Genomic DNA, 44,281 nt, shown 5'->3' on the forward strand with positions numbered 1-44,281 from the left:
GCAGATCTGGCTGGTGGTGATGCTGACTAAATGAAACAGATGCAAAAACACCTAATTATTTGGGTGTTGGGGATGATATTGCTTGACAGGAAGGGGAAGTCCCTAGAGATGGGTTAGCCAGCATTTGTTGTGAAAACCAATAGCTGGGCTATACATGGGTTTGCTTGTAACACTCCACGAACAAGCTCATACGAAAATATGGCCCATGATAAAGATAAAAAATTGCCAATTGCATAACTATAAAAACGTACAAGAGTTGACATATTTTTTCCATTAGTATGCACTCCGCCTTGAATGCTAAGCCAACCAGTAAACGCTTTGAAAGCAAGGACTCCCCCAAGTATTTCAGTGTGGTTTGCAACCAAAGCATAAATGTATACTGCAGACTCTATTGTTCCCATCACTTTGCCGATAGTTTCTCTAATCGTTAGATCTTTTAATTCAACCTTAAATGCTTCATCCAGATCTGTTCCATTTGTGGCCTCTTTTTCAAGTAACTTTAAGCACGAGCGGATCGACAAGCTAACAAGACCCACCCAAGTAAATAAAGAGCATAGGATAAAAGATACTAAAAAAATCCAAAACTGGAATGGCTCGCTCATATTGAATCTCTGTAAGGCTAACGTTTGAGTTCAGCGGCCGCCGGAGGCGGTCCGCTGGAACGATGGGTTGGGCTGCATTCTGCGACTCATTTCTTGGTGAGATTCTTGTATGCCCCCAAAGCTGCGCCAATTGCAGCTCCGGCCGCGGGACCAATTAGTGGCACAGGAACCGCTATCGCTGCGCCGACAACAGCGGCGGCAGCGGAATCTTTTGCTAGATCGGATTTGGCCGCTTCAGATGCCACGCGGGCAACTTCTGTGGCCGCTCTTTTCGCCAAGTTCAGGCCTTTCTGGGTTAACTGCTTTAGATCCTCTTGATCCAGCTTCCCGTCGCCATCTTGGTCGAGAATAGTGGTGGCTACAGTAACTGCAGAGTTTTTGGCCGTTTGGAGCGCTGAAGAGATTGAACTTCCGGCGTTAGAGGCTGACTGCTTGGCGCCATTTGCGATGTTTATCAGCTGATTTTTCATTTGTGATTCTTTAGAAATTATCTAGTGCTCCGTGGATTGGCCTGCCGCCCAACGTAATATAGACACCGAAATCGGTGTATAACTTAAATTTAACATTTGTTTACTTTTGTTGATTATTCAAATAAATTATTGTTTATCTTGGTTTTTTTCTTGGTCAACTTACATGGCTACTTCACAACTGCAACAGGAAACACACCCGCCCAAGTTACTAGTGTTAATGCGTGAAAAAATACGTGTTAATCATTACAGCATTCGTACAGAAACGCAATATTTGCAATGGGCAAAGCGGTACATTTTGTTTCATCATAAGCGGCATCCAAAAGAGATGGGTGGCAAAGAAGTTGAAGCTTTTCTATCGCACTTGGCGGTTGACGGGAATGTTTCTGCCAGTACACAAAATCAGGCATTGTCTGCTTTGTTGTTTCTGTATCGGGTAGTGCTGGAGCAGGAATTACCATGGATGGAGGATGTGATTCGGGCTAAGAAGCCCAAGAAATTGCCTGTTGTGCTTTCCAAGCAAGAGGTGATTTTGTTAATGGAGGCGATGCCTGAGGGTGTTTACCGCTTGGTTGTGCGTTTGTTGTATGGCACGGGCCTGAGGATTATGGAGTGCTGTCGATTACGGGTACAGGATATCGATTTTGACCGCGGTGAGATTTTGGTCAGAAACGGCAAGGGTGCAAAAGACAGGGTGACGATGTTACCCACCAAGATTATCCCGGCCTTGAAAACACACATGGCTTTTCGTAAAGCGATCTTTGAAGCAGATTTAAAGCAAGGAAAAGCAAGTGTGTATATGTCAGATGCGCTTGCGAGAAAATATATGAATGCGGACCGCAGTTGGCCTTGGCAGTATGTGTTTTGCTCGGGGAGTTTCTCAGTGGATCCGCGCACGGGGATTGAGCGCAGGCATCATCTGGATGAAAAGCTGATTCAGCGGGCGTTTAAAAAGGCAGTGTTAGCGGCTGGTTTGCACAAGGCTGCGACGCCACATACTTTGCGTCATAGTTTTGCCACGCATTTGTTAGAGCAGGGCTATGATATTCGCACCGTGCAAGAGTTGCTGGGACATTCGGATATTTCTACCACGATGATTTATACGCATGTGTTGAACAAGGGCGGTCGGGGGGTCAGTAGTCCACTGGATGTGATTTAACCCAGATTTTTCATTAGGCGATTTTCAATCTACTTGAACGTCAACTTGTCTGGGTTGCGTCTTTTTTGCGCTCATGGAGAATCTGGGTTTTCTGGTGTTCTGTCAGGTGACTTTTCAATCAAGGGCTTGTCAACTTAACCACTTTCGTCAATCGTCACGCAAACTTTAGCGTGTATTGGCGGTGCATGAAATAAAGGCTGTTATGAGCAGCGCACAAGCAATTTACTGTTTTATGCATTGTGTATGTTTAATTTCCGCCAAAAATCGTATTCAGCGATTCACTTTTACTATTCTCGACCATCACAGCGGCTTTGCCGGGGTCATTGGCGATGGTATTCGCCCAATCCTGACTCATGGTTTCAATCTCGCTATTGCTGCTACTGGCTGTCAGACCAGTCAATCCCGTTGAGTCACTTTCACTGTCATCTGTGCCAAAGATGAGCGAGGCGTTGCTTAACTGGTATTGCCGCATTTGTTGCAGTAAGCCTTGCGCGGTATAGGTGGGGGTTGTGCTGCTGCTGGCGCCAAGTGTCACGCTGGCACTCTCTGAGGCGGAGGTGCTACTGGTACTGGTGGTTTCAGTATTGGCCTTTTTCACGCTTTGACTCTTGGTGTCAGTGGTGGCCGTGCTGTTGTCTGTGCCGTAGGTTTTGCTTAATAGTGAAGCTACGTTGTTAATGTTAGAAACTGACATGACGTTTCCTTAAATAAAGATGAAGTTACATTACTCCGTATCCTGTTAACGGCATGATTAGAATAAACTTTAGAAAGTAGCTTAATTTAGTTATTTGCGTGAAGCAGACTTGCATGATGGATTGCCGTGGGCTAGAGCACTCACAATGACAGCATGTCATTGTGAGTTTTCAGTGCATGCAGCTGGTTAAGGGGGAGGGTAAGTCTTTGCGAGCAAAGCGCGGCAATCAAGGCAACTTTTCCCAATCAGGCCAATAGATTGACCTGTACATTGACGATGAGCGAGGGGATCACGGCAGGCCCTATGAAGCTGCCAGCCACGGGCGGCACGGCTTCCGGGTTGCGTGCCACGGCCACCGCAATATGCTGTGTGCCGGTGACCAGGCCAGAGGTAGGGTCAAAGCCTTTCCAGCCGGTGCCTGGTAGATAGACTTCTGCCCAGGCATGGGTGGTGGCATTGCCTGCTTCGGTGGCCGGGGCATGCAGATAGCCGCTGACAAATCGGCTGGCCAGGCCCAAACAGCGGCAGGCTTCTATAAATAAAGTGGCGTAATCACGGCAGGAGCCACTGCCGTAATTGAGCGTGGTGGCCGGTGTTTGAACCCCGGCTTCTTCACGGACCTGATAGCGAAACTGGGTATAGATGGCCTGGTTTAAGCGGGTGAGTAAGGAGAAGGTGGTCCAGTGGCCGTTGCGTACCCCAAGGTGTATGAGCCAGTTGTTCACCGCGGTCTGGTCATTGGCAAACACGGGTAATTGAAAAGCGGTAAGATCCGCCCATTCCGCTTGCGGGTAATTGAACGGGTAATTGACGGCATATTCTTCTATCAAAAAGTCCAGCGGGGCTTCTTCATAGTGTTGTATCACCACTTCACTGGCAATGGTGAGCTTGTCACTGGCTTGCTGAAAGGTGACCGCCGCCAGCGAGTTATCAAACACATCACGTGTCCATTTGATGGTGTAGGCAGGCGAGATATTGAGCAGCGAGGACTCGATACGCAGGTCATGGCCTTCACGCGGACGCAATAACAAATAATGCTGTTGCAAGGTGACCTGGGTCGGAAAAGTATATTCGGTCAGGTGTTTGATTCTCAAGCGTTTCATAATGTCAGGTTGCCTTTGATCAAGCGGGCGCGTCAGCCAGTTGCGTGACGCGTACCTGCATCAGTTCAGGGTGCAGGGCCGGGCCAAACTGATTAAAGATGGCCACATCTGCGGCATCGTGCCCATAAGCGACGGTGACTCGCCCCCCGCGTGGCTGGCTCTGGGTGGGGTCAAAGGTATACCATTTTCCATTAACATAGGCCTCAAACCAGGCATGGAAGTCCATGGGATTTAACTCGTGCAGATAACCCACCACCATGCGTGCCGGAATGCACAAGCCACGACACAGCGCGATGCCTAAATGCGCCAGCTCGCGACACACGCCTTCACGTTGCTGGTTAACCTCGACCGCAGACAGTTGAAAGTGCGGTGAATCCGGGTTGAAGCGAATATTGTTGCGTATCCATTGCGCAATGGCGGCCACCTGATCATAACCAGGCAATACACCGGCGACGATGTGCTGGCCGAGGTCAATAAACTTATCTGATTCACAATAACGCGAGGGCAACAGATAGGTTAAGACATCATCGGGCAGGTTCTGCACATCTTCAAAAGGGGCGCCCGGCGCAGTGTCGATCCCATCAGCCGTCAGAATATCTGCGGAAGTACTGATGGAAAACTCACCGACAGGGGCAATCAGGCGCTGGCAAAGGTTGCCGTAACTGTCCGTGTATTCCACTACGGGTACGCTGGGTTTTAATGTGTAAGACTGGCGCGCCACCCATTGGTGCATGCCGCTGCGCGGGCGTAACATTAAAATAAACGGGGTAGGGATGCTGACATGAAAAGTGATATCGCATTCAGTACGTAACCACATGCATTTTCCTTATGGTGATCACATAAGGCCTATTCTAGCCTGCTTTGAGGCTGTGGCTCCATTGTTTTTTCTGAATCATCAGAGGGGTCTGGAATGCAAACACGCCATGAATGGCGGGAAAAGCGTTGGCCTGGGTACAAAAAAACCGGGTGTTCCCGGTTTTAGCGTGCGTAAATTCCCGCGCGTCCCATCATTCTGTTGCGTATTTAGCCCCGAATATTGCTCTGTGCGCTGAACTGTGTCAGTTCCACATAGGGCTGTGGTTGCCAGCCCGCAGCACGGTGTTCGGCAATCACATTGGTGAAAATGCCGCCACGGACAAAAAACTTGGCAGTGACGCGCATAAATTTCGGGTCAATGGCGATGACCAGATCATCGAGAATACGGTTGGTGACCGCTTCGTGAAAACAGCCTTCATCACGAAATGACCAGGTATAGAGCTTGAGGCTTTTCAGTTCTACGCATAACTGGTTGGGAATGTAATCCAGATAGATCACTGCAAAGTCAGGTTGGCCGGTTTTAGGGCAGAGACAAGTGAATTCGGGGATTTCCATATGAATATGAAAATCACGGTTTGGATTAGGATTTTCGAAAGTTTCGAGGATCTTGGTGGGTTGGGCGGTGGGCTTGCCACCAAGTAAATGATCGGACATATCTGTATCTGTTTCTGTATAAAAGTGGTTATTATAACGCCTGAGTTTAATTAAAAAATCTGATAAGTGGTTTTCTTACTTTGCGTCTGACACATTTAAAACTTGCGGGGTTCAAGTCTTTTGTTGATCCGACCACCATACACCTGCATGGACAGCGTGTGGGCGTGGTGGGTCCGAATGGCTGCGGTAAATCCAACGTGATGGAGTCTGTACGCTGGGTGCTGGGCGAGTCTTCGGCCAAAGAGATGCGCGCTGATGCCATGGACGCGGTCATTTTTAACGGGTCGGGTAACCGAAAAGCCATTTCGCGTGCCAGCGTAGAACTGGTATTTGATAACAGCATGGGCGGTGCCAGTGGCGAGTGGAACCAGTATGCTGAAATTTCAGTCAAGCGCGTGATCGAGCGCGACAAAGGCTCCACTTATTACATCAACAATACCGCCGTGCGTCGCCGCGATGTGGCCGATCTGTTTTTGGGAACAGGCTTGGGCGGGCGGGCGTACGCCATCATTGGTCAAAACACCATTTCACGGATTGTCGAGGCCAGGCCGGAAGAATTGCGTGTATTCCTGGAGGAGGCGGCCGGTATCAGCAAATACAAAGAGCGTCGCCGTGAAACCGAATTGCGCTTGCGCGACACGCGCGAAAATCTGGCGCGCGTCGATGATATTTCGCGCGAAATGAACAAGCAGATACTCAAGCTGGAAGCACAAGCCGTGGTGACCCAGCAATATCAGAGCCTGCAAGCCGCGTTTAAGCTGGCCGAGGCGCAATGGTGGTGGCTGCGCAAGCGCGATGCTTTACTCGCCCATGAAGCTGCCAGCAAAGCCGTTGAACAGGCGGTGAATGCGCTGGAGGCACAAATGGCGGCCTTGCGCAGCAACGAGCTGCAACTGGAGCAGTTGCGCCAGCAACACCAGGAAGCTGCAAATACCTTGCATACCACGCAGGCGGCCTTTTATGAAGCCAATGCCCAGGTGTCCAATCTGGATTTGCAAGTCAAGCAATCTGAAGAGGCACGGGACCGGCTGTTACAGCAGCAGCAGCAATTGCAGGCGCAACTGGAACGTGGCAGCCAGCAACAGCAGCAATTGCAGGCCCAGTTAGCAGAAAAAACGGCCGCACTGGCGCTGGCCGAGCACACTGTGGCCGGCCATGCCAGTCAGTTAAGCAGCCTGCAACAGGACTTGCCTGCGCAGGCGACACAGTTGCAGGGGGTGCAGCAGGCCGCGCAAAACGCACAAATGGCGGTGCAGCACAGTCGGCAGCAGATACAGATTGAACAGAACAATGTGCAGTTTATGCAGCGTAACCTTGCTGATGCGCAACAGCGCTTGCAGCAACTGAATCAGGAACTCGGACTTTGGGCATTGCCGGATATGCAAGCCATGGATGCGCTGCAACAGCAGCTTGCAGAGCATCAGGCCAGCCTGCAGGGTGCAGAACAACAACTGGCGCAGTCACGCACGCAGGAAGCGGAATGGCAACAGCAATTGCAACAGGCGAGAAACACACTGCAACAGGCGCAGCGTGCACACCATCAGGCCGAAGCCGAGTGCCAGTCTTTGCTCAAATTACAGCACAGCATGAAACAGGATCAGCAACTGGCGCCGTGGTTGCAAAAAACCGGATTACAGTCTGCCCCGCGCTTGTGGCAGGCCATACAGATCGAAACTGCGTGGCAACCTGCACTGGAAGCCTTTTTGGGCCTTAAACTGAATGCCTTGTTGCCTGAGCAGCAGACTGACTGGCTACATTTGCCGCATCCGCAGGCTGCACTCGCCATTGCCCAGTCTGCGACAGAAGCGGCAACGTTGCCGGGACACTGGCAAGGCTTGCCCAGCTTATATAGCCTGATGTCAGTGAAGCAGCCTGCAATGACGGGGGCGGTGCAACACTGGCTGGCGGGTGTGTATGTACTGGAAGATCTCTCACAGTTAGGCCACCTTCAGCCCAAGCTGCAGGCTGGCATGTGTTTGCTCACAAAAAACGGGGATATTTACCAGCGTTACAGTGTGGTGTTTCACGGCAGACAAACCCAGATGCAAGGCGTGCTGGAGCGGCAACAGCAACTCGAATCGCTGCAAGCAGGATTGGCGACATTGTTAGCGCAAGTCAGCGATGCGCAACAGCAGGTGCAGGGGCTGGAGGCCAGCCTGCATACACTTCGCCAGCAACAGCAACTCGCGCATCAACACATCAAGCAATATACGGCAGGCATGCACGATTTGCAGTTGCAGGTTTCACGCATGCAACAGGCACACGACAATGCCTTGCGGCGTCAAACGGCGTTACAACAGGAGATCACACTCGCCGATGCAAAACAAGGCAAACTCACTGAGGAAATAGCGCAGGCACAGCAAAGTATAGCGCGCCAGCAGCAATTGTTCGCGGGCCTGGAAACCGCAGCCCGCGAAGCACAGTCAGCCAAACAACAGACTGAACAGGCTTATTTCAACCTGCGTGACGCTGTGCAGCAAGCGGAAAAAGCGCACCAGTCACAAGTGTTTGAGCATACTTTGCTCAAAAATGCGGTCAGTGAGCTGCAACAGCGGCTGACGCAAAATAACCAGGAGCGTCAGCATCTGGAGTTGCGGCTCGGCGAGACTGCACAAGCGTTGGCCATCAGCACGATGGAAACGCTGAAAGCCAATCTGGCCGAGGCCTTGACGCGTCAGCACACTTGCGAGCAGGCACTGGCACAGGCCAGAAACCAGTTGGCGCAGCAGGAAGCCGCGTTGCAGGAGCAGGAGCGTGCGCGCATGCAGGTTGACCAGCAACTTTATCCACTACGCGATGCTGTCGAACAACGCCGTCTCAAGCAGCAGGAATGCCGCATGCAGGTCGAACAATGCGAAACTGCACTACATGCAGCCGGGTTGGACGAGGCATCTATCCAGCAGGGTCTGGAGCCGGATGCAAAAGTGCACAGTCTCGCGCAAACCACACAACGACTGCAACAGCAGATTCAGCAACTGGGGCCGGTGAATATGGCGGCCATTGAAGAGTTAGCCTCTGAAAAAGAACGAAAAAGCTATCTCGACAGCCAGTTACAGGATCTGATCAGCGCCACCGAAACGCTGGAAGACGCCATCCAGAAAATTGACCGTGAAACACGTGGCAAACTGCGTGCGACCTTTGACGAAGCCAATCGCAACTTTGGCGAATTGTTTCAAACCCTGTTTAACGGCGGCCAGGCCAAACTGGAATTGTTGGGCGATGAAATTCTAGACACGGGCGTACAGGTGTTTGCCCAGCCACCTGGCAAAAAAAATACCACCATTCAGCTCCTTTCTGGCGGAGAGAAAGCGCTGACTGCGATGGCGCTGGTCTTTGCGTTGTTCCGCCTGAATCCAGCCCCGTTCTGTTTGATGGATGAGGTGGACGCGCCACTGGATGACAGCAACACCGAGCGCTTCTGCCAACTGGTGCGTGTCATGTCTGAAAAAACACAATTTCTGTTTGTTTCACACAACAAAATTACTATGGAAATGTCTCAACAATTGATAGGCGTCACCATGCAGGAATCCGGTGTGTCACGCATTGTGGATGTAGATATTGATGAAGCGATACGCATGCATGCGGCGTAAAGCATGTTTTGTTGTATCATATTTCGTAGTTTTAAAGGATTGTAAGCATACATGTCTGATTTATGGATGATTTTGGTGTTGCTAGGCGTCAGCATTGTGCTGGCAGTGGTAGCTTTTAACTGGTGGCAAGAGAAAAAATACCGCCGAGATGTGGAGTATCGTTTTAGTCAGAACCGTGTCGATGTGCTTGACACCGAGACGCCTGCCGCTCCGTCAAAACGTGAATCTGGGATCCACTCTGCAACGAGTGAAAAACATACGCGCTCTGAAGACGTTGAAGGTTGGATGTCTGAGCCCCGCGTACGTCAAGCGCCAAAAGTTGAACCAGGCTTTAGCGTAGAGCCATCTAAGCCCAAAAAAGTCGCATCCGAACAGTTAGATCACTCGAGTGTCAGCAAACTGGCGGCTGAATTACAGTTTACACAAGGCCAGCAATCAGCCGTGCAGCCAATCCCACCGCAATCATTCAACCCTCAGCAGTCCAAGCCGGGGCTGCCTGAATCAGCTGTCAGCCAGGAGGCACTGGCTTTTGCGACAGCGCCTGATGCAAGTGAGACGTCTGATGCGAGTGCAGGGATTTCAGAACAACCACAACTGGTTGAAACGCCTCAGGTAAAAGTTATTTTACCTCCGGCAGTCAACCCTGTAATGGATCTGGTTGGCGTGATTGCTGCCCCGCTGGGTGTGGCAACTGTCGAACTCGAAGACTTACTGGCAGAAGTGAAAACTTTTCCACAGCACGCTACACTTTGGGCGCTGAATGGGGCTGCGAACGCACCGTCTCATTGGCTTGATTTGCTTGGCATTGACAGTGCTGGCTTGCAAAACTTGTCCAGTGTTACGCAACTCGTGTGTGGGTTGCAACTTGCAGATCGTGGCGGACCGGTGGATGCAGACACACTGAAACGCTTCCAGAAGTCCATCGAGACCCTAGCGCGGCAGTTGGGATTGCAAGTGGAATGGCAAGGTGAAAATGCGCCAGCACAGCAGGCACAAATGATCGACGCTTTTTGTATTGAAGTGGATAAAGCCGTCGAGTTTCATGTGCTGGCAGGGCAGGGCATGTTCCATGCGACAAAACTGCGTGGCTTGGCTGAGGCTAGCGGTTTGCGGTTGTCTGAGCAAGGCCGCTTTGAATTAATCAGCAGTGATGGTCATTTAGCATTTTCAGTACGCAACTATGAGGGCAAGCCATTTTCCACAGACATGTTAAAGACTGCTGTGATGACAGGTATTACTTTCCAGTTGGATATTCCGACCACCCCTAATAATGTACAAGTATTTGACCATATGATTGAAGTGGCCAGAGGCATTGCACAAAGTCTGGGCGGCAGCATGATAGATGTAAACCGCAAACCTATTGGTGACACCCAGTTAAGTAAAATTCGTCAGCAATTGAAAACCATTTCCAGTGCCATGGCTGAAAAAGGGATCCTGCCCGGTAGCAGCCACGCCAAGCGTTTGTTTTCCTAAAGTGTCTGCATGTCTGTGAATGAAGCGGCCAACGCGCTGCAACAGCTTAAACAACGCATTGCAGAGTACGACTATCACTATTATGTCCTCGATGACCCATTGGTCTCAGATGCCGAATACGATGGACTTTACCGTGCCCTGGTTCAGCTTGAAACTGCATATCCTGCACTGATTACCCCTGACTCACCGAGTCAGCGTGTCGGCGGACAAGCCCTGGGGGCCTTTGATAGCGTACAGCATCGTCAGGCCATGCTCTCGCTCAATAATGCCTTTGCTGATGAAGAACTGGAAGCCTTTGATCGCCGCGTGCGTGAGGGATTGGGAGAAGCTGAAGTTATCTATGCGGTCGAACCCAAGTTTGACGGCCTCGCTATTACGCTGACCTACGAACATGGCCTGTTTGTACAGGGGGCGACGCGTGGTGACGGCTATACGGGTGAAAATGTCACACACAATCTCAACACCATCCGGGCGATTCCTGCACGCTTGCCGCTTGAGCATCCACCTGCCTTGCTTGAAGTGCGTGGCGAGGTCTTGATGCTGAAGAAAGACTTTGAAAAACTGAATCAGCAACAAGCTGCAGCGGGCGCCAAATTGTTTGCCAATCCGCGCAACGCAGCAGCTGGTAGTCTGAGGCAGTTGGATCCCAATATCACCGCCAGACGCCCCCTGCATTTTTTTGCCTATGGCCTGGGGGCGAGTGAGGGTGCTCCAGAAATACATTCACATGCAGCAGCCATGCACTATCTCGCCGATTTACGTTTTCCAGTCAGCGCTTTGCGCGCAGTAAAACAGGGTGTGGCTGGTTTGCGCGATTATTATGCCGAAATCGGTGCCAAGCGCAGTCAGCTTCCGTTCGATATAGATGGCGTGGTATACAAGGTGAACCAGTTTGAACAACAGCAAATCCTGGGCTTTGTTTCACGCGCCCCGCGCTGGGCGGTGGCACACAAATTTCCTGCCGAAGAAGCCATCACTGTGGTCGAAGATATCACCGTGCAAGTGGGGCGTACCGGTGCTATTACACCGGTCGCCAGGCTAAAGCCTGTGTTTGTGGGGGGCGTGACCGTCACCAATGCGACCTTGCATAACGAGGATGAACTGCGTCGGAAAGACATCCATATCGGAGATACGGTCGTTGTCAGGCGGGCAGGGGATGTCATTCCGGAAGTTGTCTCTGCCAAGCCTGAGTTACGGCCGGCCAATGCGCGGGCGTTTGTCATGCCTACGCTGTGCCCGGAATGCGGTTCACACGTGGTGCGTGGGCAAGATGAAGCGGTCGCGCGCTGTACCGGCGGACTGATTTGCCCGGCACAGCGCAAACAGGCGATTACCCATTTTGCCTCGCGGCGAGCCATGGATATTGAGGGCTTGGGTGAAAAGCTGGTCGATCAACTGGTGGCCTGCAATCTGGTACAGCATCTCGATGATGTGTATCGCTTAAGCACCGACCAGCTTTCTGGCCTGGAACGCATGGCTGAAAAATCTGCGCAAAATGTGGTGGATGCCATTGAAGCCAGTAAACAGGCGACTTTGCCACGCTTTATCTACGCGCTTGGCATCCGCAATGTTGGCGAAGCCACTGCCAAGGATCTGGCACAGCATTTTGGGTCGCTTGAGGCGTTGATCGGCGCAGACATCCAGGCATTACTGCTGGTCAACGATGTGGGTCCAGTTGTGGCAGAAGCGGTGTATCAGTTCTTCCAGGAAAACCATAACCGCGAGGTGATTGCCGCCATGCGTGCGCTGGGGGTGCAGTGGCCGGATATCGTCAAAAAGGTTCAAGGCATCTTGCAGGGCAAGACACTGGTGCTGACTGGCACTTTACCCACGCTCAAGCGTGACGAGGCACAAGCCATGATCGAAGCCGCGGGTGGCAAGGTCAGCGGTAGTGTCTCTGCCAAAACCAGCTATGTGGTTGCTGGTGCCGAGGCTGGTAGCAAGCTGGAAAAAGCGCAACTGTTGAATATTCCAATATTGGATGAGGCCGGTTTGCTGGCTTTATTGCAACCTGAGGAGGCGCTTGCGGTCACACACGGCATAGAGGCTGCAGTCGTGACTATCACTCCTGAATCCCCCTCTCAACAACCGGATTTGTTTTGATATGCGCTCAAGCCTTACTTTAATACTTTTACTTAATCTATTGAATATTAATCATTTATATGCAGAGGATATGCAGCTGGAAGCCTGCCAGACCGCCCTCACAAAAAAACAATGGACCCAGGCGGTGCAAGCTGCCGAACAATCACCCAATAACGCCAATGCATGGTTATGCAAAGGTCGCGCGCAAACGGCCATGCAACAACGTGAAGCCGCGCAACAAAGCTTCGAGCATGCCATTACGCTCAACCCTGCTGGACTGGATTTAATCTCAGCTTATTTATTGTTGGGGAATACTCAGCACGCGCTTAAACAAAACGAAGCTGCACTTGCCAGCTACGAGCAAGCATTAGCGTTGAGCAAACACGAAAAAATCAAACGCTATGCCATGGTCACGCACAACTTAAAAGGCGAAGCGCTGCTCGAACTGGGCCAATACCTACCGGCATTAGAAGCGTTTCAGGCAGGTGAAAAGCTTGCCATGAACGACAATGAACGCGCAGACAGCTACGAACATGAAGCACAGGCCTATCAAAAACTGCAACAACTCGATAAAGCCGTGGAATACCAGCTCAAAGCCGTGCTTATGCAGAAAAAGTCAGGCGAGCCAGACCAATATGCCGAGGCCAGCTTAACGCTTGGCGAACTGTTTGTTGCCCAAAAAGACTATATCAGCGCAGACCGCACCTACCAGCGCTTGATGGACTATGCACATGATAATGGAGGTGCTTTTTACGAAGCCAAAGCTGCGATTTACCTGGCTGAAGTACGTAAATTGAATGGTGACCCTGCAAGTGCAGCACAATTGATTCAGCAGGCAGAAACCATTGCAGCAACATTGCATGACACCGAGCTGGATGCCTTACTGGTGAAGGCCAAATAAGGCTTAAGAAAAGCCATTTTGTGCATTATGTTTAAGCGACCTGAATGAACGTTCCTTGATGACTTAAGCATCTGATACCTTGTTGTTTCAGTATCAACGAGAGGCATGGTAATTTTGACGCTCAGACCAGACTGGCTTGCCATGCGCCTTGGTTAAGCAGCCTGATTTTCAAAAGATTTACCTTTTTCCCGGAATCCCTTGTAAGGTTGTCCTGTCTTACACGACAAATGGATAACACTCATCAAGCAAACAGGAACTAGACATGCTTCTGGACAACAATCGCCGCAATCCTGCCGGCATTCTTCCCTCTGAAATTACACCGCAATCAGTATTTGCGGACCGCCGATTGTTCTTGCAGACCGCAGGCTTGGCTGCGGCAGGATTGTTATTGCCGGGGCAGTCACGTGCTACGCAAACCACGCTGGCTTATCAAAAAACGGCCTATGGCAAAGAAGAAACGCTGACCAGTCTGGAGGATGTCACCAGCTATAACAACTATTATGAGTTTGGGACGGGGAAATCAGATCCGGCACGTGAGGCCAGCCTGTTTAAGCCGACGCCATGGGCGATCAAGATTGAAGGGGCGGTGAAACAAGCGAAAACATTGAGTCTTGAGCAATTGATGAAGCTGGCGCCGTTGGAAGAGCGTATTTACCGTATGCGTTGCGTCGAGGGCTGGTCTATGGTGATTCCATGGGTGGGCTTGCCGCTTAAAGCTTTAATCGATTGGGCGCAACCGACCGGCAATGCTAAATACGTGGTGTTTATTTCAGCCAATGATCCCCAAACCATGCCTGGCGCCCGTATGCCAATTCTGGATTGGCCTTATGTTGAAGGCTTGCGCATGGATGAAGCCATGCAGCCCCTGACACTGTTGGCTGTGGGGTTGTATGGCAAGGTTTTGCCTAACCAGAATGGTGCGCCGGTACGCCTGGTGGTGCCATGGAAATATGGTTTTAAAGGCGGTAAGGCGATTACCAGCATTCGTTTTGTTGAGCACATGCCACAAACCACATGGATGAAAGCCGGGCCACGTGAGTACGGATTTTATGCCAATGTGAATCCGCAGGTAGACCATCCACGCTGGACGCAGTCATCCGAAAAACCTATTGGCGGTGGTTTGTTTGGCGGAAGGGTGAAAACCAGAATGTTTAATGGGTATGATGAAGTCGGCCAGCTGTATAGTGGCATGGACTTGAAAAAGTACTTTTAATCATGCAGTTACCAGGTTCAATTTCACCTGCACAATCAATCAGTTACGCTAAAATCGTCGCCTGGCTGGCTGCTTTTATCCCGCTGCTTCGTTTGTTCTATCTGGGCTTTACTGACCAACTGGGCGCCAATCCGGTGGAGTTTGTGGAGCGTTCAACCGGCACTTGGGCGTTGGTGTTTCTGTTGATTTCACTGGCTATTACCCCTATTCGTAACCTGAGCGGCCAGGCCTGGTGGATTGCACTGCGCCGCCTGCTAGGGCTATGGATGTTCGCTTATGCCTGTTTGCATGTGCTGGCTTATGTCTGGCTAGACTATATGTTTGACTGGCCCGATATCGTCAAGGACATTGTCAAACATCCATATGTGCTGGTGGGTGCCTCGGCATTGCTTCTGACAATTCCGCTGGCAGCGACTTCTAACCAGCGGGCCATTCGTCAACTCAAGCGGCGCTGGAAAACTCTGCATCAACTGGTCTATTTGGTGGCAGTACTGGCTTTGCTGCACTTTTGGTGGCTGGTAAAAAAAGATGTGACGGAACCTGCGATTTATATCCTCTGCTTTGTGCTGTTAATGGCTTTGCGCTGGCCACATTGGTTTTCCAAAAAATAAGCACACGGCTATCAATCCAACTTTCAACTGGCCTGCCTTGCACTTGTTGCATGGATATCAGCAACCATAAAACTTTGAGGTAAGGCGTGTGCACTGGCCAGCACATTAGAGCCGATGACAAGCACTTTTCACCGGCTATCATTTTGACGATGCGGACGGTGATGCCTTGGAAAATTACAAGCTGCGATTACTCTACCTTGTCATCTTTTTGCTGCTTTTAACTGACATGGCTAGCCGGTTCAGTCTGGATTCTGCCTGGTTTTCCAATCGATGCAAAACATACTGATACATTTTGCCGCCAACTCTCGCTTGACTTTCAGGATGCTTGCACACATTATTTAGGGATTAGGTAATTCGATGATGACTATTTCGGTTACCACTAAAATTGCGGGGAGTGTGTCATCTTGACAACCGACTGGCAAAGCATTTTGCCCTTGGGTCGGCAGTTGGATTTTGCACTGCGGTTGTTGAAAGTACGGAATGACAAAATGTATTACGGCGCCAAGTCATCAGATCTTGGCTGAACAAGTGTTGATAGCCGCTGCGCTAGAGAAATGGCGGCCGCTGGCACGCGTTTCCTGTTTTTTTCTGGCAGCGATTGTTGACGCAGAAGGATGCTGTGAGTCAGTTTATGACTTTAAGGCAGAGGATGTCCGTCAACCGCTTCTGTCGAAACAGCCTATCTGGCCTTGTTTGCCACCCTCAATTCATGCTGCCTTGGCGACGGCTTTGGCGCACCCTTTTCCAGAAGTAGCCGAGCGCATGTTGCAGCTCCCGCTTAAAGATACCGAGGGTGTCTGGCTGGAGCTGTTATTTAAACAGCTGCCCGCTGCTGAGCACGCTAATCAACCACCACAATGCAGAGTGCTATTGCTCATTCGCGACATTACTGCGCAACGCCAGTCAGAACAAAGTCTGATGCATCAGGATGCCAGTTTTGAGAAATACCCGCGTGGTGTGGTGGTGTGTGATGCGCAACAAAACATTATCGAGATCAACCAAACCTTTACTGAAATTACCGGTTATTCACGTGCGGATATCATAGGCCATAACAGTCGAATCAAACAGGGTCCGCTGACCGATCCTGAAACGGTCAATCAGATCAGGCAGGCATTAGCTGAAAAACGTTCATTTCGCGGGCGACTGATTAATTATCGCAAGGACGGCACGCCGTTTTGGAATGAGCTGCTGATACAACCAGTCCTGACTGCGCAAGGGGAGGTTGCATATTACCTTGGCCTGCTTGAGGATGTGACTTATCAACTCAGAAATGATGAGCATCAAATGATCGCACAGGCGGTATTTGATCAGGTTTCGCATGGCTTGCTAATTATCAATCCGCAGCGTTTGTTGCTGAACTGCAACCAGGCGTTTACTGCACTTTGTGGCTATGCACTGCGCGATATTATCGGTATCAAACTGGACAACATCGCAGATACCGGCATGGACAGCTGGCAGAGCGTGTTGTCGGCTTTTGCGCATACGCAGGAGTACCGCGGGGAAATCGCCATCCAGCACGCGCAGGGACCGGGCCAGGCGCTATGGTGTGATGTTACGCTTACCCCGGTGCTGGATCATCATCAGCAAGTCGCATTCTTTATTGCCCTGATTCAGGATGTCACCCACCACAAACAAAGCGAGCTGAGCTTGCTCAAACACGAAAGTTACCAGCGCGCGCTGTTAGACAGCTTTCCTTCCATGATCTGGCTGAAAGACACTCATGGCAAGCTGTTAACCGCTAACCAGCAGTATTTGCGCATGTGTGGCATTTCTAATCAAATGGATATCACCGGTAAAACAGATGCCGACTGCTGGCCTGCCGAAATTGCACAACAGTTTACTGAACGCGATGACCAGGTGATGCAGGATCACCAGCCGAGTAGGGTGGATGAGGCCCTGATTATTCAGGGCGTGACACGCTGGTTTGAAACCTACAGAGCCCCTGTATTATCAAAAGGCGCGGTGGTTGGCAGTGTCGGTATTGCCCAAGAGGTGACTGAGCAACGGCGTCTGGTGGCCTATGAGCGCTTTAAGTTTGCCATGCTGGAAATGGTGGTGCAGGAGCAAGATGCAGCCTTGATCCTGGAGAAAATTGCACGCGGCATTGAATCCTTGCATCCTGGCTCTTATTGCGCGATTGCCCTGGCCAAGAATATGGGGCAACTGGTACAAACAGTGATTGCGCCGACTTTACCCAAGGTTTTTCTCGAAACACTCAGTCAGTTGCGTGTGGAGATGGGAAATGGCTCGTTGGGAACGGCCATTGCTATCAAGCAGCGCGTGATTGTTGAAGATGTGATGAACCATCCTTACTGGCTCTATCACCGCGAAGCGGCCAGCAAGGCCGGAATCAGAGCCGGATGGGCAGAGCCGATTATTACGACTGGTGGCGAGGTGTTGGGTGCATTTGGTATTTACTACCAGGCCTCACAAACCCCTTCACTGGAAGAGCAGGGCTTGATCGCGCAGGCGGCCAAGCTGGTCAGTATTGTGCTGGAGCGACATGTCTCGCAGGATCGCATCCAGACATTGGCTTATCGTGACCTGGTGACCGGCTTGCCAAACCGGCGGCAGGTTAACGAAATTTTGCAGCAGATGCGAGAGCAGCCACTGGAAGCGCATCACTCGGCAGTGATCTATATAGACCTGGACCACTTCAAGTGGATTAACGACGCGCATGGACACGCTTTGGGTAATGCTTTACTCGCTCAAGTGGCTGAACGCTTGCAGACGGTGGTCGAGCATCATTTCCTGGCATGCATGGGTGGAGACGAGTTTGTGGTCGTGCTATCCGGGCTGGATAGCAACCAAGCCATGGCACAACAGCAAATGCAAGGCATGCAGCACAGGTTGCAAAAATCGTTTGGCCGCATGTACAAGGTGGATGGGCAGAAACTCCATATTACTGCCAGCATGGGCATGGCACTGTTCAGCGCATCCTCCATGCGTGAGGTGGACTGCGTCAAGGCTGTAGATATTGCGATGCATAAAGCCAAGCAGGCAGGGCGTAACACCGTGTGTATTTATGACCCTGGCATGCAGGCTGAAATTGCAACGCAAGTCATGCTGGAATCACAGTTGCGAGAAGCTATTGTGATGCAGCAGTTACGTCTGTATTACCAGGTGCAGGTTGATCATACCGGCCGTCCATTTGGTGCCGAAGCGCTGATACGCTGGCAACACCCGCAGCATGGGCTGATTTCACCGTCACAGTTTATTCCGATTGCCGAGGCCAGCGGATTGATTGTTGAGATGGGTAAATGGGTAATTGATCAGGCTTGCGCCCAGATTGCTGCGTGGCAGACTGACCCAAAAACCAGCGAGCTCAGTTTGTCAGTGAATATCAGTGCCCGCCAGTTCAGGCAATCCAACTTTATTAGCATGGTGAAGTCCTGTATTCAACGGCATCATATAAACCCGAATGCCTTGCGACTGGAGCTAACTGAAAGTGTGCTGCTTGAGAATGTGGATGATGCGGTACATATCATGACTCAACTGAGCCAGCTAGGTATTCAGTTTTCTCTGGATGATTTTGGTACGGGTTACTCGTCTCTGCAATATCTAAAGAAGCTGCCTTTGTATCAACTCAAAATTGACCGCTCGTTTGTGAATGATATTGTGACTGACAGTCACGACCGCACCATTGTGCGTACGATTATTGCCATGGCACAAAGTATGTATCTGGGGGTCATTGCAGAAGGGGTCGAAACAGAGGCACAAATGGAGTTGTTACTAAACAACGGTTGTCGCCGCTATCAGGGATATTTATTTGGTAAACCCATGCCGATTGATACCTTTAATCAACTTCTGAAGAACAGTTTTGGCTAGTTACACAAGGCCGTCGCAATGGCCCTTTATTGCGATGTCACTGGCTTAGCCTCTGGGATGGTTGTTTCTAGTTTCTGTGGCAGTATCTCTTTATGGGCACTGCTGTTTTGTGTCAGTTGCGCGGTGCTTTCTGCGGTGAGCATCAAGATGCGCACGTGTCGATTGACTGATTGCGCCAGCGTGTTCTCGCTAATTGAAACAGGTTGCGTATCCGACAGTCCAATTGCACTCATTTGTTTGGCCGGTAATCCATATAACATCAACTGACTGGTCACCCTTGCTGCCTGGATAGCGGTTATTTCCCAACGCTTGGATTTGGCATCCATTTGTCCCTTGAACATGTCATGGTCAGTATGTGCTTCAATTTGCAAGGTACGGTATTCAGTATTAAGCTTGCTTACGATAATGCTGAGTACGGTTTCGGCTTGCGAGGTTAATTCATAGTTGCTGCCTTTAAATAAAAAATCACTTTGCAAATCAATATAGACCCCACGGCTGGATTGAAAAATAGAAATTGTTTTTTGCTCTAGCCAGGGTGCCAGTTCATTTGCCAGTTGCTGACCAATGGTGCGTACTTTCTCCTGATCGCGCAGTTTTTTTTCCTGATATAAATAGCTCAGTGGCAGAGGTTTAAGTACGGTGGTTGGACTCTGTGCGCTTGGTTGTGTCGCCGTGCTGTCAACAGCGGTTTGCCCAGGTTGCCCTTGAAATGCAGTAACTACCGCACTGGAGAGTGCACGGTATTTATTGAGGTTAATGGTTGAGGTGGCATACATCACCACAAAAAATGCAAAGAGTAGGGTGATAAAGTCTGCGTATGAGATCAACCAACGGTCTTGATTGTCATCATCATCATCCAGCTTGCGGCGGCGTAACATCAATCATCCTTAAGGCGTAAATAGGCTTCCAGACGTTCACTGACCAGTTTGGGGTGATCGCCTCTGGCAATAGAAACCCAAGCATTGAGCAACATTTCACGCCGGGACATTTCATGCTGGATATGGTGTTTTAATTTGTTGGCAATCGGCAAAAAAATCAGATTCGCAAGTGCAACGCCATAGATGGTAGCAACGAAAGCGACTGCGATCCCACTACCGATTTTGCTTGGGTCTGACAAATTTTCCATGACATGAATCAGGCCCAGCACCGCGCCCAGAATGCCCACTGTGGGTGCATAGCCACCTGCAGCAGACCAGATTTTCACTGCTTCACGCTGTTGTAATTCATAGTAATACATATCAATAGCGCAGATTTCACGCACACGGTCAGGCGGGGTGCCATCTACCACCAGTTGTAACCCCTTGAGAACAAATGGATCCTGTTCGCGCTTGAGGTGGTTTTCCAACGAAAAAACACCATCTCTACGGGCTTGCTGGCTCCATATGTTTATACGCTGCGCCAGTTTTTTCCGGTCGTCTTGCGGTTTGATAAAGACCCCGCGTAACATACGCAAGCCCTTGAAAAACAATTTGAGTTCAGTTTGCAGCAAGACTGCGCCCATGGTGCCGAGCATGACGACAATAAACGCCGCAGGCTGCATTAAAGAATGCAGGTTGCCGCCTTCCATGGTTTGGCCGATCACCAGTCCGGCAATGGCAATGGCAAGACCAGCGAGGCTGCCCCAATCCATCAGGAGACCTCTGTCCAGGCTTTCTCACGCATTGAAGCGCGCAGGCGGGCAACTGCCTGGCTGTGCAATTGACAGACGCGTGACTCGGAAACGTTCATGATAGCGCCTATTTCCTTCAGGTTGAGCTCTTGCTCATAGTACAAGCCCATCAATACTTTTTCGCGTTCAGGCAGATGTTCAATCGAATCTATCAGTGCTGCACGAAAGTCACCTTCCAGCAAGGACTTGACTGGGTCATTACTGTCATCATCGACAAAGCGATCAAGAAAATGCTCGCCGCCGTCATCATCCTGAAAGTCTTCATAATAAATAAGCTGATGCCCTTGACAGTCACCCAATACATCATAGTAATCTTCCAGCGTGAAGTTCATGTGTTTGGCGATCTCGGACTCGGTAGGCGGGCGCCCCAGCTTTTGTTCCAGTTGCTGTACGGCCAGTTCGATATCGCGCATATTTTTGCGAATGCCACGTGGCAACCAGTCAGCACCTCTCAATTCATCCAGCATGGCGCCGCGTACCCGTTGTGAGGCATAGGTTTCGAATTGCGCACCATGTGTATCTTCATAGCGCTGAATCGCATCCATCAACCCTATCATACCGGCTTGGACCAAATCATCGAGCTCCACACAGGAGGGGAGTTTGGATTTGAGCTGATACGCCATTTTTTTGACCAGCCCAGCATGCTGCTTGAGCATGTGTTCGGTATTGTTTGTTTTGCCTTTAGCGGTATACATGGCTTCCTCTTTCTACTCTAGGCCAGTGCCAGATTTGAAGGGGTTAAACGACGTTTGGCCAAGCTGCTGGCAACCGCCTTGAATGCAATGGCGGCTTGCGCCTTGGGAAAAGCATCAATCACGCTGCGCCCCATTGCGCTAGACTTGCGTAAGGCATCATCTTCCGGGATTGCACCCAGAAAATTTAGACTGACTCCCAGAAACTGCTTGCACACCTGGCTCAGGCGCAAAAAGTATTGCTGTCCCTGAGCTTGGTTAGAGCGGGTGACAACTACGCCAAAAGGGCGGTTTCCGTACTGCTGGCATACACGCTTGATCGTGATATATGCGGATTTAATCGCCTCTTCATCACGGCCCATTTGAATCACCAGTTCGTGTTGTGACATCATCGGCAGGGGCAGTCCCAGTGCCGAGTCCAGTTGTGCTTCTATCATTACGGTATCGTAGTCATAAGCCAGTTGCTTCACTATACCGTCAAGCTTTGCATTTAAATTGACTGATAAGGGCGGCGTTATGGGGTTATTTTCACTTAAACATGCCATATCAAACCCCAAAGGGTGAGCAGTGATTGAGTGATTGAGTGTTGTTTTTTGCAATACTACTGTTTGCAAAGTCGGTGTCTGTTTCAGTTGTGTTGTTGCCTGAATCAATAGCATGCGTTGTTCTGGTCCAGCCATGCTAGCTGCCAGGTTGGTCAACCAGGATTGTGCTGACTGACCATCTGCAGCCAATACGCTGATCATGCGCGCATTGGGTGTGCCCATAATGCGTCTCAGGCCATCGGCCTGGTCTCGCTGGTTAAACATGCTGATGCTCCTCACCTTGCGTTGCTTGCATGATATTGGCCACCACCAGTGGCAACTCTTCATCCAGATACTGGTAAGGCCAACTAGACTGGTTCGGGGTCAATACACGCTCCACCAGCGCATCCTTGTTTGCCACCTCGATGTCTTCCGGGACGCGCTGACCACTGGTGGTATAAAACAGGCGCATACGCTCGCGGATCAGTACATCCAGCACATTACCAATGGCTGCCGCTTCATCCAGTTTGGTCACAATACATCCTGCAATATCATGCTTTTTATAGCTGCGCATAACATCTGTCAGGGTTTCACCCGTAGAGGTTGCATTAAGGCATAGCAGTTTTTGAATCGGTGTTTCTGACTGATTCAGCATGGCCAGTTGCTCTGCCACGGCCTGATCGCGTTGGCTGACACCTACGGTATCCACCAGAATCATGTGTTTGTTTTTCAGCTCTTTGAGCGCAATTTTCAAATCTTCTTCATCTTTGACGGCATGCACCATCACGCCAAGAATCTTGCCGTAAATGCGCAGTTGTTCGTAGCCACCAATCCGGTAGCTGTCAGTGGTGATCAGACCGAGGTTTTGCGTGCCATGTTTCATCACGTAGCGGGCCGCAAGTTTGGCAGTGGTGGTGGTTTTGCCAACGCCGGTTGGGCCAACCAGCGCATACACGCCACCGCGATCGAGCAGGGCGTCTTCATCGTCCAGTGTCTGCAGGTTGCGGCTGATGATTTCCTTGGCCCATAAAGGTGCTTTGGTCACATCAATATGTGCGGGTAATTTCTCGGCAATCTGACGTGACAGTGAAGCACTGAAACTGGCTGACAGCAGGGTGCTCAAGACTTTGGATTTGGCCGGGCTGTGTTGCAAATGATGCTGCCAGGTAATGGCACTCATCTGCGATTCAAAGTTGCTGCGCATATGGCGCATTTCCTGCATCATGCCACGCATTTTTTCTTCCAGCGTTTGCGTGGCGAGCTGATAGGCCTGCTCTTGCTGTTCACTCTGTTGCTTGAGCATGCTCATAATGGCTTGTTCGTTGGCAGCCGGCTCTGTAGTTGGCACAGGTGTAGCCATGACCGGGGCTGGTGTAGCCGCTGGTTTACGCGGCTGATCCTTTTCTGCCACATAATCCAGCAGGCTACGTGCATGTTCGCTTTCGCCACTGGCGGCATTCTGATCGACCGTGCTATCGACATCAGATTCGAGCATTGCAAGAATTTCCGTGCCACCGTTAACACTTCGGTTCGCCACAATAATTGCATCATCGCCCAGGGCCTGTTTAACCTGTGCCAGGGCTTCACGTGCATTTTTGCCAAAAAATCTCTTGATATTCATTTATTGCGCTCCGATTAAACTGGTGACACGGATGGATTTGTTATCTGGCAACTCGTCGTGTGATAACACTCTGAGATGCGGGACGGTTCTTCTTAAAAATCTGGACAAGGCGTTACGTAGCGGGGCAGCCACCAGCAATACGGGGGTCATGCCCATTTGCTCCTGTTGTCTGGCAGCCACTTCAGTTTGCTGAGACAGTTTTTCTGCGATGCCTGGTTCGATCACACTTTGTGCCGACTGGTTGTTTTGCATGGCTTGCAACAGCAAGCGTTCCAGTTGGCCATCCAGCGTCATCGCTGTAATTTCGTTACCATAGGGGAACAGGTCCTGCACAATCGCACGCCCCAATTTGACCCGGACCATAGACGTCAGGTCGGCTGGATCCTGCGTATACTGCGCATGATCCGCCAGTGTCTCGAGGATGCTGCGCATATCGCGGATATGTACGCCTTCGTTCAACAGGTTTTGTAATACTTTTTGCAGGGTAGACAGGCTGATCGTTTTTGGTACGATTTCTTCAATCAGTTTGCTGGCATCTTTGCCCAAATGATCGAGTAATTGCTGTACTTCCTGACGACCCAGCAACTCACCCGCATTCAGGGAGATAATGTGGTTCAGGTGGGTTGCAATCACCGTGCCAGCATCCACAACGGTGTAGCCCATGCTTTGTGCATATTCCTTGCGGTCAGACTCAATCCAGACGGCAGGCAATCCAAATGCCGGGTCGGTTGTTCTAGCGCCTTCCAGCTCTCCGGTGACTGCACCGGGATCAATCGCCAGCATCTGGTTGTAGTTTGATTCACCACTGGCCATTTCCACACCTTTCATGGTGATGCGATAGGCATTGGGTTTCAAGGTCAGGTTGTCTCGGATATGGACAGTAGGGGCTAAAAAGCCAATCTCCTGCGCAAATTTTTTACGGATGCCTTTGATACGTTTGAGTAATTCACCGCCCTGACCTTTGTCTACCAGCGGAATCAGGCGATAACCCACTTCGAGGCCAATCGTGTCTACTGGCAACACATCTTCCCACGTAGCCTCTTCGGCTTCGGTTGCAGGGGCCAGCTTGTCTTCAGGTGGCGGGGTCATCGCTGCCTGCTGGGCGGCTTTTTCTTTTTTCTGTGTAACGCTGTAGGCAAGGGCGGCCATGCCGGCACCCAGTGCCAGGAAGGCCAGATGTGGCATGCCGGGAATCAGGCCAATGCCAAAAATGATCGCCGCAGTGAAATTCATGACCTTTGGATTTTCAAACAGCTGACTGATCAATTGGCCACCGATATCTTCATTGTTAGCCACGCGGGATACCACCACACCTGCTGCGATGGAAATGACCAGAGAAGGAATTTGTGCCACCAGGCCATCCCCAATCGCCAGCATCGTGTAGTTTTTCACGGCATCGTCAAAGCCCAGGCCATGTTGCACCATGCCGACAATCAGGCCGCCCACAATGTTGATAATAATGACTAAAATACCGGCAATCGCATCGCCTCGAACATATTTACTGGCACCATCCATTGCGCCGTAAAACTCCGATTCCTGACTGACTTCCTTGCGACGGCGGCGTGCTTCATCTTCACCAATCAAGCCAGCGTTCAAATCGGCATCAATTGCCATTTGTTTGCCAGGCATGGCATCCAAGGTAAACCGTGCGCCCACTTCAGCAATCCGGCCAGCACCTTTGGTGATCACGGTAAAGTTGATAATGGTGAGAATCACAAATACCACAATCCCCACTGCGTAATTGCCACCAATCAAAAAGTGGCCAAAGGCTTCAATCACTTTGCCTGCGGCATCCGGTCCAGCGTGACCTTCAGTCAGCACCACGCGGGTAGAGGCCACATTCAGTGAAAGCCGCAGCATGGTGGTCATCAACAAAACGGTAGGGAAGGCAATAAAATCGAGTGGTTTGGTCGTTTGTAAACCGATCATTAACACCAAGATAGACAGCGCGATATTAAAGGTGAAGAACACATCGAGCACGATCGCTGGCAATGGCAATATCATCATTGCCAGTAACAAGACAATAATCAGGGGGGCGGCAACCGCGCGGCCGTCCAGTTTTCCTATCCATTGTTGCCAATTATTCATTTAATGCTCCTGCTCTGATACGCATGCTTTGTGACTATGACTTACTCAAACTCTGTTGCGCTGGCTGGTGCGGCCAGTAATGCATGTGGATCCAGTGCATCCGGTACCGGAACGTTATCTGGCTTGGCTGGCTGTATGCCGCCATGCTGTTTAAACACACGCAGTTGAAATACATAAGCTAAAATTTCTGCCACCGCCGCATATAAGGCCTGTGGAATTTCATGTTCCAGTTCGGTGTGCGCATATAAGGCACGTGCCAGCTTGGGAGACTCCAGTGTCATCACCTGATGCTCAGCAGCAATCTCCCTGATTTTCAGGGCAATTGCATCCACCCCTTTGGCGACCACAATAGGGGCACCTGTTTCACCTTCTTTATAACGTACAGCCACGGCATAGTGCGTTGGGTTGGTAATCACCACATCCGCAGTCGGCACATTCGTCATCATTCTTCTGCGCGCCATTTCACGTTGTTGCTGACGAATCCGGCCTTTGACCTCAGGGCTGCCTTCAGACTCTTTGGATTCGTCTTTTAATTCCTGCTTAGTCATCTTGTGTTTTTGCGCATATTGATAAAGCTGGTAGGGCACATCAATCACTGCAATCACGACCAGCGCAGAAGCAATCGTCAAAAAGCCGGTTTGCATGTAATCGCTGATATTACTGATGCCTGTCTCCAGCGGCGTTGCCGACAATCCCAGCATGGGTTCCAGATCTTTTTTCACAATGGCGTATGCCACTGAAGCCACCAATACCGTTTTGGCAATGGATTTCAATAACTCGACCAAAGAGTTTTTTGAAAACAGATTGCCCAGGCCTTTCATCGGATTCAGTCGACTGAATTGTGGCATCAGGGATTTCTGCGTCATGACCCAACCGCCGACCATCACAGGAGCTGCCACTGCGACGGCCACCATAATCACCGCCAGTGGCAAAAATGCCCACATCAGTTGTTCGACCACTTTAAGCATATGCACAATCAGCAAACTGGGCTCAAAAGCCAGCGTACGGTCGAATTGCAGACCCTGCTTAAGCACATTCTTCATGGCATCCGCCATCGGCTTGCCTAACATCATCATCGCCAACCCGCTGACAAACAGGACTGCACAGGCTGCCAGTTCACGCGAGCGCGGAACATCACCTTCTTCGCGTGCCTTTTCCAATCGCTTGGGGGACGCGTCTTCGGTTTTTTCCATATCGCTATCTTCAGCCATATCCTCAACTCGCTAGTGGGTGGGGTATCAATGCACAACTCCTTGATACATGGTTGTGATTATTGGTCACCAATGTATTTTTTTATGTTGGGAATAGAAGGACTAATCCGCTCCTTTCTCTCATTCTTTAAATACATGTTGTTAACGCGTGCAAAATTTAAAAATAAAAAACCTTTAAAAACAGTTGTTTATTAAATAAATAAAATTTTTTTGAATAAAAACCTAAAGTTTTAGTCAGGCCGGACGTAAAAGGGATATCAGCGAAATCGTCGCTATTCGCAGATCAGGCCGAAAAAACACCGGCAAATCGGGTGTTAACGGAATACAACAGGAAAACTTGAATTATTTTTTGAATTGGATTGCAAGATATGCTGCAAGGATCAACACTCAATACCTAAAGTTTAAAATTAAATTAATAACATAACATATTGTTTTTTATTGGTATGTGAATGGCCATGTTAGGGTTTGTAAGACAAACACCTACATGGCTGCTTTCGTCTGTCCTACAAAATTAACCGACAAACCCTGATTGTTGGCAATCATGATTGCGCGCAAAGTACGCCTAACACCCAAGCGTACTTAATATTTACCGCGAAAAACTAAAATGGAGAAAGATCATGACTGTCATGCAAAACGATTTACTCGCTGAAATCAAAGATGCCAACCTGAACTACCTGATGCTGGCGCAACAATTGATCCGTGCCGATAAAGCCACTGCAATTTTCCGTCTGGGGATTAACAAGGAAATTGCTAACCTGCTGGAAGGCTTGACCAACCTACAATTACTGAAACTCTGTAATACCAATATGCTGCTCACCCGTTTCCGTTTTGATGACAGCGAAATTCTGGGCATGCTGACCAGCTATGCCAAAGATCCTTCCCAAGCCCATTTGCACACTGCTGTACTGATGTCAGCACAAGCATCAGAGTCTACTGTATAACTGGTTACAAGCTGTCTATCTTGAGATAAGAACGATAAAAGGGGTCCATCATGCAAAAGAAAAGTGTAGTAAACGAAGCAGAACAAATTCAACTGGCCATGCAAATGATTACCTTGGGTGCACGTCTGCAGCTACTGGAATCACAAACCACATTATCACGTGAGCGTTTAATCAAGCTATATAAGGAAATGAAAGGTGTTTCACCGCCTAAAGGCATGCTGCCTTTCTCTACTGACTGGTTTTTGACCTGGCAACCTAACATTCACTCATCCATTTTCTACAATATCTATCGCTTTATGATGGATTACGCAGGCGTAGACGGCATTCAGGCCATTATCAAGGCTTACACGCTGTACATGCAGCAGGTGCAAAATCCTGACGCAGCAGGGCAGGTTGAAGAACCTGTATTGTCATTGACACGTGCATGGACTCTGGTGCGCTTTGTTGAGAGCAAAATGCTGACCACCAAGGTGTGTCATTGCTGTGGTGGTCAATACATCGTGAACACCTACGACCTGAACTCAAACTATGTATGCAACCTGTGTCATGTGCCATCACGTGCCGGTAAAACCAAAAAAGCCAAAGAGCTCAGTTACAAACTGGTATCCATGACGGCCTGATCATCGGATTTTTTCTGGATAGTTGCCTGAGTTTGCATATTTGCAAGGCTGGTTTGTAAATGTTTAAAAAAGGTGTGGTCATGCATTCAGTCACTTCAGGGGCAGGGTTTGCGTTGCTTCGCGGTCAGTTTTTGCAACGCGTTCTGCCCCAAAAACTCTGGAGTCAGGCACTTTTAATACAATTGTCGAGTGTGCTGTTGATTACGTGCGTTTCTCCCGCCGTGATCAACAGCGTATTTGCATTTGAACTACGTAGTCTTGGCATCCATCTAGAACATGGCCTGACCTGGTTACTGCTACATGTTGTTCTGGTCAGTGTGATGGCGGCTGCCATCCGCATGCCTGTCTGGTGGCGCTGGATTCATCTGGTTTTTCCAATTGCAGTCACGCTGATGCAGGCGCTGGCGTTACCGGCTAGCGTTTATCTCGGCGGATTTATCATCACGCTGGCATTGTATTGGTCTGTACACAATACGCGTGTGCCTTTTTATCCCTCTTTTCCAGCCACCTGGCGTGCCATGCATCACTTGCTGGAGCAGCAGGCTGGCGATGATTCCTTACGCGTGCTGGATATTGGCAGCGGGATAGGCGACTTGCCGCTGTTTCTTGCCAAACAACGCCCACATGACCGCGTATCCGGCATTGAAATTGCGCCATTGCCATGGCTGATCAGTTTTATACGTGCGACCTTTTCCGGGTCTGCAGTGAATTTTACGCTCGGTAATTATCAGCAATTGCATTTTGCCGAACAAGATGTGATTTTTGCCTACTTATCGCCAGCGGTGATGGAAGATGTCTGGCAAAAAGTATGTCGCGAAATGCGCTCTGGCACCTGTTTTATCAGTTCGGAGTTTGCGGTGCCTGACGTGACTGCGACGCACATCATCTATCCCGGCATTCATGCGCCGGCACTTTACCTGTACCGTTTGCCTTAAAACGCGTTGACTTTCCGGCGCAGGCCGCACTTGCGCACTTCCCCTTTTTCCAGACCTGCTTTTGCTTACCAAAACTAATAGGGCCGCTAAATCCCGTTTATTTGAAAAATTGAATCTGGTGGACGGTTGGTATGCTGTGCTTTATTGATTGCTAAATTTTTGGAGCAAAAAGCATGTTAGTCATTATTGGTTACGTGGTCATTCTGGGCGCTATTTTTGGTGGCTACGCAGCAGCAGGTGGGCATTTGGGTGGTTTATGGCAACCATTGGAGATTGTCATGATTTTCGGCGGCGCTTTTGGTGCATTTGTGGTCGGCAACGATGCAAAATCGCTTAAGGCTACCCTTAAAGACTTTCCTAAAGTATTCAAGGGTTCCCATGTCAATAAAGCGATGTACATGGATTTGCTGGCACTCTTGTTCGAGATTCTGACCAAAATTCGCAAAGAAGGCATGATGGCGATCGAGAAGGATGTTGAAGATCCTGAGTCGAGTGCTGTATTCGGCAAATACCCCACCATTTTGCATGACCATCATCTGATTGAATTCATCACAGATTATTTGCGGCTGATGGTGTCAGGCAATATGGATGCATTTCAAGTTGAAAACTTAATGGACAATGAAATTGAAACCCATCATATGGAAGGGCATGTTTCTGCACATTGCATTGCAAAGCTTGGCGATGCATTACCCGCTTTTGGTATTGTCGCGGCCGTGATGGGGGTGGTGCACACCATGGAAAGCCTCAGCTTGCCACCTACCGAGTTAGGCGTACTCATTGGGCACGCGCTGGTGGGTACTTTTCTAGGGATTTTATTGGCTTACGGATTTGTTGGTCCATTGGCAGGTGTTTTAGAGGCCAAGTTAGAAGAAAGCACCAAAGTGTTTCAGACCATTAAAGTAACCTTACTTGCAAGCCTCAATGGATACGCGCCGGCGATTGCTGTGGAGTTTGGCCGTAAAGTTCTGTACTCCACCGAGCGTCCAACCTTCTCCGAGCTGGAAGAGCATGTTAAACAAGCCAAGAAATAATCAGCGCTTGATCATACTTACGCCAAGCAAAAAGGAGCACATCCATGGCTGAAGAAAAAATTGCCCCGATTATTGTCAAGAAAATCAAGAAGAGCAGCGGCGGACACCATGGCGGCGCCTGGAAAATTGCTTATGCCGACTTCGTCACGGCAATGATGGCATTTTTCTTGTTGATGTGGCTATTGGGCTCAACCTCAAAAGCGCAAAAAGAGGGGATCTCCGAATATTTTAAAACGCCGTTGAAAGTTGTCTTGATGGGGCCGAGTGTCGGCGCCAGTGATTCCGCATTAAAAAATACCGGCGGTAAGGATGTCACCTTGAAACAAGGGCAGGTTAAGCCAGTAGATGGCGATCCTGGCCGAAACAAAATGATCAAGGAAAAAGAGTTGAAAGAGATGCTCAAACAAGCTGAAAAAGCAAAATTAGAGCAACTCAAGACCAAAATCGAACAAGCGATTGATGATAATCCGGAGCTTAAACAATTTAAGTCGCAACTGAAGCTGGACATGACCAGTGAAGGATTAAGAATACAAATTATAGATGAGCAAAATCGACCGATGTTTGAGAACGCCAGAGCGGATTTGCAACCCTATGCCAAAAAAATTCTGCATGAAATTGGCAAAACGCTCAATGGCGTCGAGAACAAAATCAGCTTATCCGGCCACACAGATGCGACCCCTTATGCCCATGGAGAACAGGGCTACAGTAACTGGGAGTTGTCTGCCGACCGCGCCAACTCCTCCAGGCGAGAGTTGATTGCCGGCGGGATGGATGAAGCTAAACTGGTGCGTGTACTTGGCCTGGGCTCTGCAACCTTAATGGACAAAGAAAATCCGTTTAATCCGATTAACCGACGCATCAGCCTGATAGTGATGAATAAAGAGGCTGAAGAGGAACTGTTAAGAGATAACGAACAGGTTTCTATCAGCGAACATGACCAGTCTGAAGTCGAAGCACTAAAAGCAAAGCAGGGCGCAGCACAGCAATAAAGCCAGCGTATTGGGGATTGGTCGAGAAATAAACGTTTTTTACAATGTTTATTACACGATTGGAAATTAAACGAATCAGGCAAGATAGGACCTATATGAAAACATTGCCCATAGATGAATTGAGAGAGTTGCTCGCTGCGGTATCCACCCATGGCGACTGGCATTTGCTTGAAATTGAAACTGATTTGCAACAAACCACCTTTTTGTTGAATGAAGCTATTGAGAAGTTGAGTCATAGCTTTATGAACGTATATGCACAATTAACCGAACAACAAACAGCATTACAACTGCTGGCCGATGCCGGTAAATTGCAACCTGAGGAAATGCAGCAATTGCAGATTTTTCAGGACAACATTGGTCAAGAAGTGAACAAGGTGGTGACTGGCATGCAATTTCAAGACATGACCAACCAGTTGATACAACGCACGATCAATCGTGTTAATGGCTTGAAAGCCTTGTTACAAGAGCTTTCCAGTCATCAGCTACCGATGACTGCCGAGGATGAACATGACGAAATCAGAAATTTTATTATGCAACTGAATCAGAACTTCGGTCAGGGCAGCCAACATCTGACAGGTAATTTACGCAAGTCAGTGAATCAGCAAGATCTGGCAAGTGGCGATATAGATTTATTTTAATCACAGCAACGTTTAACAAGACTTTTTGGATAAGGCGAGTGAAAAATGGCGAAGACAATTTTAACAGTAGATGATTCCGGATCATTACGTCAGATGGTGACTTTCAGCCTGAAAGCAGCCGGGTACGATGTGGTACAGGCGGTTGACGGACAAGACGGTTTAAACAAAGCAAAAGAAAAAACCGTTGATCTGGTACTCACTGATCAAAACATGCCGATTATGGATGGGCTAACATTGATTGCCAATTTGCGCAGTCTGGCCTCCTATCAAAAAATACCAATTTTGATGCTGACCACAGAGTCTTCAGATGAAATGAAGGCGAAAGGTAAAGCGGCAGGCGCTAACGGTTGGCTGGTTAAACCGTTTGACCCTAAACGTTTGATCGAAGTGGTACAGAAGGTGATTGGCGCTTAAAGCCGGTTGGCCTCAGCAAAAGGACAGGAGAAATACTATGACAGTGGATATGAGCCAGTTTTATGAGGTGTTTTTTGACGAGGCTGAAGAGTTATTGGCCGAAGCAGAACGCCTGCTGCTTGGCATTGATGTCGCTGATCCGGATATCGAGCAATTAAACGCCATTTTCAGAGCTGCACACTCGATTAAAGGGGGCGCAGCTACTTTTGGTTTTATGGACATGGCTGAAATTACCCATGTACTGGAAAACTTGCTGGATAAAATCCGCAAACAGGAAATGGCGCTTACTAATGAGCATGTGGATGCATTTCTGGCCGCGAAAGATGTGATCAAAATGCAACTGGATGGTCACCGTCATGCAACAGAAGTGAATGCGGAACAGGTGGGTGATGTTTCCATGATGCTGAAGTCCTTATCTGAAGGTAAAGACGCGGCTATCCCGGCAGACCCACTGCTCGAACAATTCAAACCGGAACCTGAAGCATTTAAAGTTGCGGAGCAAAAGCCGGTGATTGAACTGACTGATGCTGACAAGTCAAAAGGCCTCAAACTTTACGATGTCGGCTTGCCCGAGGTTACAGAGCGTGACTTGAGCAATTTGAAAGACGAACTGGCGTTATTGGGTGAGATCGCCGTCTATCAGCGCCAGAATAACGCATTTGCATTGATGGTAAAAACTGATTCCAGTGCCGATGACATCATCTCCATTTGCTCTTTTATTTTAGATCCTGATGCTTTAGTGATTCATGAAGTGGGTGCGTCAGACGCAGCCCCTGCTGTCACTGCCAGTCCTGAAACCTCTCAAGCTGCTGCGCCGGTAGGGGATGATCCTGGGTATGGTTTTTTTGATGATGATCCGATTATTGCCGCGATTGAACCTGTAGAAAATCTGGCAGAGGCGAAAGCCGCGCAAGCGCCGACAGCGCCTGTGAGTGGTGATAAAGTCAAAGTGGCCGAAGAAATGGGCTATGGCTTGTTTGGTAAAGATGGTCAGGAAAAGCAAGAGGAAGGCTATGGCTTTTTTGCTCCATTCAAGCCGCACCCTGATGCCCCTAAAGCACAAATGATTGGTGATGAAACTCCAGTCACTGCAGCTGCGTTGGCAAGCGCGCCAACTGCAGTCATTGCACCTGCCAACGCTGCCGATGATAGGCGCACACAACCAAGACGCGAAGCAGATAAAGCTGCGCCGCAAAGTGCCGAAAGTAGTTCGATTCGCGTTGGCATTGAAAAAGTTGACCAGTTGATTAATCTGGTAGGTGAGCTGGTCATTACACAGGCCATGATTGAACAACGTGTGAATGCGCTTGAACCAGTTGAAAACGAAGCGCTGATTAATAGCGTTAGCCAACTCACCCGTAATACGCGTGACTTGCAAGAGTCTGTGATGTCTATTCGCATGATGCCGATGGACTTTGTCTTCTCGCGCTTTCCGCGCATGGTGCGCGACTTGGCCGGCAAACTTGGCAAAAAAGTTGAATTTGTCACTATAGGTGCGGCTACCGAGCTGGACAAGAGTTTAATTGAACGCATTGTTGACCCACTGACCCATCTGGTACGCAATAGTGTGGATCACGGTATTGAAAAACCGGAAGTACGCCGCTCTGTCGGTAAGGCTGAAAGCGGCACCTTGACTTTGTCTGCTTCGCACAAAGGCGGCAGCATCGTGATTGAGGTCACTGATGATGGCGGTGGTTTGAACCGTGAAAGAATTTTGGCCAAAGCTGCGGCTAACGGCCTGCCGGTGAATGAAAGCATGACCGATAGTGAGGTGTTTAACCTGATTTTTGCCCCTGGTTTTTCTACGGCTGAAGTGGTGACTGATGTTTCTGGTCGCGGTGTGGGGATGGATGTGGTTAAGCGGAACATTACTGCCATGGGTGGCAATGTGGATATCCGTTCTGCACTTGGGTATGGCACAACAATTTCCATCTCACTCCCGCTGACTTTGGCGATTTTGGATGGCATGTCGGTTTCTTTAGGTAAAAGTGTTTACGTTGTCCCTCTCAATCTGATTGTTGAAACCCTGCAACCACGTGCCGAAGATTTGAAAACGGTAACAGGTGAAGGCTTAATGGTTCATGTGCGTGGTGAGTATCTGCCAATTATTGCATTACATGCTTTATTTAATCACCCAACTGAAATTACAAGCCCCACTGACGGTGTGCTGCTGATTCTGGAAGCTGATGGCAAGAAATCAGCCCTGTTTGTTGACCGGCTGGTAGGCCAGCAACAAGTGGTAATCAAGAGTCTGGAGACCAATTTTAAACGGATTCCAGGGGTGTCTGGCGCCACGATCATGGGCGATGGTTCTGTCGCATTGATTCTTGACGTGCCTGCTATTACCCAAATGGGTCAAACCACTAATTACGTCACAGGCGGATTGGCATTTGCCAATCAGAACTATTCAACTTTAGATAAGCATATCAATGCATAAGGAGTACATGCAATGACAACCACTGAAATCAGCAATACCCAAAACAACAATACTGTCAGCAATCTCAAAACGGCGGCTGGTGAGTATCTGACCTTTGTTTTAGGAAATGAGCAATATGGCATTGAGATTCTGAAAGTACAAGAAATCCGAGGCTATGATGCGGTTACCCAAATTGCCAATATGCCGGCCTTTATCAAGGGCGTGGTCAATTTGCGCGGAAAGATTGTCCCGATTGTTGACTTGCGAATCAAGTTTAATCTTGGCAAGGTCGAGTACAACGAATTTACCGTTGTGATTATCCTCAACCTCAATGGCCGTATCGTCGGCATTGTGGTGGATGGTGTATCAGATGTGCGTGAGTTGCGCGAAGAACACTTGCGCGAGGTGCCATCACTGGTGACTCGCATTGATACAAAGTATATCGTCGGTCTGGCCACCATCGAACAGGAAATGTTGATTCTGGTGGACATTGAAAAACTGATGACCAGTGATGAAATGGAGCTGATGGATACAGTGGTGCATTAAACCACCCATCAACAATACCGAGAACAACAGGGGGAAATCATGATTTCAAGTGTGTTGAACATGTTGGCTGGAACAACGAAAGAGTATCGAGCCATTAAAAATGAAGTAAGTGAGTTTAAAGCATTAAAGGCAGAGATTAATAAAGCACGCTGTATTGTTGAATTGAATGCCAATGGTGAAATCACCCATGGTAATCACAACTTGTGCCAGGCTCTCGGTTACAACGAGTCCGAGTTGATTGGCCAGCATCATCGCACCCTGTTGTCTCGTGCCGAAGCCACCAAACCCGAATACGAACAATTCTGGTCAGCCTTAAAAAGTGGTCAATCGCAGGTCGGCACTTTCAAAATGGTGAATAAGGCCGGTAAAGACTTCTGGTTTCAAGGGTACTACGCGCCTGTCTGTGATGGACCAAACAAAAGCCTGCGCAAAGTGGTGGCCTATTTAACCGACATTTCAATAGAAAAATCCCGCACCCTCGCTTTACAGGTGGAAGAAGATGCGCTGAACCAGTCATTTGGCGTGATGGAATGTGACATGCAAGGCAATATTTTGTCTTGCAATGAGATGTTTCTGAAGCCGCTGGGCTACGCAGAAAAAGAAGTTGTTGGCCAGCCGGTCAGTAAAATTCTGTCTGCTGAAACAGCCAACAGTCTTGCCTATAAAACATTATGGCAAGAACTGAATAGTGGCAAGAGCATTACCAGAGAAATTTGTCGCGTTTCAAAAAGTGGAGAGGAGTTCTGGTTCCAGTCCACCTATGTGCCTGTTAACGATGAGTCTGGAAAACCGGGCAAAGTGGTCGTTTATTCTTATTGCGTGACGCAAGAGAAACTGAAAAATGCTAATTATATCGGGCAGATCAACGCCATTAACCAAACACAGGGGGTGATTGAGTTCGATCTGGATGGCAATGTACTGGCCGTTAACGATAAGTTCCTGAACGTTGTTGGTTATGGCCGAGAAGAAATACTGGGCAAACACCACAGTCTGCTGGTCTCGGAAAAGCATAAAAACAGTCAGGAATACAAAGACTTCTGGGCTGGGCTGAATCAAGGCCAACCCCATGAAGGGGTCTACCATCGCTATGGCAAAGGCGGTAAAGATATCTGGTTGCAAGCCAGCTACAACCCTATTATCGGCCTGGCAGGCAAGCCATTTAAAGTGGTTAAGTATGCCACCGACATTACCAAGGCGGTGCTGGCTGACAAAGAACAGGTTAAGAAATCTGTTGAAGCCATGATGATTAAAAACGCACTCGAATCTGCCTCCAACAATTTAATGGTGGCCGATAATGACGGGGTCATCACCTATATGAATCCGTCTACATTGGCATTAATGCGTGAAGCCGCGGATACATTCAAATCCCTTTTTCCAAGTTTTAATCCAGATCAGTTGATCGGTCAAAACTTTGATTTATTTCACAAAAACCCTGCCCACCAGCGTAATTTACTCGGGAGTTTGAAAGAGCGGCATATTGCCGAATTACCCGTGGGCAATATGTTCTTCAGGCTAACCGCCAACCCGTTATTTGATAATAAGGGTGAACGTTTGGGCTCTGTGGTTGAGTGGGTGAATCTGACCGAAGAAAAGCGGGTTGAAAACGAGATTAAAACGATTGTTGAAGGGGCTGTTGCCGGTAACCTGTCTGACCGTCTTGATCCTTCAAAAGTAAAAGGCTCCGTCGTAAAAACGATGGAATCCATTAACCAGTTGCTAGACAGTTTCAGCGATATCCTCTTGCAAGTGCGTGAGGCTGGCGAAACCATCAATACTGCTGCGCAGGAAATTTCCAGTGGCAATAACGATTTATCCAGCCGCACCGAGCAACAGGCTTCCAGCCTGGAAGAAACAGCCTCCAGCATGGAGCAGCTGGCCTCCACAGTGAGACACAATGCTGACAATGCGCGTCAGGCCAATCAAATGGCAGAAGCCGCCTCTCAAGTCGCCATACGCGGTGGCGATGTGGTTGGCAATGTGGTTTCAACGATGAGTGCGATCAACGAAAGTGCGCACAAAATTGAAGACATTATTACGGTAATTGACGGCATTGCCTTCCAGACCAATATCCTGGCCTTGAACGCGGCAGTTGAAGCCGCACGTGCCGGTGAGCAGGGCCGTGGCTTTGCAGTGGTGGCCGGTGAAGTGCGTAATCTGGCACAGCGTTCTGCAAGTGCGGCTAAAGAGATTAAAGAACTGATCAGTGATTCGGTAAGTAAAACAGCCGAAGGCACCAAACTGGTACAAAGTGCGGGTGAAACCATGCATGAAATCGTCACTTCCGTACAGCGTGTGACCGACATCATGAGTGAAATTACTGCGGCCTCTGCAGAACAGAGTTCCGGGATTGATCAAGTCAATGGTGCCGTGACCAATATGGATGAGGTTACCCAGCAGAATGCTGCCTTGGTTGAAGAGGCAGCAGCGGCTGCAGAGTCATTGGTAGAGCAGGCATCCAATCTCATGGACTCGGTGAATCATTACCAATTACGTGGCGTGGCAAGCAGTGCGCAATCGGCACCGCGGTCCACGCATCGCCCGGCAGCAAGCCCTTCCAAGGCCACTGTACACATAAGCCAGGCCAAGCCGGTGCACAATACAGCACCTAAAAAGCCGCTCAAAACAGGTACAGACAATACCGACTGGGAAGAATTCTAACGCCACTTTTGCTATTGGAGGCAGATCATGTCCAGCAAGATATCTGCGTTTATTGAAGAAATGAATGAGGTCTTCTTGATCTGGTCGTGTGCGTTAGCTGGGTATCCTGTCTAGAGGGAGGCATCACATAGGCCGATTGTTCCCGATGCAGGTGCCAGCGAACCAGGCAAAGGCTTTGCGGTGCTGGCAGCTGAGCTCCCTCCGCTGGCATAATGTTCAGCCAGTGCTACCAATGACAGCAAAGCACCGATTGCCTCATCATCATTCAGCGGAAGTCTGCACCATCAATATTGGCCGGTCTCTAGACCGGCTTTTTTCTGGGTATCCCAATTAAAGGGCATTTAGAGCGTTTATTCCAGCATTGGGAATTTTTCCCGATGCCTTATATTTTCATATGCAATCCACGATTGTTTAATTGATAAGGCCGTGAGCGATGAAAACAAATTTACCAGTGACACAACATGAGGTCGAACTTAAAGAAGGTGCCTCTATTGTGTCCAAAACCGATTTGAAAGGTGCGATTACTTATGTGAATCGTGAATTCCTGGAAGTCAGCGGATTTGCAGAATTTGAACTGCTTGGGAAAAACCATAATATTATTCGACACCCCGATATGCCGCCAGCAGCTTTTGAGGATTTATGGCGCACGGTAAAGGCAGGGAATCCATGGAACGGCATGGTAAAAAATCGTTGCAAAAATGGTGATTACTATTGGGTAGAAGCGAATGTTGCACCTGTGCGTGAAGGCCATACACTGGTTGGCTACATGTCTGTGCGCACAAAACCGAGTCGCCAGCAAATTGCGCAAGCAGAAAAAAACTATCAACAGATGCGTGAAGGTAAAGCAACACAACCGGCGTGGCATGCTCGGCTGATCGCCCGGCTTGATGACTTATCCATCTCTTATAAATTATCGCTGGCGATTTTGTTTCCTGTTGCCATGATGATCAGCTTCGGCTGGATGCAGCATGCGGAGCATCTTTTTGGCACAGCAATGATCGGAGTGATTGCTGCAGTCGTCGCGGGTGCGCTCGCTTCGGTAAAGCTGACCCGTTCGGTAAAGGTCATGAAAGAGGCCATTAATGGATTGGCTGGCGGCAATCTCGGCGTCAGCATTGAGATGCTTGGCAATGATGAGTGCGGCACTGTGATGAAAGCACTGAAGGCCATGCAAATCAAAATTGGCTTCGATGTGAATGATGCGCGTAAGCTGGCAGAGCAGGCGGGGCGCCTGCAGGCCGCACTGGATCAAAGTGCAACAGCATTTACATACAGTGATCAGTACCATTATCTGCAATACATGAATGCCGCAGCTGAAAAGCTTTGGCATGAAATGGCTGATCAACTGGACAAAACCCATGGCGGTTTTGAGGTCTCGGCCATGCTTGGCAAGCAGATTGGCGAGTATATTCCCGAACCTTTCAGAAAAACATTTAATGAACAGTCTAACGCGACGCGCACCCTCGATCTCTCCATGTGTGGCAAACGTATTCAATTAACAATTGTTTCTGTGTTTACAGCAAAAGGCGAGTATCTGGGACGAATGACACAATGGAATGACCGCACAGCAGAGTTTTCCGGTCAGCAAGAAGTGTTTCGTCTCGTCAGTGAAGCTGCAGCGGGTAATTTATCACAGCGCGTTAACCTTGACGTGTTGCCTGCTGGCTTTGTGAATGAAATTGGAAAAGGCATTAACCAAATTCTCGATGCGTTGATTACACCGTTAAACGTCGCTGCCAGTTATGTCGCCGATATCTCAAAAGGCCAGATTCCGGCCAAAATCACTGATCACTACAATGGTGATTTTAATACCATCAAAGACAACCTCAACCAGTGTATTGACGCAGTCAACGCATTGATTGTGGATGCGAACCTGTTATCGAAAGCGGCAGTAGAAGGCCGTTTGTCCGTGCGTGCAGATGCGACCAAGCATAATGGCGACTTTAAAAAAATTGTAGAGGGCGTCAACGCAACACTGGATTCTGTGATTGGCCCATTAAGTGTTGCTGCAGCCTGTGTAAACCGTATTTCAAAGGGAGATATTCCTGAGCGTATTGAAACGCATTACAACGGCGACTTTAACGAAATCAAGAATAGCCTGAATACCTGTATTGAGGCGGTGAACATATTGGTGACCGATGCCGAATATCTGACCGAAGCAGCACGTGAAGGCCGCATCAGTGTACGCGCTGATGCCAGCCGCCATCAGGGAGACTTTCGTAAAGTGGTGGAGGGTGTAAACAGCACGCTGGACCTCATTGTAGAGCCCATTGCAGCGGTGAGTGAGGCCGTGGAAACCATCACCACAGCCGCTAACGAGATCTCATCAGGCAACGCAGACTTGTCAGCCCGTACCGAGCAGCAAGCGTCCAGCCTGGAAGAAACCGCTGCCAGTATGGAAGAACTGGCTTCTACAGTGAAAAAGAATGCCGATAATGCGAAACAGGCGAATCAACTGGCATTGGCGGCTTCTGGTGTCGCAACCAAGGGCGGTGAAGTTGTGAATGAGGTGGTCGAAACCATGGGCGCGATTAACGAGAGTGCCAAGAAGATTGAAGACATCATCTCGGTGATTGACGGCATTGCTTTCCAGACCAATATTCTGGCCTTGAACGCGGCGGTAGAAGCGGCACGCGCTGGCGAGCAGGGCCGTGGGTTTGCAGTGGTGGCGGGTGAAGTGCGTAATCTGGCACAACGTTCCGCCAGTGCGGCCAAAGAGATTAAAGAACTGATCAGTGATTCTGTGAGCAAAACGACAGAAGGCACGCGTCTGGTTGAAAATGCAGGCACCACCATGGATGAAGTGGTTTCATCAGTACAGCGTGTTGCCGATATTATCAGCGAGATTTCGGCCGCTTCAGCCGAACAAACGACGGGTATTGATCAGGTGAACCAGGCAGTGACCAGCATGGATGAAACCACCCAGCAAAACGCAGCCTTGGTAGAGGAAGCGGCGGCAGCGGCTGAATCGCTGGTGGATCAGGCGAACCAGCTGGCAGATGTGATCAGCCAGTTCAAGCTGGATGGACGCGTACAAAGCAGCGCGCCATCCGCTACGCAACATCGGGCGGTGCAGACAAGCAGTACTGCAAGCAAGTCTTTTACGGCCAAACCCACGCGTAGCGGTACAGGCGGCGGTGGAGGTGGCGCCAAACCGGCGGCAGTCAGTGCGCCTGCACCTGCGCGTACCTTTGCCAAAACAGGCACAGATGATGAGTTTTAGGGCCTTTTTACTCTGTGAATAAAGCCACATTAATTAAATTGCATTGGCTTTGATAAAGCGAACCACCGGCATTAGTGGAGTCGCTGGTTGAGGTGATGAACCAGCAAGCCGTGGCCAGCCATTTAATACTTAAAAGTTACCGGCAATCAGGGAGCTTTAAGCCACCAGAAAAACCGGGATTTATGGTGAACAAATATAATTGTAATTTTTGTGTAACAACGCTAAAGAAAAGGTAGCGTCTGTCGTTATTAACAATAAGTGGTAGTGAAAAGCCACCTTAACTATGATTAATCATTTAATGGAGACTTTATGAAAAATTTTTCAATGGCAATTTACGCGGCATTAGTATTAGTATCACTTTCAAACCATACTCAAGCTGCGGATGATCAAATCACTTGTAAAGCATCCATGATGGGTCGCATTTGTTTTGACTCTAGTGGTAGAGAACTCTCAATTGCAGAAATGCAAGCGGCAACATCGGATGCTCAGAAAAAAGACCCTTCCGAAAAGGTAGCCAAGAAGTAAGTTTGTTAATATGCAATGAAAACCCCTCTCGTAGGGGTTTTTTTTATCCATGTCACTCCGGCTTGACATTGAAAAACTTGAGCGCAATAAGCGTAGTTAAATCCCCTTTTATTGGGCGATTAAAGCGGCTTTGTATAGCGCAAAATGTAGGCTAGTCAAAAAGCTGTTTTCCTAGTTTCATATGATGGAGATTTAAAATGAGTGTTGCAAAAAGACTGTACCTATTAATCGCAACCGCTGCGCTCGGCTTGTTAGCACTGGCGGTGATTGGATATTTTCAAACTGAACGGGTGTATGAAAAAACCAACTTTGCCAACGTTAATGCGGCGCCCAGCATTGATATATTAGATACAACGCTTGCTGATTTTGAAAAGTTAAATAGCTTGATTTGGTTGCATATGCTGAATACCGACAATGCAAAAATGCAAGTCATTGAAAAGCAAATCGCTGACACGCATAGCAAAATGATGGCGGATTTGAAACAGTATGATCCCTATGTGTATAACGATGAAGACCGCCAGCTACTCAAAGCAGTGTATGACGCAATCAAAGTTTATGATGGTTTGGGCGGGAATACACTCACATTGTCACTTTCAAATAAAAAGAACGAAGCCAGAGATGGCTTGTTAGCCAATCAGGCAATTATCGCAGGCGTACAAAAGGCGATTGCTCAACATAGGTTATTTAATAATACTCTCGCCAAAAGTAGCGCACAGGCTGCGCATGATATAAGAAATCAAGCCATACTGATGACGCTTTTCCTGGCCTCACTGGCCATTGCTACTGTGGTAGCAACCGGCTTGTTTATTCGTCGTAGCTTAATGAAAGAGCTAGGCGTTGAGCCGGCTGAGTTAGGAGTAATCGCGCGAAATTTTGTCGATGGTAATTTAAATCAGAAGATTGAATTGCCCGCAGATGACAAAACCAGCGTGGCCTATTCAATACGCGTTTTACAACGTACGTTGGATGGCTTGGTACAGTCACTGCGCTACGTGAGTCAACAGCATGATGAAGGTGATATTGATTGTACTGTCGATGAAAACCGCTTTAAAGGTGGCTTCTCAGAAATGGCTGCAGGGATCAATAAAATGGTCGCAGGCCATATTGATATGAACCAGAAAGCCATTGAAGTCGTAAAAGCATTTGGCGAAGGTAATCTGGATGCACAACTGGAACAGTTCCCCGGCAAGAAAGCGTTTGTCAACGAAGCGATTGAACAGGTCCGTAGCAATATCAAGCGTTTGGTTGATGATGCAGAAGAACTGGCGCATGCAGCGGTTGATGGACGTCTGTCAGTCCGTGCCGATGCCACCAAACACCAAGGTGACTTCCGCAAGATTGTGCAAGGTGTCAATGACACACTGGATGCCGTGATTAACCCGTTGAATGTCGCTGCCAGCTATGTAGCCGACATTTCAAAAGGCCATATTCCTGCCAAAATCACGGATCACTACAATGGTGACTTCAATACGATCAAAGACAACCTCAATCAATGTATTGATGCTGTCAATGCACTGGTTGCTGATGCTAATTTGCTTTCTAAAGCAGCGGTAGATGGCCAGCTCTCTACCCGTGCGGATGCAGGCAAACATCAGGGTGACTTCCGCAAAGTAGTAGAAGGCGTGAACGCAACGCTTGATTCCGTCATTGGACCACTGAATGTGGCTGCCAATTATGTAGATCGCATCTCAAAAGGGGATATCCCAGAGCGCATCACTGATCACTACAACGGTGACTTTAATGAAATTAAAAACAATCTGAACACCTGTGTTGATGCTGTCAATCGGCTGGTCGCAGATTCTGATTTGCTGGCTGAAGCGGCGCGTGAAGGCCGTATCATGGTCCGTGCAGATGCTGGCAAACATAGTGGTGATTTCCGTAAAATTGTTGACGGCGTGAACAATACCCTCGACCTGATTGTAGAACCGATCAGGGCCGTCAGTGAGGCCGTCGAAACGATCACCACGGCCGCTAACGAAATTTCGTCTGGTAACTCTGACCTGTCTTCCCGTACCGAGCAGCAAGCATCCAGCCTGGAAGAAACCGCTGCCAGCATGGAAGAACTGGCTTCTACAGTGAAACAGAATGCCGAAAACGCCAAACAGGCGAACCAGATGGCGCTTTCAGCCTCTGCGGTTGCAGTGAAAGGCGGCAATGTGGTCAGCGAAGTGGTCGCGACCATGAGTGCGATTAACGAGAGTGCCAAGAAGATTGAAGACATCATCTCGGTGATTGACGGCATTGCTTTCCAGACCAATATTCTGGCCTTGAACGCGGCGGTAGAAGCGGCACGCGCTGGCGAGCAGGGCCGTGGGTTTGCAGTGGTGGCGGGTGAAGTGCGTAATCT

Annotated in this window: 34 protein-coding genes; 21 read left to right on the forward strand and 13 right to left on the reverse strand. The window is 49.2% G+C overall.

Translation table 11 applies throughout. The features are described 5' to 3' along the window. Nucleotides 1-113: 113 nt before the first annotated feature. Nucleotides 114-602, reverse strand: a complete 489-nt coding sequence (locus tag Q9291_RS03750; protein ID WP_306388667.1) for a hypothetical protein — start codon at nucleotides 600-602, stop codon at nucleotides 114-116. 86 nt (nucleotides 603-688) lie between these two features. Beyond that, entirely contained in the window at nucleotides 689-1,072 is a 384-nt protein-coding gene (locus tag Q9291_RS03755) for an EF-hand domain-containing protein (RefSeq protein WP_306388668.1), read from the reverse strand. Between the two features lie 163 nt (nucleotides 1,073-1,235). Between Q9291_RS03755 and Q9291_RS03760 the strand changes: the two genes are divergently transcribed. Next, nucleotides 1,236-2,228, forward strand: a complete 993-nt coding sequence (locus tag Q9291_RS03760; protein ID WP_306388669.1) for an integron integrase — start codon at nucleotides 1,236-1,238, stop codon at nucleotides 2,226-2,228. Nucleotides 2,229-2,475: 247 nt separating this feature from the next. Here Q9291_RS03760 and Q9291_RS03765 read toward each other — a convergent pair whose 3' ends face one another. The 4 genes from Q9291_RS03765 to queF all read right to left on the reverse strand — a co-directional run bounded on the left by Q9291_RS03765 (nucleotide 2,476) and on the right by queF (nucleotide 5,495). Next, nucleotides 2,476-2,922: a hypothetical protein gene (locus tag Q9291_RS03765; RefSeq protein WP_306388670.1), complete on the reverse strand. Its 447-nt coding sequence runs from the start codon at nucleotides 2,920-2,922 to the stop codon at nucleotides 2,476-2,478. 245 nt (nucleotides 2,923-3,167) lie between these two features. Next, nucleotides 3,168-4,025 (reverse strand): transglutaminase family protein, encoded by an 858-nt coding sequence (locus tag Q9291_RS03770; RefSeq protein WP_306388671.1) that lies wholly within the window; start codon nucleotides 4,023-4,025, stop codon nucleotides 3,168-3,170. Between the two features lie 19 nt (nucleotides 4,026-4,044). Then, entirely contained in the window at nucleotides 4,045-4,842 is a 798-nt protein-coding gene (locus tag Q9291_RS03775) for a transglutaminase domain-containing protein (RefSeq protein WP_306388672.1), read from the reverse strand. A gap of 206 nt (nucleotides 4,843-5,048) precedes the next feature. Then, nucleotides 5,049-5,495, reverse strand: coding sequence for a preQ(1) synthase (gene queF, locus Q9291_RS03780; RefSeq protein WP_306388673.1), 447 nt, complete (start codon nucleotides 5,493-5,495; stop codon nucleotides 5,049-5,051). A gap of 80 nt (nucleotides 5,496-5,575) precedes the next feature. Here queF and smc point away from each other — a divergent pair, with 80 nt between their 5' ends. The 7 genes from smc to Q9291_RS03815 all read left to right on the forward strand — a co-directional run bounded on the left by smc (nucleotide 5,576) and on the right by Q9291_RS03815 (nucleotide 19,193). Continuing rightward, nucleotides 5,576-9,085: a chromosome segregation protein SMC gene (smc, locus tag Q9291_RS03785; RefSeq protein ID WP_306388674.1), complete on the forward strand. Its 3,510-nt coding sequence runs from the start codon at nucleotides 5,576-5,578 to the stop codon at nucleotides 9,083-9,085. Between the two features lie 51 nt (nucleotides 9,086-9,136). Further along, entirely contained in the window at nucleotides 9,137-10,558 is a 1,422-nt protein-coding gene (locus tag Q9291_RS03790) for a cell division protein ZipA C-terminal FtsZ-binding domain-containing protein (RefSeq protein ID WP_306388675.1), read from the forward strand. Nucleotides 10,559-10,567: 9 nt separating this feature from the next. Continuing rightward, a complete protein-coding gene (gene ligA, locus Q9291_RS03795; protein ID WP_306388676.1) occupies nucleotides 10,568-12,661 on the forward strand; it encodes an NAD-dependent DNA ligase LigA in 2,094 nt (697 codons plus the stop codon). A 70-nt stretch (nucleotides 12,662-12,731) separates the two neighbouring features. Then, nucleotides 12,732-13,541: a tetratricopeptide repeat protein gene (locus tag Q9291_RS03800; protein ID WP_306388677.1), complete on the forward strand. Its 810-nt coding sequence runs from the start codon at nucleotides 12,732-12,734 to the stop codon at nucleotides 13,539-13,541. 262 nt (nucleotides 13,542-13,803) lie between these two features. Beyond that, nucleotides 13,804-14,754: a protein-methionine-sulfoxide reductase catalytic subunit MsrP gene (gene msrP / locus Q9291_RS03805; RefSeq protein ID WP_306388678.1), complete on the forward strand. Its 951-nt coding sequence runs from the start codon at nucleotides 13,804-13,806 to the stop codon at nucleotides 14,752-14,754. A gap of 2 nt (nucleotides 14,755-14,756) precedes the next feature. Continuing rightward, complete coding sequence (msrQ, locus tag Q9291_RS03810; RefSeq protein ID WP_306388679.1) at nucleotides 14,757-15,365, forward strand: protein-methionine-sulfoxide reductase heme-binding subunit MsrQ; 609 nt, start codon at nucleotides 14,757-14,759, stop codon at nucleotides 15,363-15,365. Between the two features lie 480 nt (nucleotides 15,366-15,845). Continuing rightward, nucleotides 15,846-19,193 carry an EAL domain-containing protein gene (locus Q9291_RS03815; protein WP_306388680.1) on the forward strand — a complete coding sequence of 1,116 codons (3,348 nt, stop codon included), beginning with the start codon at nucleotides 15,846-15,848 and terminating at the stop codon, nucleotides 19,191-19,193. Nucleotides 19,194-19,219: 26 nt separating this feature from the next. Here Q9291_RS03815 and Q9291_RS03820 read toward each other — a convergent pair whose 3' ends face one another. The 7 genes from Q9291_RS03820 to flhB are packed head-to-tail and all read right to left on the reverse strand — an operon-like array spanning nucleotide 19,220 to nucleotide 26,998. Next, nucleotides 19,220-20,071, reverse strand: coding sequence for a flagellar motor protein MotB (locus Q9291_RS03820; protein WP_306388681.1), 852 nt, complete (start codon nucleotides 20,069-20,071; stop codon nucleotides 19,220-19,222). After that, complete coding sequence (locus tag Q9291_RS03825; RefSeq protein WP_306388682.1) at nucleotides 20,071-20,823, reverse strand: flagellar motor protein; 753 nt, start codon at nucleotides 20,821-20,823, stop codon at nucleotides 20,071-20,073. Before Q9291_RS03825 ends, Q9291_RS03820 begins: the two co-directional genes overlap by 1 nt. Further along, nucleotides 20,823-21,557 carry an RNA polymerase sigma factor FliA gene (locus Q9291_RS03830; protein WP_306388683.1) on the reverse strand — a complete coding sequence of 245 codons (735 nt, stop codon included), beginning with the start codon at nucleotides 21,555-21,557 and terminating at the stop codon, nucleotides 20,823-20,825. Before Q9291_RS03830 ends, Q9291_RS03825 begins: the two co-directional genes overlap by 1 nt. A 17-nt stretch (nucleotides 21,558-21,574) precedes the next feature. After that, nucleotides 21,575-22,363 carry a MinD/ParA family ATP-binding protein gene (locus Q9291_RS03835; protein WP_306388684.1) on the reverse strand — a complete coding sequence of 263 codons (789 nt, stop codon included), beginning with the start codon at nucleotides 22,361-22,363 and terminating at the stop codon, nucleotides 21,575-21,577. Then, entirely contained in the window at nucleotides 22,356-23,699 is a 1,344-nt protein-coding gene (gene flhF / locus Q9291_RS03840) for a flagellar biosynthesis GTPase FlhF (protein WP_306388685.1), read from the reverse strand. The genes Q9291_RS03835 and flhF overlap by 8 nt, the downstream gene beginning before the upstream one ends. After that, nucleotides 23,700-25,787, reverse strand: coding sequence for a flagellar biosynthesis protein FlhA (flhA, locus tag Q9291_RS03845; RefSeq protein ID WP_306388686.1), 2,088 nt, complete (start codon nucleotides 25,785-25,787; stop codon nucleotides 23,700-23,702). A 41-nt stretch (nucleotides 25,788-25,828) separates the two neighbouring features. Next, entirely contained in the window at nucleotides 25,829-26,998 is a 1,170-nt protein-coding gene (flhB, locus tag Q9291_RS03850; protein ID WP_306388687.1) for a flagellar biosynthesis protein FlhB, read from the reverse strand. 617 nt (nucleotides 26,999-27,615) lie between these two features. On the opposite strand from flhB, the gene flhD reads away from it, so the two are divergent. From flhD to Q9291_RS03915, 13 genes are all read left to right on the forward strand, one after another. After that, nucleotides 27,616-27,939, forward strand: coding sequence for a flagellar transcriptional regulator FlhD (gene flhD, locus Q9291_RS03855; protein ID WP_306388688.1), 324 nt, complete (start codon nucleotides 27,616-27,618; stop codon nucleotides 27,937-27,939). Between the two features lie 50 nt (nucleotides 27,940-27,989). Further along, a complete protein-coding gene (gene flhC / locus Q9291_RS03860) occupies nucleotides 27,990-28,559 on the forward strand; it encodes a flagellar transcriptional regulator FlhC (protein ID WP_306388689.1) in 570 nt (189 codons plus the stop codon). A 59-nt stretch (nucleotides 28,560-28,618) separates the two neighbouring features. After that, complete coding sequence (locus Q9291_RS03865; RefSeq protein ID WP_306388690.1) at nucleotides 28,619-29,494, forward strand: class I SAM-dependent methyltransferase; 876 nt, start codon at nucleotides 28,619-28,621, stop codon at nucleotides 29,492-29,494. Between the two features lie 173 nt (nucleotides 29,495-29,667). Further along, on the forward strand, nucleotides 29,668-30,525 hold the full coding sequence (gene motA, locus Q9291_RS03870; RefSeq protein WP_306388691.1) for a flagellar motor stator protein MotA: 858 nt from the start codon (nucleotides 29,668-29,670) through the stop codon (nucleotides 30,523-30,525). Nucleotides 30,526-30,569: 44 nt separating this feature from the next. Continuing rightward, the gene (gene motB, locus Q9291_RS03875; protein ID WP_306388692.1) at nucleotides 30,570-31,514 is read left to right on the forward strand and encodes a flagellar motor protein MotB; all 945 of its coding nucleotides are present in this window, start codon (nucleotides 30,570-30,572) and stop codon (nucleotides 31,512-31,514) included. A 95-nt stretch (nucleotides 31,515-31,609) separates the two neighbouring features. Further along, complete coding sequence (locus Q9291_RS03880; RefSeq protein WP_306388693.1) at nucleotides 31,610-32,152, forward strand: chemotaxis protein; 543 nt, start codon at nucleotides 31,610-31,612, stop codon at nucleotides 32,150-32,152. A gap of 45 nt (nucleotides 32,153-32,197) precedes the next feature. After that, nucleotides 32,198-32,566 carry a response regulator gene (locus Q9291_RS03885; RefSeq protein WP_306388694.1) on the forward strand — a complete coding sequence of 123 codons (369 nt, stop codon included), beginning with the start codon at nucleotides 32,198-32,200 and terminating at the stop codon, nucleotides 32,564-32,566. 37 nt (nucleotides 32,567-32,603) lie between these two features. Then, nucleotides 32,604-35,003 (forward strand): chemotaxis protein CheA, encoded by a 2,400-nt coding sequence (gene cheA / locus Q9291_RS03890; RefSeq protein WP_306388695.1) that lies wholly within the window; start codon nucleotides 32,604-32,606, stop codon nucleotides 35,001-35,003. Nucleotides 35,004-35,015: 12 nt separating this feature from the next. Further along, on the forward strand, nucleotides 35,016-35,528 hold the full coding sequence (locus Q9291_RS03895) for a chemotaxis protein CheW (protein WP_306388696.1): 513 nt from the start codon (nucleotides 35,016-35,018) through the stop codon (nucleotides 35,526-35,528). Nucleotides 35,529-35,567: 39 nt separating this feature from the next. Next, nucleotides 35,568-38,186 (forward strand): methyl-accepting chemotaxis protein, encoded by a 2,619-nt coding sequence (locus Q9291_RS03900; protein ID WP_306388697.1) that lies wholly within the window; start codon nucleotides 35,568-35,570, stop codon nucleotides 38,184-38,186. Between the two features lie 433 nt (nucleotides 38,187-38,619). Next, complete coding sequence (locus Q9291_RS03905; RefSeq protein ID WP_306388698.1) at nucleotides 38,620-41,409, forward strand: methyl-accepting chemotaxis protein; 2,790 nt, start codon at nucleotides 38,620-38,622, stop codon at nucleotides 41,407-41,409. 309 nt (nucleotides 41,410-41,718) lie between these two features. Beyond that, nucleotides 41,719-41,934, forward strand: a complete 216-nt coding sequence (locus Q9291_RS03910; RefSeq protein ID WP_306388699.1) for a hypothetical protein — start codon at nucleotides 41,719-41,721, stop codon at nucleotides 41,932-41,934. Nucleotides 41,935-42,131: 197 nt separating this feature from the next. Then, nucleotides 42,132-44,281: methyl-accepting chemotaxis protein (locus Q9291_RS03915; protein ID WP_306388700.1), on the forward strand; the 2,150-nt coding region annotated here is incomplete at its 3' end.

Source organism: Methylophilus aquaticus (assembly GCF_030769565.1).
Taxonomy (GTDB): domain Bacteria; phylum Pseudomonadota; class Gammaproteobacteria; order Burkholderiales; family Methylophilaceae; genus Methylophilus; species Methylophilus aquaticus.

What these genes read in the sequence shown, in the direction of transcription:
- Q9291_RS03750 (WP_306388667.1), bottom strand. Translation starts at nt 602, where the DNA reads ATGAGCGAGCCATTCCAGTTTTGGATTTTTTTAGTATCTTTTATCCTA.
- Q9291_RS03755 (WP_306388668.1), bottom strand. Translation starts at nt 1,072, where the DNA reads ATGAAAAATCAGCTGATAAACATCGCAAATGGCGCCAAGCAGTCAGCC.
- Q9291_RS03760 (WP_306388669.1), top strand. Translation starts at nt 1,236, where the DNA reads ATGGCTACTTCACAACTGCAACAGGAAACACACCCGCCCAAGTTACTA.
- Q9291_RS03765 (WP_306388670.1), bottom strand. Translation starts at nt 2,922, where the DNA reads ATGTCAGTTTCTAACATTAACAACGTAGCTTCACTATTAAGCAAAACC.
- Q9291_RS03770 (WP_306388671.1), bottom strand. Translation starts at nt 4,025, where the DNA reads ATGAAACGCTTGAGAATCAAACACCTGACCGAATATACTTTTCCGACC.
- Q9291_RS03775 (WP_306388672.1), bottom strand. Translation starts at nt 4,842, where the DNA reads ATGTGGTTACGTACTGAATGCGATATCACTTTTCATGTCAGCATCCCT.
- queF (WP_306388673.1), bottom strand. Translation starts at nt 5,495, where the DNA reads ATGTCCGATCATTTACTTGGTGGCAAGCCCACCGCCCAACCCACCAAG.
- Q9291_RS03790 (WP_306388675.1), top strand. Translation starts at nt 9,137, where the DNA reads ATGTCTGATTTATGGATGATTTTGGTGTTGCTAGGCGTCAGCATTGTG.
- ligA (WP_306388676.1), top strand. Translation starts at nt 10,568, where the DNA reads ATGTCTGTGAATGAAGCGGCCAACGCGCTGCAACAGCTTAAACAACGC.
- Q9291_RS03800 (WP_306388677.1), top strand. Translation starts at nt 12,732, where the DNA reads ATGCAGCTGGAAGCCTGCCAGACCGCCCTCACAAAAAAACAATGGACC.
- msrP (WP_306388678.1), top strand. Translation starts at nt 13,804, where the DNA reads ATGCTTCTGGACAACAATCGCCGCAATCCTGCCGGCATTCTTCCCTCT.
- msrQ (WP_306388679.1), top strand. Translation starts at nt 14,757, where the DNA reads ATGCAGTTACCAGGTTCAATTTCACCTGCACAATCAATCAGTTACGCT.
- Q9291_RS03815 (WP_306388680.1), top strand. Translation starts at nt 15,846, where the DNA reads ATGACAAAATGTATTACGGCGCCAAGTCATCAGATCTTGGCTGAACAA.
- Q9291_RS03820 (WP_306388681.1), bottom strand. Translation starts at nt 20,071, where the DNA reads ATGTTACGCCGCCGCAAGCTGGATGATGATGATGACAATCAAGACCGT.
- Q9291_RS03825 (WP_306388682.1), bottom strand. Translation starts at nt 20,823, where the DNA reads ATGGATTGGGGCAGCCTCGCTGGTCTTGCCATTGCCATTGCCGGACTG.
- Q9291_RS03830 (WP_306388683.1), bottom strand. Translation starts at nt 21,557, where the DNA reads ATGTATACCGCTAAAGGCAAAACAAACAATACCGAACACATGCTCAAG.
- Q9291_RS03835 (WP_306388684.1), bottom strand. Translation starts at nt 22,363, where the DNA reads ATGTTTAACCAGCGAGACCAGGCCGATGGCCTGAGACGCATTATGGGC.
- flhF (WP_306388685.1), bottom strand. Translation starts at nt 23,699, where the DNA reads ATGAATATCAAGAGATTTTTTGGCAAAAATGCACGTGAAGCCCTGGCA.
- flhA (WP_306388686.1), bottom strand. Translation starts at nt 25,787, where the DNA reads ATGAATAATTGGCAACAATGGATAGGAAAACTGGACGGCCGCGCGGTT.
- flhB (WP_306388687.1), bottom strand. Translation starts at nt 26,998, where the DNA reads ATGGCTGAAGATAGCGATATGGAAAAAACCGAAGACGCGTCCCCCAAG.
- flhD (WP_306388688.1), top strand. Translation starts at nt 27,616, where the DNA reads ATGACTGTCATGCAAAACGATTTACTCGCTGAAATCAAAGATGCCAAC.
- flhC (WP_306388689.1), top strand. Translation starts at nt 27,990, where the DNA reads ATGCAAAAGAAAAGTGTAGTAAACGAAGCAGAACAAATTCAACTGGCC.
- Q9291_RS03865 (WP_306388690.1), top strand. Translation starts at nt 28,619, where the DNA reads ATGTTTAAAAAAGGTGTGGTCATGCATTCAGTCACTTCAGGGGCAGGG.
- motA (WP_306388691.1), top strand. Translation starts at nt 29,668, where the DNA reads ATGTTAGTCATTATTGGTTACGTGGTCATTCTGGGCGCTATTTTTGGT.
- motB (WP_306388692.1), top strand. Translation starts at nt 30,570, where the DNA reads ATGGCTGAAGAAAAAATTGCCCCGATTATTGTCAAGAAAATCAAGAAG.
- Q9291_RS03880 (WP_306388693.1), top strand. Translation starts at nt 31,610, where the DNA reads ATGAAAACATTGCCCATAGATGAATTGAGAGAGTTGCTCGCTGCGGTA.
- Q9291_RS03885 (WP_306388694.1), top strand. Translation starts at nt 32,198, where the DNA reads ATGGCGAAGACAATTTTAACAGTAGATGATTCCGGATCATTACGTCAG.
- cheA (WP_306388695.1), top strand. Translation starts at nt 32,604, where the DNA reads ATGACAGTGGATATGAGCCAGTTTTATGAGGTGTTTTTTGACGAGGCT.
- Q9291_RS03895 (WP_306388696.1), top strand. Translation starts at nt 35,016, where the DNA reads ATGACAACCACTGAAATCAGCAATACCCAAAACAACAATACTGTCAGC.
- Q9291_RS03900 (WP_306388697.1), top strand. Translation starts at nt 35,568, where the DNA reads ATGATTTCAAGTGTGTTGAACATGTTGGCTGGAACAACGAAAGAGTAT.
- Q9291_RS03905 (WP_306388698.1), top strand. Translation starts at nt 38,620, where the DNA reads ATGAAAACAAATTTACCAGTGACACAACATGAGGTCGAACTTAAAGAA.
- Q9291_RS03910 (WP_306388699.1), top strand. Translation starts at nt 41,719, where the DNA reads ATGAAAAATTTTTCAATGGCAATTTACGCGGCATTAGTATTAGTATCA.